The organism is Candidatus Binatota bacterium (assembly GCA_012960245.1).
Classification (GTDB): domain Bacteria; phylum Desulfobacterota; class Binatia; order UBA1149; family UBA1149; genus UBA1149.
Window position 1 is genome coordinate 116,269 of record DUBO01000051.1, and the last position, 57,671, is coordinate 173,939.

Here is a 57,671-nt window from a genome sequence, read left to right on the forward strand (position 1 = left end):
GCCGCTGACGCGGGAACTGCGGACCTTCTTAAGCACATGGTGCGCCTGGTCGAGGTGCGCCGAAAACGTCCGGGCGGAGGTTGTCACAAGCTGGTGACGGTGTTCTCGCCGAGGGGCGGTGTCGGCGTGACGACCCTGGCCATAAATCTCGCGGTTTCGCTCAAGCAGCAGACCGGGGCACGCGTCGCGCTCGTTGACCTCGACCTGCAGAACGGCGAAGTGCCAGCTTTTCTCAATTTCAGGCACCCCTATTCGATCCTCGACCTCGTAGAAAACGTGGACAACCTTGACCCCGTGTTCCTGCAGGCCACGCTCTACCAACACTCGAGCGGGGTAGCCGTGCTACCCGCGCCCCCGATGCTGGAGGATTCCGAATCTCTTTCGGGTTCCGACGTCGCCGCGGTCCTCAAGGCGCTCAAGGCCCAGTATGACTACGTGGTGGTTGATACTCCGCCGGTGCTCAACGATGTCGTGCTTCCCGCCCTCGAGGCAGCCGAGCCCTTGTATCTCTTGACGGGAAACACCATCCCCGCCATCCGGGCGCTGCAGAGGGTGTGCGGGACACTGAAGAGGGTGGGATTGACGCCCGATAACATTAAGCTCGTGGTCGCCGGCGCAGCCGCGGCGGGGGAGGTGACCGACGATGACATCGCCGACGTGAGCAGGCTGCCGGTGAGCGGCTGCCTGCCCGCCGACCCCGTCGTTGCCGCCAGCGCCCTGGGCCAGGGCAGATCGGTGTTCGCCGCCGATGAGGACAGCAAGCTGGCGGTCGCAATACGCGCTATAGCGGCGCGACTGGCGGGCCCGGCTGCTGTTGTGCAGCCGCCGCAGCGACGAGGATTATTCTCCAGGTTCACGCCTGCAGGGGGTGCCAGCTAGTGGGAATGCTCGATCGTATACAGGACCGCCGGCGGCCGGAAAGCCCCGCGTCCCCGGATAGTAATGGCGCCAGGGTCGGGCAGGTAGAAAAACCCGCCACCGGTGAAGTGACCGGCAAGGTTGCCAGGGCTCTTGCCCAGGCCGGGGGGCAGAAGGCTCCCGCCGCCGATCCCGCTGCTTCAAGTAAACCGGCGCCCGAGCGCCAGGCCCCCACCTCAAGGAAGCCCGCTTCGACAGGCCAATCGCCTGACCCTGCTGCGGCCGGTAGTGGGTTGGCCGCGAACGCAGATCTCAAGCTGAGATTACACACCGACCTCATCGAACGCCTCGATCTCGCGGCAGTGGGCAAGGTGGAGCAGTCGGTCGTCGGTGAAGAGATAAGAGGCCTAATCGCCGAGTTGCTCGATGGCTACGGTGTCCCCCTGTCGCGCACCGACCGCCAGCGCGTCATAGACGAAACCGCCAGCGAGGTGCTCGGCTTCGGCCCCCTCGACGAGCTGATCCGTGACCCGACGGTGTCCGACATACTGGTTAACTCGTCCAGCAACGTTTACGTGGAACGGGCCGGGAAGTTGTCGCTCACGGGGGTTCGTTTCAGGGACGACGAGCACCTGATTCAGATCATCGATCGTATCGTTTCCCAGGTAGGGCGCCGCATCGATAGCTCTTCTCCCATGGTCGACGCTCGCTTGCCCGATGGTTCACGTGTTAACGCGGTCATACCCCCGGTGGCGCTCGACGGGCCGTCACTTTCGATACGTCGTTTCGGCGACGACCCCTACAAGATCGACGACCTGGTCTCGTTCGGCTCGATGACAGCGGAGATGGCCGTGTTCCTCGAGGCGGTCGTGTGCTCACGCCTGAACGTCATCGTTTCGGGAGGCACGGGTTCGGGTAAGACCACGCTCCTCAACTGCCTTTCGTCGTTCATTCCCGAAGACGAGAGGGTGGTTACCATAGAAGACGCGGCCGAGCTGCAGTTGCAGCAACCCCACGTTGTCAGGCTCGAAACGCGGCCTGCCAATCTCGAGGGCAAGGGCCAGGTGACGGCGAGAGATCTCGTGCGAAACACTCTCAGGATGCGCCCCGATCGCATTGTTGTCGGCGAGGTCCGCGGTGGCGAAGCTCTCGACATGCTGCAGGCCATGAACACCGGTCACGATGGGTCGATAACAACGCTGCACGCCAACACGCCGAGGGACTGCCTGACGAGGCTCGAGATGATGATACTCATGGCCGGTGTCGAACTGCCGGTGAAGGCCATGCGCCAACAGATAAGTTCGGCCGTCGACCTGGTAGTGCAGCAAGCGCGCATGCGCGACGGTAGCCGCAAGGTCACGCGCATAACCGAGGTCGTGGGCATGGAAGGCGACGTGGTGACCACGCAGGATATCTTCGGGCATGTCGTCACAGGTCTAGACGACGACGGTAAGGTCGAAGGTCATTTCAACTGCGACGGCATACGCCCGCGTTGCATCGATAAGCTGGAAGCATTCGGCTATTCGTTTGAGCCCGAGTTTTTTGCGTCGAGGAAGATATCGTGCAACCCGTCCTCATAGCTTTCGGGCTTTCGTTGTCGGTGGCCTTGATGTCGGCCGGCATTATGGTGCGCTTGCGACGCGCGACCCAGCGGGAGGCAGTGCTCGACAGGTTGCGGGCCGACCCGGTGCTGTCGCTTAACGAAGATAGTCGTCGCAGTATCCTTCGCGACGCGCGATTGAGCGAAGTGAGTTTTATCAACGAGCTACTCGAACGAATATCGCTCGTGCGGGTGCTCGAGCGCTGGCTGGTACAGGCTCGATGGAAGGTGCGGGCCGACGACGTGCTCCTGCGCAGCGTGCTCATGGGGCTCACCGGCGTGGTCTCGATGCAGTTGACCGTTGGCTCCACGCTGCTTGGTGTCGGGGTGGGCGCGGCCTTGGCCGGTTCGCCGGTGATGATACTGCTCATGCAGCGAAAACGCCGTTTTGCCGCTTTCGACAGGCAGCTTCCCGACGCGCTGACGATGATGAAAAACTCGCTTCAGGCGGGCTACACTCTGAATAAAGCGATGCAGGTGATCGCCGAGGAAATGGAAGCCCCGGTGGGCGAGGAGTTCCGCGACACGGTCGAGGAAATGCGCCTCGGGGTACCCCTGTCCCAGGCCATGAACAACCTCCGTCGCAGGATCGAGAACAACAACCTCGATATTTTTATAACCGCGGTGCTCATTCAGTTCGAGGTGGGGGGCAGCCTCACCGAGTTGCTTGAAAACGTAAGCGAGACGATACGAGAGCGCTTCCGGATGGAGGGCGAGGTAAAGTCGCTCACCGCCGAGGGACGCATATCGGGTATCGTGGTTGGCGTGTTGCCCATCGCCCTGGTGGCCATCATAAGCGTGATGCAGCCCGACTACCTGGAGCCCTTGCTCGCTACCGAGACCGGGCACAAGCTGCTCGGGCTCGCCGCGGTGCTCGAGACCCTGGGTTTCTTAGCCATAAGGAAGGTCAGTCGTGTCAACTTCTGAGGGCAGCGCATGACCCCGTTGTTGATATCCCTGGGTGCGGCGCTTGGCGGTGGCTTATTTTTTTCCGGCGTGGTCCTGGCTCTACGTAGCAGGAGAGACATGCAACGCAGGCTCGCGGTGGCGCTGCCGGCCGAAGGCGTCTCCGTGCTAGATGATGAAGAGCAGCAGAGCTTCGTATCCCGCTTGCTCTCCGACGTGGGTGCGTGGGTGGCAGACACCTTCGGCGCTCCGGCAGACGCTGCTGCGACTACGAAAGACAACAGTGACAGCGAGAAGTTGCTTTCTGCGGCGGGTTGGCGCGGTCCTCGAGCGGTGGCCCTCTACGCCGGCGCGAGAATGGGACTGGCCCTGTCGCTGGCGTTCATCGCCGCTATCGGGGCGCTCGTAAGCGGTGGCGAGCTAAGCCAGGCCGCCCAGTACGGTGCCTGCGGCGGCTTGCTCGGTTACTTCATCCCGCGCTTCGTGGTCGGCTCTCGTGCAAACAAGCGCAGGCTGTTAATAACCCGGACCTTGCCCGACGTGGTCGATATGTTCGTGCTCTGTGTCGAGGCGGGGCTGGGCCTGAACGCGGCCATGAAGCGGGTGGGCGACGAGCGCTCCCGCGATCCCGATGATGTCCTGGGCCGTGAACTTTCGTTGATGAACTACCAGCTGGCCTCGGGACGCAGCCGCGAAGACGCCTTTCTCGAGCTGGGCAGGCGCAACGACGCCGAGGACCTGAAGGCCTTTTCTTCTTTCATGGTCCAGAGCGACAAGCTCGGCACCAACATAGCCGACGCGCTGCGGGTTTTTGCCGGCGAGTCGCGGTCGCGGCGCAAGCAGATGGCCCAGGAAGCCGCCAACAAGGCGGCGGTAAAACTCCTGTTTCCCCTGGTGCTGTTTATCTTCCCCACGATGTTTCTCGTAATTCTCGGTCCGGCCATCATGAAGCTCCAAGCCGCCATGCCCTAGGCTCGAACGTCCTGGGCGGGGGTTAACGAGACAGCGGCGATGGTGTAAGTATCGCTCTTGCGACACCAAGGCACTTTCAAGCTCGAGACCGACTTCCGCCTGCAGGGCGATCAGCCCGCCGCCGTCCGCGAGCTCGTGGCGGGAATAGAGCAGGGCTTGGAGCACCAGGTGCTGTTGGGGGTCACCGGTTCGGGCAAGACCTTTACCATGGCCAACGTCATCGAGCGCCTGAACAGGCCCGCGCTCGTGCTCGCACCCAACAAGACCCTGGCCGCCCAGCTCTACAGCGAGTTCAAGCAACTCTTTCCCTCCAACGCGGTTCGCTACTTCGTTTCGTACTACGACTATTATCAACCCGAGGCCTACGTACCGAGCACCGATACCTACATCGAGAAAGACTCGGCGATCAACGACGAGATAGACAAGATGCGCCACTCGGCCACCCGGGCGCTGCTGGAGCGCAGCGACGTGCTCATCGTGGCCTCGGTGTCGTGCATATACGGCCTCGGCACGCCCGAAGACTACTTCAAGATGCTGCTGTTTCTCGAGGAAGGGCAGCGTGCCAATCGTGACGAGGTCATGCGTAAGCTTGTCGCTATTAACTACCAGCGGGATGACGCCGACTTCCACCGTGGCACCTTCAGGGTCAGGGGCGATATCGTCGAAATATTTCCTGTCTACGAAGACGTCCGCGCCCTGCGCGTAGAGTTCTTTGACGACGAAGTAGAATCGATAAAGGAAATCGACCCGCTGCGAGGCACGGTCAACCGTAAGCTGGAAAGGCTGGTACTTTACCCGGCCAGTCATTACGTGACCACCGCGGAAAACATGAAAGTCGCCATCGAACGCATTCGCAACGAGCTGGGCCTGCGCGGCACCGAGCTGCGCGCCGAGGACAAGGCGCTGGAGGCCCAGCGGCTGGAGCAGCGGACCCTCTACGACATCGAAATGCTCGAAGAGATGGGCGTGTGCACCGGTATTGAGAACTACTCAAGGCACCTGGCCGGCCGGCATGCCGGGGAGACGCCGGCCACCCTGTTGCACTATTTTCCCGATGATTTCGTGGCCTTCCTCGACGAGAGCCACATCAGTGTTTCGCAGGTAGGCGGCATGTACCGTGCGGACAGGTCGCGTAAAAACACCCTGGTTGATTTTGGTTTCAGGTTACCGTCGGCGCTGGACAACCGGCCGCTTACCTTCGAAGAATTCGGTGACGTGATGGGCCCCCTTGTCTACGTGTCGGCCACGCCCGGTGACTACGAGCTCGAGAAGTCGGCTGGGGTAGTGGTCGAACAGCTCGTCCGTCCTACCGGCCTGGTGGACCCAGAGGTAGAGGTGAGGGGGGCCGGCAACCAGGTAGACGACCTGCTGGACGAAGTTCGCTTGCGCGTCGAACGCGACCAGAGGGTGCTGGTCACGACCCTGACCAAGAAGATGGCCGAGGACCTGAGCGAGTACTACGACGAGCTCGGCATCAAGGTGCGCTACCTGCACTCGGACGTGGTCACCCTGGAGAGAGTGGAGATCCTGCGTGATCTGAGGCGCGGTGTGTTCGACGTGCTGGTGGGCATCAACCTGCTCAGGGAGGGGCTGGATCTTCCCGAGGTATCGCTGGTGGCGATACTCGACGCCGATAAGGAAGGTTTTCTTCGCTCCGCAAGGTCTTTGATACAAACCATGGGCAGGGCCGCACGCCATATAGACGGCAAGGTCATCATGTACGCCGACAGGATAACCGGCGCCATGGAGCAGGCGATGGACGAGACCGCCCGTCGCCGCGAGATGCAGGAGGCATATAACAAGGAGCACGGCATCGAACCCCGGGGCATAGAGCGGGGCGTGGACGATCCGATGGTGCGCATGGCCGAGGCCGACTACGGCCCGATACCCGAGGTAGCCGAGTCGTCGGCTGATTATGGCGACGGCGGACTTCGCGCCGAGATCGAAAGCCTCAGGCGGCGCATGAAAGAAGCGGCCGCCGGAATGGATTTTGAAAAGGCGGCCGAGCTCAGGGACAAGGCCAACCGTCTCGAGCAGCAGGAGCTCGGGTACGGTGGCTGACGGCCCACCCGCCGAGGACAAAAAAACCCCTACCACGCGGGAGAAGCTGGGGGCAAAGGTTGGCACGCTTCCCACCGGCCCTGGCGTCTACCTGTTCAAGGACAGCAAGGGCAAGGTGCTGTACGTCGGCAAGGCGCGCAGCCTTCGCCAACGCTTGCGCAGCTACCTCGCCGAGGGTGGTGACGGGCGCTACCAGTTGCGTTTCCTGATGCAGAAGGTCGCCGACCTCGAGACCCTCGTGACCGACGGCGAAGCCGAGGCGCTGATGCTGGAGGCCAACCTGATCCAGCAGTACAAGCCGCGGTACAACATACGCCTGAAGGACGACAAGAGTTACCTGTCGGTCAAGGTCACGAGCAAGGACGAGTGGCCGCGGCTGTTTCCGACGCGGCGTATCCAGCGCGACGGCAGCACCTACCTCGGCCCTTACCCGTCGGCGTCGGGCGTGCACGAAACCTTGTCTACCATACGCAGGGTGTTTCCGCTGCGCACCTGCTCGGATACCGTGTTTCGTAACCGTTCGCGTCCCTGCCTCGAGTACCAGATCAAGCGTTGCCTGGCCCCCTGCGTGTACGAGGTGGACAAGAAAGCCTACGCGCTTCATCTCGACGGGGCGGTAAAGCTTCTAGAGGGCAAGACCGACGGACTGTTGCGCGATATCGAGCGGCGCATGGCCGAGGCCGCTGCCGCCGAGGAGTATGAAGACGCGGCGAGGCTGCGGGACCGGGCGGCCGCGATCAAGACCGTGGCCGATAAGCAGAAGGTAGTGGTGCACGGCGGCGGCGATCGTGACGTTTTTGGCCTGGCGCGGGAAGGTGGATTCGTCCAGGCCCAGGTGTTGCTGGTGAGGTCGGGACGACTGTCGGCCCACCTGTCTTACCAGTTTGACGATCACGATTTTCCCGACGAGGAGGTCCTCGATTCACTGCTGGGACGCTTCTACGAGGGCGATCGCTATGTTCCCGCGGAGGTGTTGCTGCCCGTGGACGTCGAGGGTCGCGGCACCTTGGCCAGCGTTCTTTCGTCACGCCTGGGCAGGAAGGTGTCGGTGCTGGTACCGTTGCGGGGTGAAAAGAAACGCCTTGTAGAGATGGCCGTGCGCAACGCGGTGCACGCGCTTTCTGAACGCAGCGACGAGTCCCTGCGCCGCGAGAAGATGCTCAAGGAACTGCGCGACAGGTTGGGGCTGTCGAGTATCCCCAAGCGAGTGGAGTGCTTCGATATCTCGCACGTCTCGGGCGAAGACGTTGTTGCTTCCATGGTGGCTTTTGACGAAGGCTTGCCCGACAGGTCGGGCTACCGCCACTACCGGCTCAAGGAAGTGCAGCGCAACGATGACTATGCGGCCATGAAAGAGGTGCTGCATCGCCGCCTGGTGCGAGGGGTCAGCGAGGGCGGCCTGCCCGACCTCTTGCTGGTGGACGGCGGCAGGGGGCAGCTGTCGATGGCCGTGGAGGTGCTGCGCGAGCTCGGGGTCGAGGGGGTAGAGCTGGCATCGTTGGCCAAGGACAAGGTCAAGAGCGACGCTCAATCCGAAGAAATCGAGCGCAGTGAGGAGCGCGTGTTCAGGCCCGGGCGCTCTAACCCGATAAAGCTCAGGCGCAACTCCAACGCCTTGTTCCTGCTGCAGCGCTTGCGCGACGAAGCGCACCGTTTTGCGATTACCTACCACCGCAAGCTTCGTTCGAAGCGCCGCTTACGATCCGAACTCGACGACATCACTGGCGTCGGCCCGTCCAGGCGAAAGGCGCTGCTGAGGCATTTTGGTAGCGTAAAGCGCGTGCGCGAAGCCGAGGTAGAAGAAATCGCCTCGCTGGCCGGTTTCGGTGACGAGTTGGCGGCCCTGATCAAGGCCGCCCTGCAGGCTGGTCCCTCGCGCGGCGACCGCTAGCCGACCTGGCAGGGCGTTATGACAGCCCCTACATTACCGGCCGGGTATACCTTTGCCTTCAGCCCTTGAATGCCAGCCGCCGCTTGCGCTAATGGATAACGGTGGCGGTGTACCTGGCGGCGTTGGCAGCATTTTCGGCGGCGTGGTGCTGCGCTGCGGGCCTGCCGGTACTGCCCGGGCAATGGTTCGAACGCCTCCTTCCCGCGCTGCTTTGCGCCGCGTGGGGGGGCTGCTCAGTGGCGCGGGGGCAGCTCAAGAAAAGAACACTGCTTGCGGTCGTGTTGCTGGCGCTGTTGGTGGGCTGGAGAGCGTTGCCACCGGTCGAACCCCCGCCGGATGGTCATGTCACTGGTTTGCTCAAGGGCAGATCCCGCAGCATCGGGGCGCAGGCATTCGAGGCCGACGTGGTTTCGGTCAAGGACAGCGCTTCTGGTGGAAGCCGGCTGCTGCTCGACGCCGTAGAGACCGCTGCCAGCGGACGGCTGGCCGGTCGCGTGGTGCTCTACCTGCGTCACGGCGGTGAGGATTCGCTCGCGGGAAGGCGCATTGCCTTGTCATCCACTCTCAGGAGGATAAGCGACTTCGGCAACCCGGGGGAAAGCAGCTGGCGCGACTGGAACGGCAGGCGGGGCGTTTTTGTAAGCGCCTGGTCCTGGAGCTCCGAGGGCCTGGCGGACCTGGGTCCAGCGTACGGTTTCGATGCTGCCCTCGCGCGCGCGCGGGCCGAGCTGGCCGCTGACATCAGGCGCGGGCGTGGCCCCGGAGCGGGACTGGTGGCGGCGCTGGTCACCGGTCATCGCGATGGAATAAGCCCGGACGACCTCGCGGCCATCCGCGACTCGGGACTCGGCCACCTGTTGGCCATCTCGGGATTGCACATAGGCCTGGTCGCCGGCGTGGTGTACGCACTGCTGCACGGGTTGTTGCTGGCGCTACCGCGCTTGCCGGTGCTGTACGACGTCAGGCGTCCGGCGTTGCTCGCGGCGCTTGCCGCGGCAGGTGCTTACGGGCTCATGGCCGGTGGCCGGGTGCCGGTGCTACGGGCGGTGATCATGCTCGCGCTGCCATCGCTGTTGTTGTGGGCAGGGCGGCGGACAGCGGCTGGTTACGGCCTGGCGCTGGCCTGCGTGTCGTTGCTATTGTGGCGTGGCGGAATGGCGGCCGAGGCTGGTTTTCAACTATCGTTCTCCGCCGTCTGCGGGCTGATGCTGCTGGGCTCGGCGCGCCGCCTGCCCGAAGGGCAACCGCGCACCTGGGCCCGCCGGGCCGTCGACTACCTGGCTGTCTGCCTGGTTGCCTGGTACTGCACCGCTCCACTGGCCGCGCAGCACTTCGGCAGACTCAGCCTGGTGGCGCCGCTGGTCAACCTTCCGGCCTTGCCGCTGGTGGCCGTCACGGTGACATCAGCTCTGGCGTTGGTGCTTTGTTGGCTCTTTCTGCCGCTGCTGTTTTCCCCGCTGCTGGGCTTGGCCGTATTTTTTGCCGAACTGTTACTCGGCCTTGCCCGCCTGGGCGCGGGCATTCCGGGAGCCGGGCTGAACGTTGTTGCGCCGGGCTGGCCACTGCTGATGCTGCTGCTCGCAGGTCCACCTCTCCTGCTGTTTTCAAAACGCCGTCGACTGACGGCCGGCATCCTGCTGGTTGCAACCACTGCCTGCCTGTCGCTGGCCTGGCAGCAGCGCTGGACGCAGGACAGCCTCGAAATCGTATTTGCCTCGGTGGGGCAGGGGGACTCCACGCTGGTCAGGCTTCCCGGTGGCAGGGTGCTGCTCGTGGATGGTGGCCCGCCCGGCCGCGGAAACCTGGTACTGAGTCCGCTGCTCAGGCGCATGCAGATAGGACGCGTAGACACGATGCTGGCCACGCACGTGCAGAGCGACCACTGGGGAGGTTTCGATGATCTGGTCGAGCGTGTCGAGGCAGGCCGGTTCGTGTGGCCCGGGGGCCGCTGTGAGAGTTCTTCCTTCGGCCGTTTTCTCGAGCGCCTGGATCGAGCGGGCGTACCCGTGGTTGCAATGCATGGTAAGGGGCGTTTCTCGGTCGAAGGGCGGGAGGGTGCAGGGAGGGAGGGTGCAGGTCGCTTGCGCCTGCGGATTCTCAATCCGCCCGACGGCAGCGGCGAGTGCGCGTCCAATGACCGTTCGCTGGTGTTGCTTCTGGCCTGGGGGGGGCGACGCGTGTTGCTCACCGGCGACATTGAATCCAAGGCCGAAAGCCGCGTGTTGCAAGGCCTGCAGCGAGGTCGCCGCCTGGACGTAGTCAAGGTGCCCCACCACGGCAGCTCGAGCTCTTCAACGGCCGGCCTGGTCAGCAGGGCCTGCCCGGCGCTGGCGGTGGCATCGGCAGGGCGCGACAATCACTGGGGCTTTCCGCGGCCCGAGGTCGTGGAGCGTTGGCAGCGCGGGGGCTGTAGCTTCCTGTCAACATCCCAACAGGGCGCAGTCCGCGTGCTGCTGGAACGCGTGCCGGGCAGGCGGCGCGCGGCGATGACTGTTTATAACGGCAATGGGCGCGTTGACTATTCGGGGGGTCGACCCGATAAAGGGCCGCGCCGGGCCGGACACGACGGGCCTCGAGGGCGTCGATGAAACTGGCAGCAGTCAAGGGATTTCGCGACATTCAGGCTGGCGAAGTGCTGGCGCGACGAGCTGTGCTCGAAGCAAGCTGTGAGGTCCTCGAAAACTACGGCTTCCAGGAACTCGAACTGCCACTGCTCGAAAAGGTCGAGCTCTTCAAGCGGACCGTGGGCGACACTTCCGACATAGTCGAAAAAGAAATGTATACCTTCGAGGATCGAGACGGCTCCACGCTGGCGTTGAGACCCGAGGGAACCGCTTCGCTGGTGCGCGCCTACCTGGCCGCCGGCATGGCTCGATCGCAGCCCGAGGGTCGGTTCTACTACCGGGGGCCCATGTTCAGGAGGGAACGCCCTCAGAAGGGGCGCTTTCGTCAGTTCAGCCAGATCGGAGCCGAAATGCTTGGTCGCAGCGACCCCGCGGCCGATGCCGAGGCCGTGACGCTGGTGGCCGACATCTGCGAAGCCGTCGGCTTGAGGGAGTACCGTGTCGAGCTCAACAGCCTGGGCGACGAGGCTTGCCGCCCCGCTTACAGGAAGGCACTTGCGGCCTGGGGCGAGGAACGAATAGATTCGCTGTGCGACGACTGTCGCTCGCGCTTGAAGCGTAACCCGCTGCGCCTGCTCGATTGCAAGGTCGAGGCTTGCAAGGAGGCGATGCAGGGAGCGCCGATGATGGTGGACTCTCTGTGCGATGACTGTGAGAGCCACCACGGCAGGGTCAAGGAGCTCCTGGCCGAGTCGGGGGTCGAGGTCACCGCCAATCCCCGCATGGTACGCGGCCTGGACTACTATTGTCGCACAGCATTCGAAGTGACGGCAGCCGGCCTGGGTTCGCAGGACGCCGTGGGCGGGGGCGGTCGCTATGATGGCCTGGCCGCTTCGCTGGGCGGGCCCGATATCGCCGGTGTCGGCTTCGCTTTCGGGCTGGAGCGCATGGTGCTGGCGGCGGCAGGCCAGGAGCCCGGCGCGCCGCCTGTCGATATAGTGGTTGCCCCACTCGAAGAGCGTGCCCTGGGCGCGGTGCTGGGCCTGGCCCGACGCCTGAGGCGGGCCGGCAAGCGCGTGGAAGTCGAAAGTCCTTCGCGCAGTCTCAAGGCACAGATGAAGCGGGCCGACCGTTCGGGGGCAGCCTGCGTGTTGCTGGTCGGCGAGGCTGAGCTGGAAGCCGGTAAGGCTACGCTGCGCGACATGGTTAACAAGGCCGATCACGCGCAGCTTATCGAGATTGATGGCGACGCGGAACAGATGATCAAGTGCATAGGGGAGGCGGTAAAAAGTGGAGCGTAGCTGTTATTGCAGTGAACCGCGCGCGGGGCAGGCAGGCGAAACCCTGCTGGTCGCGGGTTGGGTTCATTCGAGGCGGGATCACGGGGGAATAATCTTCGTAGACCTGCGCGATCATACGGGCTTGTTGCAGGTGGTGTTTGATCCCCAGGAAAACGCGACCGCGCACGAGCTGGCCGGTCAACTACGTGGGGAGTTCGTTATCGCCGTCGAAGGTCACCTGCGCGAGCGCAGCGAGGAGACAGTTAACCCCGAGCTGCCGACCGGTTCGGTTGAAATCATGGTCGACAGGCTCGAGATACTCAACAGCGCCAAGCCAAGCCCTTTTCCGATCGAGGACGACGCTCGCATTACCGAGAACGTGAGGTTGAGTTACCGTTACCTCGACCTGCGCCGCCCCGTTATGCAGCGTAACCTGCGCTTGAGGCACGAAGTCGTATCGATAACGCGGCGCTGGTTTGACGAATCGGGATTCATCGAGGTGGAGACCCCGATGCTCACACGCAGCACTCCCGAGGGCGCGCGCGATTACCTTGTGCCCAGTCGTGTGTATCCGGGCAGCTTTTTTGCCCTGCCGCAGTCACCGCAGTTGTTCAAGCAGCTTCTCATGGTCTCGGGCGTGGACCGCTACTACCAGGTGGCCCGCTGCTTTCGCGACGAAGACCTCAGGGCCGACCGGCAGCCCGAGTTCACGCAGATTGATATAGAGATGGCTTTTGCCGATTCCGACCAGGTGATGGCCGGTGTCGAGGGGCTTTTGAAGAAATTGTTCACCGAGCTGGCGGGGCAGTCCTTCGACGCACCGTTTCCGCGCTTGACCTGGCACGACTCGATGGATCGCTACGGCAGCGACCGCCCCGACACCCGTTTCGGGATGGAGCTGGTCGATCTCAGCGACGTCTTCGCGCAGAGCGAGTTCAAAGTGTTTCGCTCGGTGGTGGAAGGCGGCGGCGTGGTGAAGGCCATTGTCGTGCGCGGTGGCGCCGAAATGTCGCGCAAGGAACTCGACAACCTCGGCGAGGTTGCAAAAACCCACGGCGCGGGTGGCCTGGCGTGGATAAAGATCAACACTGACGGGTGGCAATCGCCGGTGGTCAAGTTTTTCTCGGACGCAGAGAAAGAGGCACTCTCGGAGCGTTGCCAACCGGCCGACGGAGACCTGGTTCTTTTTGGTGCAGACAGCTACCGGGTGGTCTGCGACGTGCTCGGCAACCTGCGTTGTCACGTGGCTGAGCTCAGGGGGCTCGCTGATCCCGAACGCTTTGATTTCCTCTGGGTGGTCGACTTCCCGCTGGTGGAATACAATGAAGGCGACAAGCGTTGGCAGGCGCTGCACCACCCGTTTACGGCCCCGCGGCCTGACCACGTGGACAAGCTGGACGAGTCCCCGGGCTCGGTGCTGGCAGACGCCTACGACGTGGTTCTCAACGGGGTCGAGCTGGGTGGTGGCTCGGTTCGTATTCACAGCCCCGAATTGCAGCAGCAGGTGCTGGGCGTGCTCGGCATCGACAAGGAAGAAGCGGGGGAGAAGTTCGGTTTTCTGCTCGAGGCGCTTTCTTTCGGCGCGCCACCGCACGCCGGACTCGCCCTGGGGCTGGACAGGCTGGTGGGCATGCTTACCGGTTGCGACTCTATCCGCGATGTCATCGCGTTTCCCAAAACCCAGCGAGCGGCCTGTCCGCTGACCGACGCGCCGTCGCCCGTCGATCTCGCCCAGCTGAGAGGGCTGGGCTTGAGGAAAGACGCGTGAAGCTGCGCGCAGTCACGGCGGTTATGGCCCTGGCCCTGGCATCGATCACGGCCCTGGGTGGCTGCTCGGGCAAGGAAGAACTCTCCATGGACCTGGTCGACGGCCGCGAGGGCGTGGTAGCCATAGCCGTGCTGCCGGCAGCCTGGAGCGATGGCAAAACCAGCAACTCCTGCGAGCTCTGCCCGGACGCCTTGGTGCTCAAGCCGGTTGCCGGCGGCGACGCGGAGCTGGTTACCGCTTTTTTCTACGAGGCCCTGGCCCGCCATCCCGCCTACCGCACCCTGTCCCGGAACTCCGTTTCGTCCCGCAAGGGTGAGAGCAAGCAACAGTTGGTCGAACGGCTCGTGGCCCAGGGCGAGATCGATGTCTTTCTCGTCCCGGCCCTGGCCGAGACCGTGCAGCGCGTGGGGACGGCAAGGACGGCCACCGTTTCGGGGGAGGCCACGGTTTACGCGGCCTTACTCGGCGCCGATGGGCTCGAACGCAGGTGGAGCGGTACAGAGTACGGCGGCCAGGAAATGCCGGGGATGTATGGCCGGATTTCGATGATGGCCACGGGAGAAGAACTCCGATTAAACAGCGCCATGGAGCAGGCCGACCTTCATGTCCGTGAGCTGGTGGCCCGCATGGTGAAGGCCGCGGGGCGCTGACGTGAGCGGTGGCGGTGCGACAGCGGGCGGCGCTTCCGACGGAGAAGCCGCGGGCGCGAAGCTTATAGACGGCAAGGCCGAGTCGGCGGCTGTAAGGGCCGAGGTGGCAGCCGACGTTGAGAGCCGGGTGGCCGCCGGTGCAAGAAAACCGGGGCTGGCCACTATACTGGTCGGCGACGACCCCGCGTCGGCGGTTTACGTGGCGCGTAAGATTCGCGAGGCCGGCGAGGTGGGCATGAACTCCGAGCACCGAGCGTTGCCCGCGGACGTGAGCATGCAGGAGCTGTTGGCCGTCATCGAAGACTGCAACCGCGACGAGGGCATCGATGGCATTATCGTGCAGCTTCCGCTGCCGGCCCAACTCGACGAAGACGCGGCCGTGGCAGCCGTGGATCCGGTCAAGGACGTGGACGGCCTGCACCCCGTAAACCAGGGCGCTTTGTTTACCGGCCGGCCCGGACTGCGGCCTTGCACGCCGGTGAGCTGCGTGCACCTCATGGATACCACGGGCGTTGATCTCACCGGCCTGCACGCGGTCGTCGTAGGTCGCTCGGCACTGGTGGGCAAGCCGGTGGCAATGCTGCTGCTCGAGCGCCACGCCACGGTGGTGCTGTGTCACTCGCGCACCGCCGACCTGCAACGGCAGGTAGAAAGCGCCGACGTACTGGTGGTGGCCATAGGCAGCCCCCGCGTCATTCCCGGCGAGTGGGTAAAGCCCGGCTCGGTCGTGATCGATGTGGGCATCAACCGTGTAGACGGCCGCCTCGTGGGCGATATCGGTTTTGACGCAGCCAGGCAGCGAGCTGCCCACATAACTCCTGTTCCGGGCGGCGTCGGCCCGATGACGGTGGCGGTACTGCTGCGCAATACGCGCGACGCGTGGCTTGCTTCTCTCGCGGCAGAGAGCGCAGCGTGAGTGACGGTGCTGCGCGTACACCGCTATACGCGACTCACCTGGACGCCAGTGCCCGCATGGTCGAATTCTCGGGCTGGAGCATGCCGCTCCAATACAGCTCGATTGTAAAAGAACACAATGCCGTCAGGACTGCGGGCGGCATGTTCGATGCCAGCCACATGGGCGAAGTCGAACTGCGGGGGCCGGCTGCGATCGACGCCTGTGAGCACCTGTTTACCAGCGAGCTGAGAAAACTTTCGGTAGGCAGGGCAAAGTACGGGCTCATGTGTGAACCCTCGGGTGGCGTCATGGACGATGTCATCGTCTATCGTGTCGAGGAACAACGCTACATGGTGTGTCTAAACGCCGGTAACGTAGAGGGGGACCTGGCCTGGATAAACGAGCACGCCGGCTCGCGCTGCGAGGTCGAGGACAGGAGCGCCGATACGGCCTTGATCGCGCTACAGGGACCCGCGGCGGCGACCGTGCTGGGCGAGCTTGTCGAGGGCGCCGCGGATCTGCCGCGCTTCGCCTGTCGCGAAATAATACTGGAGGGTGAAACGGCGCTGATGGCGAGAACCGGCTACACGGGCGAGGACGGTTTTGAATTGTTCCTCCCCTCGGCACGGGCCGAGGGCGTGTGGGACGCCCTTGCTGCCACTGGCGGGCCACTGGGGATAGTACCTGCCGGCCTTGGGGCCAGGGATACCCTGAGGCTCGAAGCCGGCTTGCCACTCTACGGCCACGAACTGGGTCTCGACATAAGTCCTCTCGAGGCGGGCCTTGGAAGGTTTGTGAGGGACGATATTGCAACGGCCATCGGGGGAGAGGCGCTGGCCGCCGAGCGTGAGCGCGGCCCCGCGCGCTGTCTGCTGGGCCTTCTGCCCAACGGTGCCATAGCCCGGCAGGGCCACGAGGTCCTGGCCGGGGACAAGGTGGTAGGCCGGGTCACGAGCGGAACGCATTCGCCCAGCCTGGGCCGGCCCGTGGCGATGGCCCTGGTCGACGCCGAGTCGTCAGCAGCCGGGCTCAGCGTCGACGTGAGGGGGCGTATCAAGCCCGCCGATGTGACGGCCCTGCCTTTTTATGTTAGGCAGCGCTGAGTCACAGGTGTTTTTCAACACCCGTGAATGGTTGAATCAAGGCTAAGGGTAGAGGAGAGGACATGGAGTTTCCTGATGACGTTCATTACACGGCGGAGCACGAGTGGCTGCGACTGGAAGACGACGGACTGGTCGTGGTAGGCATCACCGACTACGCGCAGGACCAGCTGGGCGACATCGTATTTGTACAGCTGCCCGACGTGGCCGACACTGTTATTTCCAAGGACGAGCAGCTGGCCGAAATCGAATCGGTAAAGACCGTATCTGAGGTCTACGCGCCTATCAGCGGCAAGGTGGTCAAGGTGAACACGGACTTGGCGGACGGCCCCGAGGTGCTCAACGAAGACCCCTACGGCTATGGCTGGCTGGTGCACATGGAGCCCAGCGGAGACGACCCGACCGCCGGTCTGATGTCGGCTGACGAGTACCGGGCCCTGGTCAGCGAGGGAGATTGACGGTTGCGCTACCTGCCGCATACAGCGACCGACATCAGCCAGATGCTGGCCACCGTGGGGGTGGAGTCCGTAGACGAGTTGCTCGAACAGGTGCCCGCGAATCTTCGCGCGCAACAGGCCCTCGGACTGCCCGATGGCTGCCCTGAAGCCGAGGTCCTGGAGCGGGCCAGCGAGTTGGCCGCGAGCAACAGTATCCTGCCTTCCTTCCAGGGGGCAGGCTGCTACCGGCGGCACGTGCCCTCGGTGGTTTCTGCTGTTTTGTCCCGTGCCGAGTTTGCGACCGCCTACACCCCTTACCAGCCCGAGGTCAGCCAGGGAACGCTGCAGGCCTGTTTCGAGTTCCAGACTTACGTGGCGCGCTTGTGCGGACTCGACGTGGCCAACGCTAGTCTCTACGACGGGGCTTCGGCCCTGGCGGAGGCCGTGCTGCTGGCGGTCAGGGTCGGCCGTGGCCGCCGCCGCGTGCTCATGTCTGCCGGTGTTCACCCCGCCTACCGCGCCGTGACCGAGACCTACCTGCGTGGCTCGGGTGACTCGGAAGTAGAGCTGATCGGGTTGGATGACAACGGGCGCACCGACGCCGAGCTGCTAGAGAAAGCGCTGGGCGATGACGTAGCGGCCATCTGCACGGGCTACCCCAATTTTTACGGCGTAATCGACGATCTCGCCACGGCTTCACGGCTGGCGCGGCGTTGCGGTGCCTTGTCGTTGAGCGTTACCAGCGAGCCCCTGGCCCTGGGCCTGCTGAGGTCTCCCGGCGAACTCGGGGCCGACGTGGCCGTGGCCGAGGGGCAGGGGCTGGGCTTGCCCCTCTCTTACGGCGGACCAGGGGTCGGCCTGTTCGCCGCGAGGCAGCAATACCTGCGCCAGGTTCCCGGTCGCCTCGTGGGCGAGACCCTCGACAGCAACGGGAGGAGGGGCTACGTTCTCACCCTGGCCACCCGCGAGCAACACATACGCAGGGAACGCGCGACGTCCAACATCTGCACTAACCAGGGATTGGCGGCGCTGGCGGTCACCACCTTCCTGGGTGTGGCCGGGCGCAAGGGACTGAGAAAACTTGCGGCTCTCAATACCGTGCGGGCCCACCAGTTGGCCGAGCGCCTGGCGTCCGAAGCCGGCCTCGCCCCGGTTTTCAGTGCGCCGTTTTTTAACGAGTTCGCCATCGAGGTGCCCGACAGCAAGCGCTGGTTCGATGACTGCGTGCAGCGTGGTGTTATTCCCGGGGTGCGCGTGGCTGATCTCGAAGACAGCTGCGCGGATGACGGCGATAACCGGGTGCTGGTGACTGTGACCGAGGTCAACAGCGACGCGGACTTTGACCTGCTGGTTTCGACAGCTCGGCAGAGCATGGCGGCTTGAGGCAGGCGTGGTGAGGTGGGGGACATGAGGTTATTGGCGTGAGTGCTGGAGTAGACAGGGGTCCGGAGAAGACCGTGTTCGAGAAGGGCAGTCCGGGCCGCTGTGGGTTGGACCTGCCCGAACCGGGGCCGTTGCCCCTGGATCCGAAACTGCTGAGAGCCGACCTTGAGGGCTTTCCAGAAATGAGCGAGCCGGAGGTCCTGCGCCACTATCTACGCCTTTCGCAGCTCAACTATTCGGCTGCTGCCGATTTTTATCCACTGGGTTCGTGCACGATGAAGTACAACCCGGTCGTGAACGACAAGGTAGCGGGGCTCGAAGGTTTCGTGGCGTCGCACCCCTATGCACCGGTTGAACTCGTGCAGGGCAACCTGCGCCTGATGCGCGAGCTGGAAGAATGGCTGGTCGAAATCAGCGGCCTTTCCTCGGTGTCGTTGCAGCCGGCCGCCGGAGCGCAGGGCGAACTGGCCGGTATCAAGATAATGCGCGCCTGGCATGAAGAGCAGGGCAAGCCGCGCAGCAAGGTGCTCATTCCCGCCAGTGCGCACGGCACCAACCCCGCCAGTGCTGCCCTCTGCGGTTACGACAGCGTCGTCGTGCCGGTAGGCGACGACGGGCTGGTGTCGGTCGACGCGGTAAGGGAACTGCTCGACGACGAGGTCGCCGGGCTGATGATCACCAATCCCAATACGCTGGGTCTGTTCGAGCCGGCGATGGGCGAGATCACGGCCGCGGTGCACGAGTTCGGCGGACTGGTTTACATGGACGGCGCCAACATGAACGCGCTCATGGGCGTGGCTCGACCGGGCGACATGGGCGCCGACATTCTCCACGTGAACCTGCACAAGACTTTTTCTACTCCGCACGGTGGCGGTGGCCCGGGGGCCGGGCCACTGGCGGTGACCGAGCAGCTGGAAAAATACCTTCCGTCGCCGCGCATGGTTGAAAAAGACGGCAAACTCGATTGGGACTACGACCGGCCCGATTCTATCGGTCCGGTGCGGTCGTTTTACGGCAACTTCGGGATACTCGTTCGTGCCTGGGCTTATATGAAAGCTTGCGGAGGCGACGGCCTGACCGAGGTGACACGCATGGCGGTGCTGGCTGCCAATTACCTCAAGGCGCGCCTCGAGCAGGAGTATCATCTCCCCTGCGATGGCCCGTGTATGCACGAGGTTGTCTTTACGGACAAGAAACTGGAAGGGGGAGTAAAGACCCTCGATCTGGCCAAGCGCTTGCTCGATTACGGCTTTCACGCGCCCACTATTTATTTCCCCTTGGTGGTGGAGGGCGCCATCATGATCGAGCCCACCGAGAGCGAGCCCCTGGAAACCCTTGACGAATTTGCCGACGCGATGCTCGCTATTGCCCGCGAGGCGCGGGAGGATCCGGGCAAGGTAAAAAACGCCCCGTTCAACACCCCGGTGGCCCGGCTCGACGAAACCAGGGCAGCCAGGCACCCGCGCCTGGTGTGGACGGCCGAGGAATCGGCCTGACAATGGTTTTCTCGGAGCGGTCCTTGGAGTATTATCAATTACATTGCGACGACTGCTTGGAGGTCTAAATGTTCGGACTGGGTGTTACCGAGCTCATAATCATACTCGTGATCATCCTGATCATGTTCGGTGCCGGCAAGTTGCCGGAAATCGGCGAAGGATTGGGTAGGGGGATCAAGAATTTCCGGCGGGCCACCCGGCAGTCCGACGAGATTGACGTCACCCCGGCATCGGAATCCGAACAGGGTGATGACGATAACGGCGATGTCAGCGGTGGTGGCCAGGCAGGGGGCGGGCCGACACAACCCGGTAGCTGACGTTCTCCACGCTGCGTCGCAGTGCGGGAAACGTCGCCTGGCACCTGGTCTTATCCTGCGGATGCAGGAGGAAGCCCGTGCCGGGATCGAGATCGCGAAGAACGAGCAGCTGGTCCGTGGTTAATCTTCTCAGTAATCGAGGCGACACGTTTCGTCCGCAGGGCGTCGTGGACACGGCCTGTGTTTTGTTGCCCAGCGACGCGCGCGCTTCGATGACCACGGATTCAAGTGCCACCGAACCGTGGTTGGTCACCGAGGTTTCGAGTACCAGGGCACGCCGGTGATCGCTGGAAACTATGAAATATGCTTTCGCGTCGTCGACGCGGAGCTGGCGCAGAAGGGCCGGGTCGGAAGCCAGGCTGCGTGCCGGACCCGGTGCGGGGATAGCGGCGAGTACCGAGTCGGCCAGTGCGTGATTGAAGGCCAGGGCCAGGGTTATCATACCGTATGCACTGCACAGGGCAGTGAGGAGCACGAAGGCCGTGGCGATCGGAGTGCGCTGCTTGCGCTTGAGAATAACTGTTCTGGAACGAGTAGCCACGGGGAGTTACGACGCCACCCATTCTACGGCGGCCAGTGGCTGGCGGCAATCACCTCGTGGCCGATAGTGGGGCAAAATTGTCAGGGGATGCGGCGATGGGAGGAGAGGGTAGTGGGGCAATACAGTGGAATGTGAATTAACGGTGGTTCTGCCCGCGTACAACGAGGCGGGCAATATTGGCGAGGTGGTCGCCGAGACCGAGCGGGTGCTCAGTGAGCAGCAGATAGACTACGAAATACGCGTGGTTGACGATGGCAGTACCGACGGTACCGCGCTGGTGCTCGATGCTTTGCAGCGCAACAACGCGAGGGTGAGCATCAGTACCCATCCGCTCAACCGGGGTTATGGCGCGGCGGTAAAGAGTGGTCTGCGCGGCGCGAGGGGCGCCCACGTTCTCGTGAGTGATGGGGACGGGCAGTTTTCGATGATGGGCTTTGATTCGCTGTGGAAGGCCCGCCGCGAGGCCGACCTCGTGCTGGGCTTTCGCCTGACCAGGCGTGATCCGGCCCACCGGCGTGCCGCTGGGTGGATCTACAGTCGCCTGGTAGTGCCGCTGTTGTTCGGTCTGCGGGTCCGCGACGTGAATTGCGGCTACAAGCTGTTTTCACGTGCTGCTATTGATGGCCTTGAGCCCCACGCGAATGGCGCGTTGGTTTACGCGGAGTTGTTGGCCCGCGCGCTCAAGCGAGGCGCGAGTTTGACCGAGGTTGGGGTCGAGCATCTTCCCCGCGGATCGGGCACCTCCACCGGCCTCAAGCCCTCGGTGGTGTTTCGGGCCCTACGGGAGTTGTCGCGCGTGAGGGCTGCCATCAACCGCGAAGGGCCTGTGCCGGGCGGCGTCTTTACGGCTGCGGTACGCGACGGTGAAGCGCTGCTCGGCAGCCAGGCAGGCTTGCGGCCGGGCGACGATGCGTTACAATCCCCGCCTTCCTAGCTGGCGAAAGTGGCGGAACTGGTAGACGCGCAGGATTCAGGTTCCTGTGGCCGCGAGGTCGTGGGGGTTCGAGTCCCCCCTTTCGCACCAGCAAGGAAACCCGGGGGAGTCGCGCGCATGGACAGCAATAGCTTCAGAGACATCATGGGCGGCTTTGCCACGGGAGTTACCGTGGTCACGACTTGCGTAGACGGGCTCTACCACGGGTTTACGGCCAACGCCGTGAGCTCTGTGTCCCTGGATCCTCCCCTGCTGCTCGTCTGTGCCGACAAGGGTGGTATAGCCCACGGCCAGCTTGCGCGCGCCGAGAGCTTTGGCGTCAGCATCCTGTCGGCCGAACAGGAAGCGGTGTCCAACCTTTTTGCGTCCAGGGGTGAGCCCGGAGCAGGGGGCATGCGGGATCTGCCGTTTCGCGTGGGCGAATCGGGGGCTCCACTGCTCGACGGCGCCTTGGCCTGGCTGGAATGCCGAAGCCACTCCCAGGCCGAGGGGGGCGACCACACGATATTTTTCGGTGAAGCGGTCGATGGCGGCAGCAATGCCGAACAGGGCCCGTTGCTGTTTTTCCGCGGCGGCTACCGCTTCGTCTCACCCGCCGGCTAAGCCTGGGCTGCCAGCTGAACGGGGCCTGGTGAGCCCGCCACTCGCTACAGCGAGGCGACTTTCTTGAAGGCCTCGATCACCGCTTCGGGAGCCTGAACGAGCTCGATGAGCACGCCTTCGCCGCTTATGGGTGATTCCTCGTTGCCCTTGGGGTGAATAAAGCAGACGTCAAAACCGGCAGCTCCCTTGCGTATGCCGCCGGGTGTAAAGCGCATTCCCTGTTCCCCGAGCCAGGTCACGGCGGCCGCGAGGTCATCGATCCACAAGCCGATGTGGTTGAGCGGGGGGTTATGAACGGCCGGGCGCTTTTCGGGGTCAATCGGCTGCATGAGGTCGACTTCCACCTTGAGCGGGCCGCTGCCGGCCACGGTAATGTCTTCGTCGACGTTTTCCTTTTCGCTTCGAAAATCGCCGGTAACGGTGAGGCCCAGGGTGTCTACCCACAGTCTTCGCAGGGCGCCCTTGTCCAGGCTTCCCACTGCTATCTGTTGTATACCCAGTACGCTGAACGGTCTGTCACTCATGTTCTTCCTCCCTCGTCGGTCGAGGCGTCGGGACTCTAGCCCCCGTGGCTCTCAAGCTCAACAACGACCGGGCCTCTTTGACCGTTGCCCCGGCCTGCTGTATTTCCGGGTTCCGTGGCCGGTTACGATCCAACAAGTTTTGAAGAAAAGTGGTACGAACGCTGGGCGGGCGAAGGCGCGTTCGAGCCGTCGGCCGACGGCGAACCCTATTCGATAGTCATACCGCCTCCCAACATCACGGGGTCGCTGCACATGGGGCACGCCCTGAACAACACCCTGCAGGACATACTCGTGCGCTACCAGCGCATGAAGGGGCGTTCGGTGCTGTGGGTGCCGGGTACCGATCACGCCGGCATTGCCACCCAGAACGTGGTCGAGCGGCAGTTGCTCGAAGAGAAAATCGACCGCAATGAATTGGGCCGCGAGGGTTTCGAGGAACGGACCTGGAAGTGGAAAGCCGAGTCGGGGGGAACCATCACGCGGCAGCTGCGGCGGCTGGGCGTGTCCTGCGACTGGAGCCGCGAGCGCTTTACCCTCGACGAGGGCCTTTCGCAGGCGGTTCGCGAAGTCTTCGTGACCCTGTACGAGCGCGGGCTCATCAAGCGCGATCGCTACCTGACCAACTGGTGTCCGCGTTGTGGCACGGCGCTTTCCGACATCGAAGTAGAGCACGAAGAACGCGATGGGCACCTGTGGCATATTCGTTATCCGCTTGAGAAGGGCGACGGCGCGCTCGAGGTGGCCACCACCAGGCCCGAGACCATGCTCGGCGACACGGCGGTGGCGGTGCACCCCGACGACGAGCGTTACTCCAAGCTTATCGGCAGCGGTGTGGTGTTGCCGATTACCGGCCGCGTTATACCGGTCATTGCCGACACCTATGTTGACCGGGAGTTCGGCACAGGCGCGCTCAAGGTCACGCCAGCGCATCACCACGATGACTACGAGATGGGACGGCGCCACGATCTCGAGATGATAACGGTGATGAACAACGAGGGCTGCATGTCCGAAGAGGCCGGCGATTTTGCCGGTATGGATATTGCCAGCTGCCGCGAGGCCGTGGTGGAGAGGCTCAAGGACGAGGGCGTGCTGGTCAAGATTGACGAACACCGCCTCTCGGTGGGAACCTGCTACCGCTGCCACGAGACGGTTGAGCCCCTGCTGTCGGAGCAGTGGTTCATGGAAGTCCGCGACCTGGCCGACCGGACCCTGCAGGCACTTGACCGTGGAGAAACCCGCTTCGTGCCCGCCCACTGGGAGAAAACTTACCGCTCCTGGATGGAAAACATTCGCCCCTGGTGCGTTTCGAGGCAGCTGTGGTGGGGGCATCGTATCCCCGCCTGGTATTGCGACGGCTGCGGCGAGATCACGGTTGCACGTGAAGATCCCACGCATTGCCCGGCCTGCAAGGGTGAGCTGCGCCGGGACGAGGACGTGCTCGACACCTGGTTCTCCTCGGCCCTGTGGCCGTTCAGCACCCTGGGCTGGCCTGAGTCGAGCGAAGACCTTGCTCGTTTTTACCCGACCAGCACCCTGGTTACCGGCTTCGACATCATATTTTTCTGGGTCGCGCGCATGATGATGATGGGCCTGGCCTTCATGGACGAGGTGCCGTTCGCCGACGTGTACATCCACGCGTTGGTGAGGGATGAGCAGGGACGCAAGATGTCGAAGTCGGTGGGCAACGTGATCGACCCACTCGCGATCATCGACGAGTACGGTGCCGACGCGCTTCGTTTTACCCTGACCGCGCTCGCGGCCATGGGGAGAGATGTACGCCTGGCCGACGACCGCATAACCGGCTACCGGAACTTCATCAACAAGGTATGGAACGCGGCCCGCTTCGTTGAGATCAACCGCGGCGAAGGCGAAGCGACTTCCTGCCTGCCCGAATCGCCACGGTTGGTGGCCAATCGCTGGATACGCTCGCGGCTGGCGGCGGCGGTGCGCGAGGTGGAGGAAGCGCTTGACAGCTACAGGTTCAACGACGTTGCGTCGGCCTTGTACCGCTTTACCTGGCACGAGTTCTGCGACTGGTACATCGAGATATCCAAGGTGCTGCTGGCGGGTGACGAGGCCGACCGGGCGGAGACCTCGGCAACCTTGAACGGTGTTTTTGAGCAGGTGCTACGCCTGCTGCACCCGGTGGTTCCCTTTGTCACCGAGGAGCTGTGGCAGGGGCTGCCCGCCGACGGCCGTGGGAGCGCGGATTTCGTGATGCAGGCGGCGTGGCCCGAACCGCAGCCGTCCTGGGATGATCCCGAGGCCGACCACGAGATCGGTACCATCATAGAGGTCCTGAGGGCGGTGCGTAATATCCGGGCTGAAATGAACATCTCCCCCGCGGTCGAACTCGGGCTGTACCTGCAGCCGGGCGAGGTCGCGGAGCTCGTAGAGAGCAACTCGGCCTTGGTGCAAAGGCTGGGCCGGGTGGCTTCGATTACCGTGGCAGCCGACCCGCCCCCCGGCGTTGCCACCGCGGTGGCGGCTGGCTGTGAGCTTTCGGTGCCGGTGCTTGACCACGTGGACATCGGAGCCGAAGTGGACAGGCTCACCCGCGAGATTTCACGCGTGGAGAAAGACCTGCAGGTTACCGAACGCAAGCTGGCCAACGAATCGTTCATGGCCAAGGCCCCTCCCGAAGTAATCGACAAGACCCGGGCACGGGCGGATTCCGATCGGCTCGAACGCGACACGCTGCAACGCGGGCTCGAGCGCATGCGCGGCCTGGGGGATTCACCCTGAACTTTGAGCCTCCGCTGGGTGACCCCGTGGTGCTGGCGCTGCTGCGCCTGGCCTTCGAAGAAGACCTCGGCAGCGGAGACATCAGCAGCGAGGCCACGGTGCCCGTTGCTTGCGCCGCGACGGCGCTGGTGGTTGCACGGCAGCCGCTGGTGGCCGCCGGGGTATCGCTGCTCGATAGTGTTTTCTCGGTCATGGCCGAGCGCGGGCGCGCAGAAGAAGAAGCCTCAACCTTGTCGCTGCTTGAACAGGTCGCCGACGGTGCGCGGCTACAGCCGGGCGACCTGCTGTGCCGCATTGATGGTTCGGCGCGGGCGCTGCTCGCCGTCGAACGCACGCTGCTCAACCTTCTCGGTCACCTCTGCGGCGTGGCCAGCGCGACCAGCGCCGTGCTAGCCCGTGTGGAGGCGGTGTCGTCGTCCTGCCGGGTGCTCGACACCCGAAAGACCACTACCGGGCAGAGGGCGCTGGAGAAGTACGCAGTGCGTTGCGGCGGTGGGCACAACCACCGCATGGGGCTGTACGACGCGGTGTTGATCAAGGACAATCACGTAGTCGCAGCGGGCGGCGTAGGAGCAGCCGTCAGGGCGGCCACCAAGCGGGCGCCGGCCGGGGTGGTCATAGAAGTTGAGTGCGATGACCTCGGGCAGGTCGAGGAAGCTCTGCTGGCGGGCGCGAGTCACCTTCTGCTGGATAATTTTTCGCCCGCCCAGGTGAAGCTGGCGGTAAAACTCGTAGCCGGGAGGGCGCGGCTGGAGGCTTCGGGTGGTCTCGGGCTGGACGACGTGGCCGACTACGCTGCCGCCGGGGCCGACGACCTGTCAGTGGGCGCGCTCACTCACTCGGTCAAGCAGGCTGACCTGTCAATGGAACTGGAAATCAAGACGGGCGACGAATGAAAGGCGACGATCTCGTGCTGGCCGCGCTCCGTGAAGCCGAGGGCTTTCTTTCAGGTCAACAACTCGGTGGCGATCTAGGCATGAGCAGGGCCGCCGTATGGAAACACGTGGCGGCGCTCAGGAAAGCCGGCTGCCGTATCGAGAGTCGCCCCGGGCTGGGCTACCGGCTGCTGCAATCACCCGAACGCTTGCAGGCCGTCGACGTTACTTCGCGCTTGACGTGCCGCGTGTTCGGGCGCGAGCTGCTGTGCCTGTCTTGCACGGGTTCGACCAACGACGAACTTCGTCGCCTGGCTCGCGAGGGGAGGGCCGAGGGCCTGGCCGTTGTTGCCGATGAGCAGACAGCCGGGCGTGGGCGCCTGGGCAGGCAGTGGGTGTCGACGGCCGGGGTCAACCTCTACCTGTCGTTGCTGTTGCGGCCGGGCGTTGCCCCGGCCGAGGCTCCGCAGCTGGCCCTGCTGGCCGCAGTGGCGGTGGCCCTGGGCCTCGAAAACCTCGGCCTCGAGCCCGAAATCAAGTGGCCTAACGACGTACTGCTCAAGGGGGCAAAAGTCTGTGGTATTCTCACCGAGATGGAGGCAGAGGCCGACCGCGTGGATTTTGTCGTGGTGGGGGTGGGCGTCAACCTCAACAGCCGGGCTTCTGATTTTCCACCCGAGCTGCAGGACAAGGCTACCTCGGTGCTCATGCACAGCGGTGCGAAGGTTGACCGGGCGGCCTTTCTCGCCGACCTGCTGTCGCGCTTTGAGCTGCTCTACGAGCAGTACACTGCAGGTGGTTTCGCTGCCATCCGCGGCCAGTGGGAGATGCGCTGCGTCATGATCGGCCGCAAAATAAACGTCAATGCAGGGGGCCGTATCATTGGCGGAATCTGCGAGGGTATTGACACGGATGGTGCACTTCTGGTCAAAGGTAGGAAGGACGAGCCTGTGCAGCGTGTGCTGGCAGGGGATGTCACGGTGCTGGATGGCTATATGAAGGCAGGGAATTGAGATGACTCCGGGTACGAGCGGCGACCAACTATTGATGGCCATCGACGTGGGCAACACCCACACGGTCATTGGTTTGTACCGCGGCGCAGCGCTGGAAAAACACTGGAGGATCGTCACCGAGGCCGAACGTACTGCCGACGAATACGGCATGCTCTTCTGGAACCTGTTCCAGGCATCGGGCATGGAGTCTCCAGGAATCGCCGAGGTAATTCTCTCGAGCGTGGTTCCCCCGATGACCGGCGTCGTCGTGTCCCTGTGTCGCGATTACTTTCACGCCGACCCATTGGTGGTCGGGCCCGGCGTAAAAACCGGGATGCCCATACTCTACGACAACCCCAGGGAAGTGGGCGCCGACCGTATCGCCAACGCCGTGGCCGGTTATGAGCGCAGCGGCGGAGCGACCATAGTCGTCGACTTCGGAACCGCCACGACCCTCGACTACGTGACCGCCGACGGCGAGTACGTGGGCGGCGTCATCACCCCCGGCATCGGTATAAGCCTCGACGCACTTTACCAGCGCACGGCCAAACTGCCCCGGGTTGAGCTCGTCAAACCGCGCCGTGTTGTCGGGCGCAGCACGGTCAACGCCATACAATCAGGCGTCGTCTACGGCTATGTCGAAATGGTGGACGGACTCGTCCGTCACGTCATAAGGGACGAAGAACTCGGAGACGTCTACGTCGTCGCGACGGGAGGGCTGGCTTCGCTCATCGCCGCCGAGTCGTCGACCATTCGCGAGGTAGACGAGTTTCTCACTCTCGACGGACTCAGAATCATCAACGAAAGAACCCGGGGTGACATGGGTTAAAACGCGGGCAAAGGGGCCGGCCCGGCAGTTGTGTCATTGCAGGGCCCCGGGAGGATCACGTGGCATCTTCATCTTCAGACGTACGTACCGTTGCTATCATGGGGCAGGGGGGCACGGGGAAGACCTCGGTGGCCGACGCCCTTGTTTTTGCCGCCGGTGGCAACAACCGCCTGGGCCGGGTCGACGAAGAGAACTCCCTCTTCGATACCGAGCCCGAAGAAATCAAGCACCGTTGTTCGATTTCGGCTTCGATGTTCAACGTTGACTGGAAGAACCACGCGGTCACCATCGTCGACACCCCGGGGCAGGGTAATTTTGTGCATGAACTCAAGCCGGCGTTGCGCGGCGTTTCGGCGGCGGTAATGGTGCTCGACGCCAGCTCGGGAGCCAGTGCCGAAGCGGGACGGGTTGGTTCCTGGGCCAGCGCGGAAGGCATTCCCGTACTGGCCTTCATCAACCGCCTCGACAAGGGCGGGAGCGATTATGAAGCGCAGGCTGCGATCATCAACAACGTATTGTGTGGCAAGGCGGTGATGGTGCAGCTGCCCATGCTGGGCGATGACGGCATAACCGGCGTGGTTGATCTCCTGCGGGCGCGGGCGCTGGCCTACGACGGTGACACCGGAAATTTCAGCGAGACTGGTGTGGGCGCCGACGAACTGGGCGCCGATATGGCAGAGAAGGTTCAACTGGCCCGGAATACGCTGGTAGAAGACGCGGCCGAGTGTGATGATGAACTGCTGGAAAAATACCTGGAGAACGGTCAGCTGAGCGACGACGACCTGCTGGCGGGACTGCGGGCCGGGGTCGCGTCGGCAGCGTTGGTGCCGATGCTGTGCGGGTCGGTAGCCCGCAACCTGGGTTTTGCGCCCCTGCTTGATGCTATAGCCGACCTGCTCCCACCGCCCTGCGACGCCCAGCCGGTGGACGGCATCGACGACAAGGGCGAGGCCTGCAGTATCAGCCCCGACCCGGACGCACCCTTTGTTGCACAGGTGTTCAAGACCCTCATTGACCCCCACGCGGGTAAGCTGTCGGTGATGCGAATTCTGTCGGGCACCGCGACCTCCGACCTGCACGTGGTTAACACCTCGAAGGACAGCAAGGAGAGGCTTGGCCACCTGCTGCATGTAAATGGACGCAAGACCGAGCAGGTCGAAACCGCGGGGCCGGGTGAAATCATAGCGGTGGCCAAGCTCAAGGATACGCATACGGGCAACACCCTTGCCGACTCGACGCATCGCGTGAAAGTGCGCACGCTGGAACCGGAGCACCCCGCGATATCCTTCGCCATCACGCCCGAGAAGACCGGCGAAGAGGACAAGGCCGTGCAGGGCCTGCTGCGGGTTGCCGAAGAAGACGTATACCTGCAGGTGGAGAGGGACGAAGACACCGGCGAGATTCTTCTCTCTGGTGCCGGCCAGCTTCACGTGGAGGTGGCCTGCGAAAAGCTTGCCCGCAAGTACGGCACCTCGGTCGTTCTGCATGCACCCAAGGTTCCCTACCGCGAGACGGTGCGTAAAAAGGTAAAGGCACACGGAAGATTAAAAAAACAGACCGGTGGTCATGGCCAGTTTGCCGACTGCAGGATCGAGATAGAGCCGCAGCTATCGGGGGCCGGGTTTACTTTCGTCAACAAGGTAGTCGGCGGCGCCATTCCGCGGGGCTTTATCCCCGCTGTTGAGAAAGGTGTCAAGGAGGCCATGAAGAAGGGCACCTTGGCTGGCTTTCCCGTGGTTGATGTCAAAGTGACCCTCTACGACGGCCAGTACCACGACGTGGATTCCTCGGAAATGGCTTTCAAGATGGCTGGCAGCATGGCCTTCAAGGAGGGCGTGGAGCAGGCCAAGCCGATACTTCTGGAGCCCTTCGTGTCTCTCGTGATCAGGGTGCCCGATGAGTGCATGGGCGACGTACTCGGCGATCTGAACTCGCGCAGGGCCAAGGTTGAGGGAATGGACCAGGAGGGCAGCACCGAGGAGATCAGGGCCAAGGTGCCGCTGGCCGAAGTGCTGCGCTACCAACCCGACCTCACCAGTATGACCAGCGGGCGCGGTTCTTTTGAAATGAGCCCTTCTCACTACGAGCAGCTGCCCGACCATCTGACCAAGTCGGTGGTGACAGCTACTGGATCGGGGACGTGATCAGCATAAGGACGGCTTAAGAGACTCGGTAACAAAATTAAGTCAGGCTTCTGTCTTTTTGACTCGTGAGCAGGGCTTGGATAGGTTCGGGCGGCTGTGCGGGGCTTCGCGCGGCGCAAAACATTGCCGGACTACGAGCACATACGCGTTCCAGACCAGGGCGAGCCACTGTCGGTGGCGGCCGACGGCTCGTTGCAGGTGCCCGACAAGCCGATCATTCCCTTTATCGAGGGTGACGGCACGGGACCTGATATCTGGAAGGCCGCTGTGGGGGTATTCGACGCAGCCGTAGAGCAAACTTACGGTGGCGAACGTCGCCTTCAGTGGATGGAAGTCTTTGCCGGCGAGAAAGCCAACGGTGTTTACGGACCCGACACCTGGCTGCCCGAGGAAACCAACCAGGCCATTCGCGATTTCCGCGTGGCAATAAAGGGGCCGCTCACAACCCCGGTCGGCGGCGGAATACGCTCGATCAACGTGGCGCTCAGGCAGATACACGATCTGTACTCCTGCGTGCGCCCGGTCAGGTGGTTCCAGGGGGTGCCGGCGCCCGTAAAGGAACCCGGCCTGCTCGACATAGTGCTGTTCAGGGAAAACACCGAGGACGTGTACTCCGGGCTGGAGTTCAGCGAGGGATCCGACGATGCCGGGAAAATAATCAGCCTGGTCGAAGAGCTCACGGGCCGTAAATTGAGGCCCGACTCGGGCGTCGGCATCAAGCCGGTTTCGCGTACGGCCACGCGGCGCCTGGTACGCGCGGCGCTACGCTACGCCCTCGAGAAGAACAGGAAATCCGTGACCCTGGTGCACAAGGGGAACATCCAGAAATTCACCGAGGGAGCGTTTCGCGACTGGGGCTACGAGCTGGCCGTCGAAGAGTTTCGCGACCATGTGATCACCGAACAGGAGATGTGGGACAACCACGACGGCAAATGCCCCGAGGGCAAGCTGCTGGTCCAGGACCGCATAGCCGACGCGATGTTCCAACAGCTCTTGCTCAGGCCCGACGAGTACGACGTCATAGCGACGACCAATTTGAACGGGGATTACCTGTCTGACGCGGCAGCCGCGCAGGTGGGCGGGCTGGGCCTCGCCCCTGGCGCGAACATAGGCGACGGCGTTGCCGTGTTCGAAGCGACCCACGGCACCGCCCCCAAGTACGCCGGCCAGGACAAGGTAAACCCCGGCTCAGTGATCCTGTCGGGCGTGCTGATGCTCGAGTACCTCGGCTGGGACGAGGCGGCGCGCAACATCACTGTGGCGATAGAAAAAACAATAGGCGACGGCGACGTAACCTACGACCTGCACCGGCAGATGAAGGGAGCAACCCTGAAGAGTTGTTCCGGATTTGCCGCTGCCATCATCGACAACCTCGCCAATTGAGACAGTCAATCCCGGTGGGTCGGAAATAGAGGAGAGCAACGTGGCACGTAAAAAAATTGCCCTAATAGGGGCTGGCAACATAGGGGCGACCGCGGCCCACCTGGCACTCATCAGGGGGCTGGGCGACGTGGTCCTGTTCGACGTTGTCGAAGGCATGCCGCAGGGCAAGGCGCTCGACCTCATGGAGGCCGGGCCCATAGAGCCTTTTGACGCGGCGGTGAGCGGCACCAACGACTACGGCGACATAGCGGGTGCCGATGTCTGCATCGTGACCGCCGGCCTGGCCCGGAAGCCGGGCATGAGCCGCGACGATCTGCTTACCACCAACGCGGGCATCATGACGCAGGTGAGCGAGGGCATACGCGAGAACGCCCCCGACGCACTGGTAATCATCGTTTCCAACCCGCTCGACGCCATGGTTACCCTGGCCCACCGGGTCACTGGTTTTTCCAAGGGCAAGGTCGTCGGCATGGCCGGGGTTCTGGACTCGGCGCGCTACAGGAGTTTTATAGCCGAGGAACTCCAGGTGTCGGTAGAAAGCGTGTCGGCTGTGGTCCTGGGCGGCCACGGCGACGACATGGTCCCGGTCAGGTCGAGCTGCACGGCGGGCGGTGCTCCGGTGACCGATTTTATTGCCGAGGCGAGGCTTTCCGAGATCGAGCAGCGGGTAAGGGGCGCGGGTGGCGAAGTCGTCGCGTTGCTCAAGACGGGGTCGGCCTACTACTCGCCGGCCACCGCGGCCATACGTATGGCCGAGGCCTATCTCTCCGACAAGAAAGAGATCCTTCCCTGCGCTGCCTACCTGGAGGGCGAGTACGGGTACTCGGGCTTCTACCTCGGGGTGCCGGCGCAGATCGGCGCCGGAGGTGTCGAAAAGATTATCGAGTACAAGTTGACCGCCGACGAGATTTCGCAGCTGGAGGTGTCGGCCGGGCACGTCCGCGAGCTGGTCGAAGCGCTCGACAAGATCCTGGATTCCTGAGGAAGGGGAGGTCGGGCAATGGCCATGACAGCTGACCGAAAGCATTTTCTCCTGCGGCGCCTGCACTCATTGTCGGGGCTCGCGCCGATAGGTGGATTCCTGCTGTTCCATTTCTACGAGAACGGCAAGGTGCTGCAAGGCCCCGAGGTCTGGACTGAAAGCGCGGAGGCGATCGCAGCGATCCCGCTACCCCTGTTGTTGTCTGTAGAGGTCCTGGTGCTCTACATCCCGATTCTTTTTCATGCTCTTTACGGCCTGTACATCGTCAGGACGGGTAAGCCGAATTTTTCGTCTTATCCCTACATGCATAACTACTTCTATACCCTGCAGCGCTTGAGTGGGGTGCTCGCTTTTCTGTTCATCGGCTTTCACGTTGGCTCTACCCGCCTGCGCTATTACTTCACCGGCGCACACGCGGATTTTGAGTATATGCAACAGACCATGGCCAACCCTTTGTTGCTCGGGGTCTACTTGCTCGGCGTGGTGGCATCAGTGTTTCATTTTACCAACGGTGTGTGGGGCTTTTCTGTCACCTGGGGGATTACCGTGGGCCCGCGGGCCCAGCGCGTACTGCACGCTGCGTGCATGGCTGTTTTTGCCGGGATGTCGCTGCTGGGCGTAAACATTCTCCTGGCCTTCAAGGGATGAGGAGAGACGACGGTGGCTGAACAGAGACTTATCGTCGTCGGCGGCGGGCTCGCGGGTTTGATGGCTACCATCAAGATCGCAGAAGCCGGTGTCGGCGTGGACCTTTTCTCGGTAGTGCCGGTCAAGCGCAGCCACTCGGTCTGTGCCCAGGGCGGCATCAACGCGGCGGTCAACCTCAAGGGTGAAGGCGACTCGCCGGCTATTCACTTTGACGACACCGTTTATGGCGGCGATTTTCTCGCCAACCAGACCCCGGTGCGCAACATGTGCGACAAGGCGCCCGAGATCATTTACCTGCTCGACCGCATGGGCGTGCCGTTCAGTCGCACGCCGGAGGGCAACCTCGATTTCAGGCGCTTCGGTGGCACCAAGCATCACCGCACCGCGTTTGCCGGAGCGACCACCGGTCAGCAACTGCTATACGCGCTCGACGAGCAGGTTCGCCGTTACGAGGCTGAAGGCCTGGTGCGCAAGTTTGAGAACTGGGAGTTCCTTTCGGCCGTAGTCAACGAGGCTGGCACCTGTACGGGCATAACAGCCCTGGACCTGCTCAGTATGCAGATCGAAGTGTTCGAAGCGCCGTCCGTGCTGTTGGCTACCGGTGGCCCGGGCATTGTCTACGGTCGTTCGACAAACTCCATGGTAAACACTGGTACGGCGGCTGCCGCCGTTTACCGACAAGGCGCGAGTTACGCCAACGGCGAGTTCATACAGGTACACCCGACCGCGATTCCCGGACAGGACAAGCTGCGGCTTATCTCCGAGTCGGTGCGCGGGGAGGGCGGCCGGGTGTGGACCGTTCGCGACGGCAAGCCCTGGTACTTCCTCGAAGAATGGTACCCGGCTTACGGCAACCTCGTGCCGCGTGACATAGCCAGCCGGGCGATCCACAAGGTGGTCTTCGAGCACGGTATAAAGATTGACGACCAGAACTGCGTGTACCTCGATGTTACGCACCTCGACCCCGATATGCTCACTCGAAAACTGGGTGGTGTGCTCGAGATCTACGAAAAGTTCATGGGCATCGACCCGCGTTATACACCCATGAAGGTGTTTCCCGCTATGCACTATTCGATGGGTGGCCTGTGGGTCGACGCGGAGCAGAAAACCGATATCCCTGGTCTCTTTGCCGCCGGCGAGTGCGAGTACCAGTACCACGGTGCGAACAGGCTGGGCGCCAACTCGCTGCTCTCGTGCATCTACGGGGGCATGCTCGTCGGTCCCAACATGCTCGCCCGCTCGGCCGATACCGAGGGGGAGGGAGGCAGCGCGGCTGCCGACGAGAAAGCCCGCATGGAAAACCATTTTGCCAAACTGAGGTCCATGGACGGCACCGAGAACGCCTACGCGTTGTGGAACGAGCTGGGTGATTGGATGACCCGGAACGTGACAGTGGAGCGCCACAACGATCGCCTCAAGGAAACCGACGACAAGCTGCAGGAACTCATGGAACGATGGCAGAACATCGGCATGAACGATCACGGCCAGCGCGCTAACCAGGAGTTGAGCTTTACCAACCAGCTGTGGAACATGCTCGAACTTGCCCGGGTCATCACGCTGGGCGCGCTTGCCCGCGATGAGAGTCGGGGCGCGCATTTTAAGCCGGACTTTCCGGAACGCGACGACGAGAACTTTCTCAAGACCACCAAGGCGACGTGGACCGCCGACGGACCGCAATTGGATTACGAGGACGTGGAGACCGAGCACATCGTGCCGCGACCCCGCGTTTACAACGTGGATATCCGCTGAGGGGATGGGCATGGCTGACGAACAGAACCACGAACTTAACAAGGCCGAACCTAAGAAGATCGAGATCCGGGTGCGTCGACAGGACGGCCCCGGCGGCGACGCTTCCTGGGAGGAGTTTTCGCTTCCGTGGAAGGCCCAGCACAACGTTATATCGTTGTTGATGGCCATACAGGCCGAACCCGTCAACGCGGCTGGACAGGCCACGCGGCCGGTGGTCTGGGACTGCAACTGCCTCGAAGAGGTCTGCGGTGCCTGCACAATGATCGTTAACGGGCGCGTGCGGCAGGCCTGCACGGCGTTGGCAGATGATCTCGAGCAACCGATACAGCTCGAACCCATGTCCAAGTTTCCGGTTCTGCGTGACCTCTCGGTAGACCGTTCGAGGATGTTCGAAAAACTCAAGGACGTTCACGCCTGGGTACAACTCGACGGTAGCCACGACCTCGGCCCGGGCCCGCGCCAGTCTGCGGCCACCCAGGAGCAGACCTACGCCTTCTCGCGCTGCATGACCTGCGGCTGCTGCCTGGAGGCCTGCCCCCAGTACAACGACGATTCGGAGTTCATGGGTGCCAACGCGCTCGGGCAGGTATTCCTGTTTAACTTGAACCCCATCGGCGCCGTCCAGTCGGAGGAAAGGCTGGATACCATCATGGGCCGCGGCGGTTTGTCTGATTGCGGCAACGCGCAGAACTGTGTCGAAGCCTGTCCCAAGGATATACCGCTGACTAAAGCTATAGCCTCGCTGGGACGCGACGTGACCGTGAAGTCACTGCGCGATCTGCTCGGGCGCTAGGCCGGTAAGAAAGCAGCGGAGAGGAAGCAGAAAGGATGAACGTACACGAATACCAGGGCAAGGAACTGCTCGCACGCTACGGCGTGGCCGTGCCCACGGGCAAGGTCGCCGGCAGCGCACAAGAGGCTCGCGAAGCGGCGGCTGCACTGGGAAGCGAAGTGCTGGTCGTAAAGGCGCAGATCCACGCCGGTGGACGCGGTGCTGGAGCGGTCGTGGACAACGCCGAAGAAGCTGGCCGGTTGTTTGCCGATCACCTGGAGAAGGAAGGGCTCCCGGCCCACGATCTCTCCGGCGGAGTGCGCCTGGTCCGCTCCGCAGATGAGGCCGCTGACGCGGCCGAGGGTATGCTTGGTAAGCTGCTCGTCACGAGGCAGACGGGGGCAGCGGGTCGCCGGGTGAGCCGGGTCCTGGTCGAGGAAGGCTGCGATATCGCGCGCGAACTCTATATGAGCCTGTTGCTCGATCGCGCGACCGGTAGACCCGTGATGATGGCCAGCACAGAGGGCGGTATGGAGATCGAAAAGGTCGCCGAGGAGACCCCCGGGCGAATACTGCGGCAGGAGATCGACCCCGCCGTTGGCCTGCTCGACGGGCAGGCTCGCAAGGTTGCTTTCTGGCTGGGTATACCGGCCGAGGGCGTTGCCGAGGCGGTGGTGTTCATGCAGTCGCTGTACGCTGCCTGGCTCGAAATGGACGCGACCATGATCGAAATAAACCCGCTGGTACAAACCGGCGCGGGCAAGTTGCTGGCGCTGGACGCCAAGGTGTCTTTTGATGACAACGCGCTTTTTCGCCACCCGGATATCGCGGCCCTGCGCGATGATGCCGAGGAAGACCCGAAGGAAACCTGGGCCGGTAAGTACGACCTGAGCTACATCGCGCTGGACGGAAACATTGGCTGCATGGTCAACGGCGCGGGCCTGGCCATGGCGACCATGGACATAATCCAGGCCGCCGGTGGTCGTCCGGCAAACTTTTGCGACGTCGGTGGCGGGGCCACCGCGGAGAGGGTAGCCGAGGCGTTCAAGATCATACTGTCAGACGAGAACGTGGAGGCGGTGTTTATAAATATCTTCGGCGGCATCATGAAGTGCGATGTGCTGGCCCAGGGCGTGGTGGACGCTGCCCGCGATGTCGAGATTACCGTTCCCCTGGTCGTGCGCCTCGAGGGCACCAATGTTGTCCAGGGCAAGGCCATCATCGGGGAATCGGGACTCAATATAATCGGGGCCGATGACATGGCCGATGGTGCCGCGAAAGCGGTACAGGCAGCCCAGCAGCGAGCGTGACGGAGAATCGAGGATGAGCATACTACTGGACTCAAACAGCAGGGTTGTTACCCAGGGGCTGGGTGCTACCGGCAGGTTTCACCTCAACGGCTGCCGGGAATACGGCACCTCCATGGTCGCCGGGGTCCGCCCCGGCAAGGGCGGTCAAACAGCCGAGGACACCCCGGTTTTTGATACCGTGGCCGAGGCCGTCGACAAGGAAGGAGCCAACGTATCGGTCATTTACGTGCCGCCGCCGGGAGCCGCCGACGCCATAATGGAAGCCGCAGACGCGGGCATACCACTGGTGGTATGCATCACCGAGGGCATACCGGTGGCCGACATGATACGAGTGCAGCGCTTCCTCGATGGCCGCGATACGCGCCTGATCGGCCCCAACTGTCCCGGCATCATAACTCCCGGACAGGCCAAGGTCGGTATCATGCCCGGCTACATCCACGAGCCCGGGCGCGTGGGCGTGATCTCGCGCAGCGGAACCCTGACCTACGAAGCGGTGCACCAGCTTACCCAGCTTGGCGTGGGCCAGTCGACCTGCATCGGCATTGGCGGCGACCCGATCATCGGCACCGGCTTCATAGACGCGCTCGACCTGTTCAACCGCGACCCGGACACCGACGCCGTGATGATGATCGGCGAGATCGGCGGCAACGCCGAAGAACTGGCAGCAGCCTGGGTGCAGGAGAACATGACCAAGCCGGTAGCGGCGTTTATCGCCGGTAAGACGGCACCACCCGGCAAACGCATGGGGCACGCCGGGGCTATTATCTCGGGAGGACAGGGTACTGCGGCCGACAAGGAAGCAGCGCTCGAAGCCGCCGGCATGCCGGTTGCGCCGAGTCCGGCCGAACTCGGCGTCACCCTGGTGGCGGCAATGCAACGGGCAGCCTGAAGGGCTGCGAGGAGACAGGCGTAATAAAATGAAGGAACGAACTCTTTCGATAGTAAAGCCCGACGCGGTCGCGGCGAACTCCATAGGCGGTATGCTCGGCATATTCGAAAACGGTGGCCTGCAGGTCATCGCCAGTCGAATGATCCACATGGATCGCGACAAAGCCGAGGGCTTCTACGCGGTGCACAAGGAGCGTCCGTTTTTTGGCTCGCTGGTGGACTTCATGACCGAGGGGCCCGTTCTGGTCTCGGTACTTGAGGGTGACAACGCCATAGCGAAACATCGCGAACTATTGGGCGCCACCAATCCCGAAGAGGCCGAAGAGGGGACCGTGCGAAAGCTCTACGGCACTAACATCGAGCGAAACGCCGGGCACGGTTCAGATGCCCCGGAAACAGCAGCTTTTGAAATCGGATATTTCTTCAGTAACGACGAGCTCCACTCGCGCGGCAGCTGAGCGGCGTCGCGGCCTGCGGTCGCTGACGTTGCCCGAGCTGGTCGACTGGACTGACAGGCGGGGTTTCGACTCCTACCGGGCGTCGCAGCTCGCGGGTTGGTTTTACAACCGGCCCCTCACTGCCGTCGACGACATGCACAACCTGCCGTCGGACTTGCGGCAGGCCCTCGCCGAGGACTTCGACGTGACGCTGCCCGAGCGTGCCGACTGCCATGAGTCCAGCGACGGCACCCGCAAATTGCTCGTTGGCCTGGCCGACGGAGCGCGGGTGGAGAGCGTACTTATACCTCGTGGCGAGCGCCTGACCCTGTGCTTGTCGACGCAGGTTGGCTGCGGCATGGGTTGCACCTTCTGTGCTACCGCCCGCATGGGTTTGATGCGCAACCTCGAGCCCGACGAGATCATCGGCCAGGTGCTGCTGGCACGCGAGCTGGCCGGTTCGCAGCCGGTGACCAACTACGTTTTTATGGGTATGGGCGAACCCCTGGCCAACTACGAGCGCCTGGTGGCCGCGATAGGGCTTATGACGGCACGCTGGGGGCTGGGCGTGTCACCGCGGCGGATAACCGTGTCGACCGTGGGACTGGTGCCGGCGCTGAAACGGTTGGTGACCGACACCAACGTAAACGTGGCGGTATCGCTGAACGCGACCCGCGACGAGCTGCGCGATGACATCATGCCGGTCAACCGTCGTTACCCGATTGCCGAGTTGCTGGAGGCCTGCAGGCAACTCGACCTGCCCAGGCGCAAGCGCGTGACTTTTGAGTACGTTATGCTGGCCGGCGTGAATGACTCGGACGAGGACGCCGACCGCCTCGTGTCGCTGTTCGCGCCGATGGCGGTAAAGCTTAACCTCATACCGTTCAATCCCTTCGAAGGATCCTTGTTCGAACCGCCGTCTCCCGAAAGGGTGGATGCTTTTCAGCGACGCATGTTGGACCGCGGACTGCATACAACGGTGAGGATCAGTCGCGGGCGCGATATCGCGGCTGCTTGCGGGCAGTTGGCCGCAGCGGGGAGCTGAACGCGGCTGGCGGAATTTTTCGACCGTAGAAGAGCAAACGATGAAGAGGCTGGGAGTACTGGTAAACGCGAACGCTGGGCGTGGTCGCGACGTGCAGAGCAGCATCGATGGATTGCGGCGAGTGCTTGGCGATCGCGGTCGCGTGGTGGCCACGCACAGTCCTGGCGAACTCGACGCGGCCCTCGACGGGTTTAAGGCTGAGGGACTCGACCTGCTGGCCGTGCTTGGGGGAGACGGTACTTATTCTCACCTGCTCGGCCGCCTGCTCAGTGACAGCGGACGTTGGCCCGTGCCCACGCTGCTGCCCCTGGGAGGTGGCACCATCAACAACCTCTGCCGCTCCCTTGGGGTAAGCCGCAGGGCTCCGCGCACACTACTCAAGCGGGCGTTGAAGACCCTGGGCGAGTCGGGACTCGGCCGCGTGGAAGAACTTGTCAGCATGCGTATCAACGGCGACACCCATGGTTTTACCGTGGGCGCGGGGATGGCTGCCCGTTTTCTCGACCTCTACTACCAGGCGCGCAGCCCCGGTCCGGCCAGTGCCTTGCTGCTGCTCGCCCGGCTGTTTTTTTCCAATCTCGCTTCGGGTCCACTCATCGGCGAGGTCAACCGTGGGTTCGAGGCCTCGATAGAAGCGGATGGGTTGGACCTGGGACGGCATGATTACAACCTGCTGCTGGCCTCCACGATAAGCCACGTGGGAATGGGAGTGCGGCCTTTCTGGCGGGTAAAGGGTGGGAAAAATGCCGTCCACCTGTTGGCCGGCAACGAGACACCCGGCGCGCTGCTGCTGCGCCTGCATCGTTTTCTGCTCGGAATGCCGTCAGGCATGGAGTTGATGTACGACGCTGCGTTTGACAGGCTGCGCGTGGAATTTTCGACGCCGCAGCCCTTGATGATCAACGGCGAACTGCTCCCTCCGGCCAGTGAGCTGCTGGTCGAAACAGGACCGACGGTCGCCTGCATGGTCGTCTGACAAAAATGGCGATAACAAGGCGCAGCAGCAGAACGGTTTAATAATGCTTGGTATTATTGGAGGGACGGGGCTCTACGACATGGAGGCGCTCGAGGATCGCGAAAGCGTTTCCGTCGATACGCCTTTCGGCGCGCCCTCAGACGATGTACTCACCGGAGTTCTGGCCGGTAGCAGGTTGGCATTCCTTCCCCGCCACGGACGTGGGCACAGGCTGCTGCCCTCGGAGCTTAACTCGCGGGCCAATATATGGGCGCTCAAGAAACTCGGCGTTGATTCGTTGGTTTCTGTCTCGGCGGTGGGCAGCCTGCGGGAAGACATTGCTCCGGGTGACCTGGTGCTGCCCGACCAGTTCATCGATCGTACCTGGGGCAGGGAGTCTACATTTTTCGGCGACGGACTGGTGGCCCACGTGGCCTTCGGAGACCCGGTGTGCGGGCAACTGTCGGCGAGGGTTTTCGCTGCGGCCGAGGCCGGCGGCGCCAGGGCACACCGCGGTGGCACTTACGTCTGCATACAGGGTCCCGCGTTTTCCACGCGGGCTGAGTCCCGACTGTTCAGGTCCTGGGGGGGCGACGTGGTAGGCATGACCAACCTGCCCGAGGCCCGCCTGGCACGGGAGGCAGAGCTCTGCTTCGCGACTCTTGCCTTGGCTACCGACTACGACTGTTGGCGCGAGGAAGAAGCGGCCGTCGACGCCGGCTCCATAATGGAGGTGCTCGCTGCCAACGTCACCTTGGCCCGCGACGTGGTCACCCGGGTTGCCGCTTCTTACGATCCCCGGCCTGCCTGTGATTGCCAACGCGTACTCGACACCGCACTGGTCAGTGACCGTTTGATGGTGCCCGCAGAAACGAATGAGAAACTCGCGTTGTTATTGGAGCGCGTGGACAGGGAGGCTTCATAGTGAGCAACGAAGTGTGTGTGGTGGGCTCTGTGGCCCTTGATTCGGTGGAGACGCCGGGAGGCCGGGCCGACGATCAGCTGGGCGGGTCGTGTTCGTATTTTTCGCTGGCGGCGGCCTTCTTTGCCCCGGTGAACATGGTGGGCGTGGTGGGCCGTGATTTTCCCGACGAGAAAAGGGAGTTCCTGGCCTCGCGGGGTATCAACATGGATGGTCTCGACACAGTTGACGGCGATACCTTTCGCTGGTCGGGGCGCTACCACGAAAACATGAACGTGCGTGACACGCTCGACCTGCAACTCAACGTTTTTGAGAGCTTTAATCCACGCCTTCCCGAGGCTTGCAGGAAGAGTGATTTCGTTTTCCTGGCCAACATCATTCCGTCGGTACAGGCGGGTGTTCTCGAGCAATTTGATTCGCCTCTCATCGTGGGTGCCGACACGATGGACATCTGGATAGACGACGCTCGCGAGGACCTTGAGGCGTTGTTGAAAAACGTCGACCTGCTCAGCATAAATGATTCCGAGGCCGTGCAGCTGGCGGGCGAAGCCAACGTGGTGCGCGCAGCCCGCCGCATACTCGACATGGGGCCTGATACGCTGTTGGTCAAGCGGGGCGAGTACGGTGCCCTCCAGTTTTCAGCCGACGATATATTCGCCGTGCCGGCGTTTCCGCTCGAGACCGTGGTGGATCCTACCGGAGCTGGAGATTGTTTTGCCGGCGGCCTGTTCGGCTCCCTGGCAGAGGCGGGCGAGGTCAACAGGCGGTCATTGAGGAGAGCGGTCGTGTACGGGAGCGTCGTAGCGTCTTTCGCTGTGGAAGGCTTCGGGGTCGAGGGGTTGCGGCAGGTGGAGAGAGAAGACGTCGAACGTCGTTTTCGAGAATTCATGGCCCTGACGGATTTTCACACGGAGGACTAGATATGGATTACTCGGTAGTACTCCCGGTATTCGACGAGAAGGACAATCTCGAACCCCTGCACGCGGAGTTGACGGTGGTGATGGAAGCACTGAAGTGCTCCTACGAGATCATCTACGTCGACGATGGTTCAGCGGATGGTTCGCTGGACGTACTGCGACGCTTACACGACGACGACGACCGTGTGAGAGTGATTTCCTTCAGGCGTAATTTCGGCCAGACTCCAGCCATCGCGGCAGGCTTTGACGCTTCTAAGGGCGACGTGGTCATCACCCTGGACGCAGACCTGCAGAACGACCCGGCCGATATCCCGCGCTTGCTCGAGAAGATGAAAGAGGGCCACCAGGTGGTCAGTGGCTGGCGACGAGAGCGCAAGGACACCCTGCTTCTGCGGCGCCTGCCCTCGGTGATTGCCAACGCGCTCATAAGATCTGCCACCAACGTGCGCGTTCACGACTACGGTTGCATGCTCAAGGTCTACGATGGCGACATAGCGCGGGGGCTGCGCCTCTACGGGGAGATGCACCGTTTCATTCCGGCCATGGCCTGGGATCTTGGCGCGTCGGTTGGCGAGGTGGTGGTCAACCACCGGCCCAGGGTGGCAGGAGTTTCCAAGTACGGCCTGTCGCGTGCCACCCGGGTGGTGCTCGACCTGCTTACGGTTAAATTTCTATCGGTGTTCTCGACTCGTCCGCTGCACGCGTTCGGCCTGTTCGGCTTTGCCCTGGGAGTGCCCGGCACGCTGATGCTGGGCTGGCTGGGTTTTGATCGCCTGGTTTTTGGCGTCGAACTTGCTGGTCGTCCCATCGTGATGCTGGCCATTCTGCTGGTGGTCATGGGCGTCCAGTTTGTTACCATGGGCCTGTTGGCCGAAATGCTGGCCCGCACTTACCACGAGAGCCAGTCAAAACCCGTGTACGTGGTGGCCGTGGACCTGCCGGCGGAGCAGGACGCTGGCGAAGCGGGGGGCTCGCTGACCGCGGTCAGTGGGACAGCAAAGGCCTGACGATTGGGCGCGGTATAGCCTGTTGTTGAGCGGCCCCCGGCTTGATACACTCTAGGACTCGGAGACATCGTGAAAGTAACAGTTGTAGGAACCGGATACGTCGGCCTGGTCGCGGGTACGTGCTTTGCTGAAAGTGGCAACGACGTGATCTGCGTAGACATAGACGAGGCCAAGATAGACCGCCTCCAAAGAGGCGAGGTTCCAATCTACGAACCCGGCCTCGAGGAACTCATTCGGCGCAACGTGACCGAGGGGCGTCTCTCGTTCTCCACCGACCTGGCGGGAGCGGTTCGCCACGCGCTGGTGTGTTTCATCGCTGTGGGAACCCCCCAGGGGGAGGACGGATCTTCGGACCTTCGATACGTCATCAAGGTAGCCGAAGACATAGGCGCACTGATTGACGGCTACCGCGTGGTGGTATGCAAGAGCACGGTGCCCGTGGGTACGCACTTGAAGGTACGCGAGGCAATAGAGTCGAGAACCAACCATGAGTTTGACGTAGTCTCCAACCCCGAGTTCATGAAAGAGGGCGCCGCGATCGATGACTTCCTCAAGCCCGACCGCGTGGTGGTGGGATGTGACAGCCCGCGAGCGGGCGAAATCATGACGGACCTCTATGATCCCTTCGTGCGCGGCGGTGCACCGATACTGGTTATGGACAACGCCAGCGCCGAGATGGTCAAGTACGCAGCTAACTCGTTGCTGGCGACCAAGATTTCGTTCATGAACGAAATTGCGAACCTCTGCGAAGGGGTCGGCGCCGACGTGTCGCTGGTGCGCCGTGGAGTAGGACTGGACGCGCGCCTGGGTATGAGTTTTTTATACCCCGGACTCGGCTACGGCGGTTCGTGTTTTCCCAAGGACGTACGGTCGATAATCCACACGGCAGCCGAGGCGGGCCTTGAGTTTACGCTGCTCAAGGCCGTCGATGACGTTAACAACCGTCAGAAACGAAGGTTGTTCGAGAAAATCTTTGCCTACTACGACGGCGAACTCGGCGGCAGGCACTTCGCGGTCTGGGGCCTGGCTTTCAAGCCGCGTACCGACGACATGCGTGAAGCCCCTTCGGTGGGCCTGGTAGAGGATCTTCTTGGAGCCGGCTGCACTATCAGCGTGCACGATCCCGAGGCGATGGACGTAGCGCGTGAAATATTCGGCGACCGGGTCAGCTACCACCGGCAGAATTACGAGGCGCTCGATGGTGCCGACGCGCTGCTGGTGGTCACCGAGTGGAACGAGTTCCGTCGTCCAGACTTCGAGAGAATGAGGCGTCGATTGAAAGAGCCCGTGGTATTCGATGGACGCAATCTCTGGGAACCGTCCGACATGGCTGAACTGGGATTTACTTATTTTCCCATCGGCCGTCCGGCCGTGAGCGCAGACGCCTGAACGAAGAGGGGGGACGAGCATGTCGAGAATAGTCGTAACCGGGGGGGCCGGCTTCATCGGCTCCCATTTGTGTGAGCGTAACCTCGCGGATGGTCACGAGGTGGTCGCGATCGACAACCTTCTGACCGGCGACATCGACAACATAGCCCACCTCATGGGCGACCCCGGCTTTACTTTTCAGCAGCAGGACTGCACCCACTACATCCACGTGAGCGGCCCCGTCGACGCGATCATGCACTTCGCGTCGCCGGCGAGCCCGGTGGACTACCTGGAGCTACCGATCCAGACCCTCAAGGTTGGCTCGCTGGGCACGCACAACGTGCTCGGCCTGGCCAAGGCCAAGGAGGCCCGCATCGTGGTGGCCTCCACCTCGGAGGTCTACGGCGACCCCCTGGTACACCCGCAGACGGAGGACTACTGGGGCAACGTCAATCCCATCGGCCCGCGCGGAGTGTACGACGAGGCCAAGCGTTTTCTCGAGGCCATCACGCTTGCCTATCACCGCACGCACGGGTTAGAGACCAGGATAGGGCGTATCTTCAACACCTACGGGCCTCGCATGCGCATGCGCGACGGGCGGGTGGTGCCCAACTTTATGTGCCAGGCGCTGAGGAACGAATCGATCACGGTTTACGGCGACGGCGACCAGACGCGCAGTTTCTGCTACGTCAGTGACCTCGTTGAAGGCATGGTGCGTTTATTGTGGTCGGAGGAAACAGGCCCGGTGAACCTGGGCAATCCAGCCGAGATGACCATAATGCAGTTCGCCGAGAAGATCCGAGACACGGTTGGTTCAACGGCACCCATCGTGCACGAGGAGCTGCCCGTGGATGACCCCAAGGTAAGGCAGCCCGATATAAGCAAGGCCCGCCGCGTGTTGGACTGGGAACCCGTTGTCCCGTTGGAAACAGGGCTTGAATCCACGGTTGCTTACTTTCGCGAAAAGCTAGCCGCCGGTGGAGAGCTGCCGGGCTGAAGAGCTGTCGGTCGGAAAAGCAACAGAATGATTAAATGAAAATTATCGTCACTGGCGGAGCCGGGTTCATTGGCTCTCACTTGAGCGAGGCCTGCCTGGCGGCCGGCCACGAAGTCACCATCGTCGACGACCTTTCGAGCGGGCACAGTGAAAACGTGCCTTCGGCTGCCCGCTTTGAGCAGCTCGACATCCGCTCGCCCGAAGCTGCCGCGCTGGTGATCGAAACGGCGCCCGACGTTCTCATTCACCACGCCGCGCAGATGAACGTGCGGGTGTCGGTGGACAAGCCTGCCTACGATGCCGACATAAACGTCCTTGGATTCATCAACTTGCTCGAGGCCGCACGGCAGGTGGGTACCCGGCGGGTGATTTTCGCTTCGTCGGGCGGCACCGTCTACGGCGAGCCCGAGCAGCTGCCCTGCGGTGAGGATCAGCCCCTGCTGCCGGTCTGCCCCTACGGCGTGAGCAAGCTGGCGGGCGAGCAGTATCTCTACTACTACAGCCGCTGCCACGGTATTGGCTACACCGCGCTGCGCTACGCTAATGTATACGGCCCGAGGCAGGACCCGCACGGAGAGGCGGGTGTAGTAGCGATTTTCTGTCGCAAGCTGATCGCGGGTGATGATCCGGTGATATACGGCGACGGCGAGCAGACCAGGGACTACGTTTACGTGGGTGACGTGGTGCGTGCCAACATGGCGGCCATCGAAAAGAACCATGACGGCGGCATCAACATAGGCACCGGCAAGGAAACCAGCGTCAACTACCTCGCCGAGAGGATGATAGCCTCGCTGGGCTCTGACAACACGCCCAGGCGCGAGGACGCCCGCCCGGGGGAGGTCCAGCGTTCGGCGCTCGACGTGACCCTCGCCGGTAAGGTGCTGGACTGGGAGCCCCTGACCTCGCTCGATGAGGGACTCGCGGCGACGATAGAGTTCTTTCGCTCGCGTTCTTAGGCGACACCCCGTATTTATTCTCTGGCCCCGCCGTACTCTCGCGCTCGATGAAAGAATCTCACATACGAAACTTCTGCATCGTGGCCCACATAGACCACGGTAAGTCGACGCTGGCGGACCGCTTGCTCGAGGCTACGGGCACCGTCGCCGAGCGCGATATGTCGGAACAGCTGCTCGACGACATGGAGCTGGAGCGCGAACGGGGCATAACCATAAAGGCCCGCGCGGTGCGCATGAACTGGGTTGCGGCCAATGGCGAGGAGTACGAGTTCAACCTGATTGATACTCCGGGGCATGTAGATTTCAGCTACGAGGTGTCGCGGTCGCTGGCCGCCTGCGAGGGCGCGCTGCTGGTGGTCGATGCGACCCAGGGAGTCGAGGCCCAGACACTCGCCAATGCCTACCTTGCCATAGACCACGACCTTGAAGTGATGCCCGTGCTCAACAAGATAGACCTCGTGAGCGCGGAACCGGCGCGGGTCAAAGAAGAAATTGAAGAAGTTGTCGGGCTTGATACCTCGGACGCGCTCGAGATAAGCGCCAAGACCGGCGTGGGAGTACCGGCACTGCTGCAGGCTATCGTCGACCGTGTGCCGCCACCGAAAAAGGGCAGGGCCAAGCTCCGCGGGCTTCTCTTTGACAGTTGGTTCGACCCCTACCACGGCGCGATGATCATCTTGCGTATCTTCGATGGGCGCCTCCGCAAGGGCGACCGCGTGAGGCTGATGCGGCAAGGTGGGGTCCACGAAATCACCAAGGTTGGCGTATTCGCACCCGAGGCCGTTGACGTTGATTCGTTGGGGCCGGGCGAAGTCGGATTCGTGGCCGCGGGGATAAAGGATATCCACGAAGCCCGGGTTGGTGACACCATAACCCATCGGGACGATCCCTGTGAGGCCGCGCTCGAGGGCTTCGTCGCGGTCAAGCCGATGGTATTTGTCGGGCTCTACCCCGTAGACAGTAACCAGTACGAAGCGTTGCGTGACGCGATCGAGAAACTCAAGCTCAATGACTCTTCGTTCTCGAGTGAACCCGAGACATCAGCCGCGCTGGGTTTTGGTTTTCGATGCGGTTTTCTCGGGCTGCTGCATATCGAGATTACCCAGGAGCGGCTGGAGAGGGAATTCGGCCTCGAGCTGGTTACCACCGCACCCACGGTTGCCTACCTCGTTACCCGCAAGGATGGCAGTACGCTGACCATAGATAGTCCTGCGCAGCTGCCCGATCCCGTGGACGTGGAGAACATCGCCGAGCCGTGGATTGCTGCGACCATACATGTACCGGCCGACCACCTCGGCGGGGTGCTGGGGTTGTGCGAGGATCGCCGCGGCGTTCAGTCGGGTATGGACATACACGGCGGTAACCGGGCCGTGGTTCGCTACGACCTGCCCATGGCCGAGGTGGTGTACGATTTTTACGACCGACTGAAATCAGTGTCCCGCGGCTATGCGTCGCTGGACTACGAGCCGCTGGATTTCAGGGTTTCCAAGCTCGGCAGGCTCGATCTGCTACTCAATGGCGAGAGGGTGGACGCCCTGTCAGTCATATGTCACTCCGACCGTGCGTATCGTCTGGGCAAGGAGCTGGCCCTCAAGCTCAAGAAGATTATCCCCAGGCAGATGTACGAAGTTGTTATACAGGCGGCGACCGGCAGTCGCGTAATAGCGAGGGAAACCGTGAAGGCCCTGCGTAAAAATGTGACCGCTAAGTGTTACGGCGGCGACATAACCCGCAAGCGCAAGTTGCTTGAGAAGCAGAAAGAAGGGAAAAAGAGAATGAAGCAGGTTGGCAGGGTAGAGATTCCGCAGGAGGCTTTTCTCGCGGTGCTCAAGATCGACGGATAGGACTGGGCGTGTCTTCCAGAAAAGATAAAACCGAAACGGAAGCCGCGAAACCTGCCGCGTGGCGCGAGTATGCCGAGGCGCTGCTGGTCGCGGTACTGCTGGCGTTCTTCATCCGCAGCTTCGTCGTTCAGGCCTTCAAGATTCCCAGCGGCTCGATGCTGCCGACCCTGGAGATTGGCGACCACCTACTGGTGAACAAGTTTCTCTATGGGATACGGGTTCCTTTTATCGGCGGCCGTATCCTCGACTTCAAGGATCCCGAGCGCAACGACGTCGTGGTGTTTATATACCCGCGTGATCGCTCCAAGGATTTTATAAAGCGAGTTGTCGCCCTTGGCGGGGACACCATCGAAGTGCGCAACAAGCGCTTGTTCATCAACGGCGAGAGAGCAGAGGACCCTTTTGGTGTCTACGGTCCTGACATCATATCGCGACGCCGCGGCCCGCGAGACAATTTCGGGCCGTTCACGGTTCCCGAGGGCGAAGTGTTCGTGATGGGCGACAACCGTGACGCCAGCCACGACAGCCGTTTCTGGGGTACCGTGCCCGTCACAGAGATCCTGGGAAAAGCCTTCGTGCTCTACTGGTCCTGGGACGCACATGCTTTCAGCCCCCGTTGGTCGCGCATAGGCGACCGTATCCCCTGAGTTGGTCCGTCACCCGCTGCGCCGGGTGGTCTTTTTGACATGCCGCGGCGCTGGCGGTAACCATGCGGACGCCTTTTAATCCGGTCCCGCGAGGCCGGCAAGGGTGGCCATGAAAGCAGCAACTACGTTTTATCTGACCGCGGGTGCGTTCGCGCATCCGATCAAGGGCTCGCCCCGGGGTATTTTTACCTGCGGGGCTTTTGTTTGTGGGCCGCGATGGGGCCTCGCACTGTGAGCGCCAGGCCGGTGCTCGATTCGGGTAGCGTGGGACGCGTGCTGTTGCGCATCGCCCACGAAATTCTCGAACGCAACGGAGGCGCTGACCTGGCCCTGGTAGGTATCCGGACCACCGGCGTGCCACTGGCCGGCAGGCTGGCCGCTACCATGAAATCGATTGAGGGGCGCGCGCCCGACCTTGGAAGCGTGGACGTGACCATGTACCGCGATGACCAGGGCCGCCTGGGGACGGCCGCGGTTGTCGGGCAGACAGACATTCCCTTCGATATAACTGACCGCACTGTTGTGCTGGTGGACGACGTCCTGTTCACGGGGCGGACAATTCGCTCGGCGCTGGACGCGCTGATGGACTTCGGCCGCCCCGCGGCCGTGCAGTTGGCCGTGCTGGTAGACCGCGGACACCGAGAGCTGCCGATACGTGCCGACTACGTCGGCAAAAACATCCCTACGTCGATAGACCAGACGGTGCAGGTACGCCTCGCCGAGCTCGATGGTGAAGACGCGGTCTACCTGGAGGGAGACTGATATGGCACAGGAAGTCAGGCATCTGCTGGGTATGGAAGGCTTATCGTCCGAGGACATTACGCTCTTGCTCGACACGGCGGAGTCGCTCGCCGAAGTCTGCGAACGCGACGTCAAAAAAGTGCCCACGCTCAGGGGCAAGACGGTGGTCAACCTGTTCCTCGAGAACAGCACGCGCACGCGAATTTCGTTTGAGATCGCGGCCAAGAGATTGTCCGCCGATTCGATAAACATATCTGGCTCGGGTTCGAGCATGTCCAAGGGGGAAACCCTGGCCGACACGGCGCGAAACCTGGCTGCCATGGCGCCCGACGCGATAGTGGTACGCCATCCGTCCGCCGGAGCCGCGCGCCTTCTCGCCGACATAGTGGGTTGCCACATCATCAACGCCGGCGACGGCAGTCATGAGCACCCCACACAGGCGCTGCTGGATATACTCACCATAAGGCAGCACAAGCCCCGACTGGCCGGCCTCAAGGTGGCCATAGTCGGCGATATCCTGCACTCGCGTGTCGCGCGGTCCAACCTCTTTGCGCTGCGTACGCTGGGTGCAGAGTTGCGACTCGCGGGTCCACCTACACTGCTGCCTCGGGCCTTCGAGCAGTTCGGGGCGAGTATTCATTACGACCTCACCGAGGCGGTAGAAGGGGCCGACGTCATCATGATGCTCAGGGTTCAACGCGAGCGGCAGGAAGGGAATTACTTTCCTGATCTCGATGAGTATGCGCGGTACTTCTGCCTCACCGAGGAGGTAGTGAGCCGCGCCGCCGACGACGTAATCATCTTGCATCCCGGGCCGATGAATCGCGGCATAGAGATCTCCAGCGGTGTGGCCGACGGTCCCTGGTCGGTGATGATGAACCAGGTTACGAACGGGGTGGCCCTGCGTATGGCGGTGCTTTACCAGCTTATCGTTCCGGGTGCCGACGGTATAAGGGGCAGCGAGACGGACGAGGCGACTGGCGTGCGGGGAAGCGGCGACTCGGTGTTGCCGCCAAGACAGGCGGGCGGTGCATCCGGGGGAGGGGCCTGATGGGCACTGACGAGAAATTGCTGGTACGCGGGGGACGGCTTCTTGACCCGGCCTCGGGTCGCGACGAGCCGGCCGACCTGCTGATCGAGGACGGAAAAATAGCCGGCAGTGCCGCCCCGGGCTCGATTGAGGCCAACGGCCACCGGGTGATAGACGCCGAGGGCAAGATCGTTTGTCCCGGTTTTATCGATATCCACGTGCATTTGAGGGAGCCCGGCTACGAGTACCGCGAGACGGTGGCTTCGGGCTGCAGGTCGGCTGTGACCGGCGGCGTGACCTCGGTGGCGTGCATGGCCAACACCAAGCCAGTGAACGACAACGCGGCCGTCACCCGGCTGATACTTGATCGGGCCCGCGAGACGGGCCTCGCAAACGTGTTCCCCATAGGCGCGGTTTCGGTGGGCCTGCAGGGCAAGGAGCTGGCCCGGGCGGGCGAAATGCACGAAGCCGGCTGCGTGGCTCTTTCTGACGACGGTATGCCGGTAATGAACTCGGGCTTGATGAGGCGCGCCCTGGAGTACTCGAGCATGTTCGGCATTCCGGTCATCGCCCACGAAGAAGACTGCGCGCTCACCGAGGGCGGCGTGATGAACGAGGGCTTGACCTCGGTACGCCTGGGGCTGGGAGGTATGCCGGCCGCGGCCGAGTCGGGCATGGTGGCGCGCGATATCGAGCTCTTACGCATGACGGGAGGGCACCTTCACATAGCCCACGTATCAACTGCCGAATCAGTGGCTATGATACGCGAAGCGCGGCGGCAGGGGCTGAATATAAGTTCGGAAGTAACTCCGCACCACTTCATGCTTGACGAGACAGCGGTCGAGGGCTACGAGACGCGCGCCAAGATGAACCCACCCCTGCGCACCAGTCGCGACATCGAGGCCCTGCGCGAAGGCCTCGCCGACGGCACCTTCGATTGCATAGCCACCGATCATGCCCCTCATCATCGGGACGAGAAAGCCCTGGAAATGGACAGCGCACCCTTTGGCATAGTGGGCCTCGAGACACTGTTGCCGCTTTCGCTGTCGCTTGTGCGCGATGGGGTGATAGACCTCAACCGCATGATCGAACTGATGACCGCGGGGCCCGACCGCGTGATAGGCGTGGACAGGGGAACCCTGGCCGTGGGTGCGCCCGCCGACGTGACCGTGTTTGATCCCGAGAGGGAGTGGACCTTCAGCGCGATTGAAGCCAGTTCGGCTGCGAGCAACAGCCCGTTTGACGGGTGGAAAATGACCGGACGAGCCGAGTACACGGTGGTAGCGGGAAAAGTGGTCTGGGATAGCGAACAAGAAGGAGCAGGAAAGTGAGCGAGCGGGCGACGCTGGCCTTGGCCGACGGCCGGGTGTTTTACGGAAAATCGTTCGGCGCGCCCGGAAAGCGCGACGGCGAGGTGGTTTTCAATACCTCGATGGCTGGCTACCAGGAGATCATCACCGATCCGAGTTACGCGGGCCAGATAGTGGTCATGACCTGCACCGAGATCGGCAACGTGGGCGTGAACCCCGAAGACGACGAGAGTTTCGGTGTCCGCCTGTCCGGGTTTGCCGTGAGGGAATACTGGAGTACTCCGAGCAACTGGCGGTCGGTGCAGTCGCTTGGCGACTGGATGCTGGAGCGGGAGATCGTCGGTATCCACGACATCGATACCCGCGCACTGGTGAGACACATCCGCGATCACGGCGCCCAGCAGGGAGTCATTGCCAGTGGCGAAGTAGACGAGCGCGCCCTGGTGGAAGAGGCCGCGGCCTTGCCACCCATGGAAGGCCAGGATCTCGCCAGCGTGGTGACCTGCGCGCAACCCTATTCCTGGCGACGGGGAACGTGGTCTCTGGCCGACGGACACGCCAATCCCAGTCTAGAAGGTCCACTGGTCGCTGTCCTCGACTTCGGCGTTAAGCTCAACATCCTGCGCAACCTCTGCGACCTGGGTTGTCGGGTGGCGGTGCTTCCCTCGGGCAGTGATGCCGAGAGCGTGCGAGCGTTGAACCCCGACGGCCTGTTCCTGAGCAACGGGCCGGGTGACCCCGACGCCGTCGAAGGAGCGGTGGAGTTGGTGAGGCAGCTGCTGCCCGACTATCCGACCTTCGGCATCTGCCTGGGCCACCAGGTGCTCGCACTTGCCCTGGGCGCAAAGACTTACAAGATGAAGTTCGGCCATCACGGTGGCAACCAACCGGTGCAGGAAATAGACACGGGCGTCATCGACATTACTTCGCAGAACCACGGCTTCGCGGTGGACGCTGATTCGCTTCCGGACACAGCAAGGGTGACCCACATCAATCTAAACGACGGGACGGTGGAGGGGCTCGCGCATCGCGGGCTCCCGGTATTCAGCGTGCAATATCACCCCGAGTCATCGCCCGGCCCGCACGAGGCGCGCCACTTGTTCGATCGTTTTATTGACAGCATGGCGATCGGCACGTCGGCGGCTGCGACCGAGGGCCTGTTGCAACGCGATCTCGTGGCAGGGAGGGGCTGAAGGTGCCGCGACGCGATGACATCTCGACGGTGATGATAATAGGGGCCGGCCCCATAGTGATTGGCCAGGCCTGCGAATTTGATTACTCGGGCACCCAGGCCTGCAAGGCGCTCAAGGAGGAGGGCTACCGGGTCGTCCTCATCAACTCCAACCCCGCCACCGTCATGACCGACCCCGGCTTTGCGGATCGCACCTACATAGAACCGGTTTCACTCGAGGCTGCGACTGCGATCATTGAAATCGAACGTCCGGACGCGATCCTGCCCACCATGGGAGGGCAGACCGCGCTCAACCTCGCCATTGAACTAGACGCTGCCGGCGTGTTTGAACGCTACGGGGTCGAAATGATAGGCGCGGGCATAGCGGCGGTGCGTAAGGCCGAGGACCGCGATCAATTCAAGGCGGCAATGGAAAAGCTGGGGCTCGACCTGCCCGGCAGTGGCTACGCTCGTTCGGTAGAAGAGGGCCTCGCTGTTCGCCGCGAGCTGGGCCTGCCCCTCATTCTCAGGCCGTCACGTACGCTGGGCGGCAGTGGTGCCGACATTGCCTACGGCGATGACGATTTTGAAACCAAGCTGCGCGCGGCCCTCGACGCGTCGCCGGTTGGGGAGTGCCTGGTGGAAGAGTCGGTGGAGGGTTGGAAGGAGTTCGAGCTCGAAGTCATGCGCGACTCTCGCGACAATGTCGTCATTATCTGCTCCATCGAAAACTTTGACGCCATGGGTGTGCACACGGGTGACAGCATCACGGTGGCCCCGGCGCAGACGCTGACCGACAAGGAGTACCAGCTCATGCGCGACGCGTCGATCGCTATTATCCGCGAGATCGGCGTCGACACAGGCGGTTCGAACATCCAGTTCGGGGTAAACCCCCGCGACGGTCGGCTCATTATCATCGAAATGAACCCCAGGGTTTCGCGTAGTTCGGCTCTGGCCAGTAAGGCCACCGGTTTTCCGATCGCGAAGATGGCAGCCAAGCTGGCGGTGGGTTTTACCCTCGACGAGATACGCAACGACATTACCAGGGAAACCCCGGCGAGCTTTGAACCATCGATCGACTACGTCGTCACCAAGGTCCCGCGTTTTACCTTCGAGAAGTTCAAGGACGCAGACGACAGGCTCACCAGCCAGATGAAATCCGTGGGTGAGGCCATGGCCATAGGCCGAACCTTCAGGGAGAGCCTTCACAAGGCCCTGCGTTCGCTGGAGACGGGTAGCTTTGGTTTCGAGGGCAGGGACGAAGAGGACATCGAAAGCCGTATCGCCGTGGCCAACAGCCAGAGGCCCTGGTATCTAGCCGAGGCCTTGCGGCGTGGCTGGAGCGTAGAAAAAATTCACGACCTGAGCGGTATAGACCCCTGGTTTTTGCGCAACATCGAAATGATCGTTGCGGTTGAGGGCGAGTTGACGGCGGCGGGCGACAAGCTCGACCGTGACCTGCTGGCGAGGGCGAGGCGCGATGGTTTTGCCGATGCGAGGGTCGCCGCGCTGACTGGCCTGTCCGAAAAAGAAGTCGCGGCGATGCGTTCCCGCTGGGGCCTCAAGCCCGTGTACAAGACAGTGGATACCTGCGCCGCCGAGTTCGAGGCCTTTACGCCCTATCTTTACTCGACCAGCGAAGAAGAAGACGAATCTTCACCGAGTGACAGGCGCAAGATCGTCATCCTCGGCGGTGGCCCCAACCGTATAGGCCAGGGCATCGAGTTTGATTACTGCTGTGTGCACGCATCCTTCGCCCTGAAAGAGGCGGGCTACGAAACAATAATGATCAACTGCAACCCCGAGACGGTGTCCACGGACTACGACACTTCGGACAGGTTGTACTTTGAACCACTGACACACGAGGACGTGCTCGCCATCGTGCAGCGCGAGAAGCCCGATGGCGTGATAGTGCAGTTCGGTGGACAGACCCCGCTCGGCCTGGCGCGGGGCTTGGAAGCCGCCGGGGTGCCGGTGATCGGTACTTCTCCCGACTCGATAGATCTCGCCGAGGACCGCGAGCGCTTCCAGGCGCTGCTCGAAAAACTCGAACTAAAGCAGCCGCCGGGTGGCATCGCGCGCAGCGTGGACGAAGCCGAGAAGGTTGCGCTGTCACTGGGCCTGCCGGTGTTGGTCAGGCCGTCCTACGTTCTCGGCGGTCGCGGAATGCAGATCGTTTACGAGGAGAGCCAATTACGGGAATTCGCGGCTCGGGCAATGGAGAGTTCGCCGGGACATCCGCTGTTGATAGACAAGTTTCTCAACCAGGCCATCGAGGTCGATGTCGACTCGGTGTGCGACGGCGAGCGCGTAGTCATCGGCGGCATAATGGAGCACATCGAGCAAGCCGGGGTGCATTCGGGAGACAGCGCCTGCTCGCTGCCTCCGTGGTCGTTGGCCGCCGATGTCATCGAAGAGATTTCACGGCAGACCCGCCTGCTCGCCCTCGAGATAGGCGTGCTTGGCCTCATGAACGTACAGTTCGCCGTGGTGGGCAGCGAGGTGTTCATACTCGAGGTAAACCCCCGCGCGTCGCGGACCGTGCCTTTCGTGTCGAAAGCAACTGGCGTGCAGCTGGCCAAGATCGCCGCGAGGGTTATGGCTGGAGAGTCCCTGGTCGAGCTGGGTTTTACCGAGCAGGTATTACCGCCCTACGTATCGGTCAAAGAAGCAGTGTTTCCCTTTCTCAAGTTTGCTGGCGTTGATACCTTGCTGGGACCGGAGATGAAGTCGACCGGCGAAGTAATGGGCATCGCGCCTACTTTTGGCGAGGCCTTTGCCAAGGCCCAGCTCGCGGGTGGCACTCGCTTGCCCACCGCCGGCACGGCGCTGGTGAGCGTGCGTAGTGAAGACAAGGTCTTCCTCGAGCCGGTGGCAAGGAGCCTGGTCGAATCGGGCTTGGACCTCGTGGCTACTTCTGGCACGGCCGACTACCTGCGCGGTCTCGGCATAGACTGCGCAGGCATCAACAAGGTCTACGAGGGCTCCCCCCACACGGTCGATATCATTGAGGAGGGCCGTGTTCAGCTGGTGGTAAATACCTCGAGCACCCCGCAAAGCGTCAAGGATTCCTACTCGCTGAGGCGGTCGGCCCTGGAGCTCGGCGTGCCGTACTTCACTACCCCGGCCGGGGCCGCCGCGGCCGCCGATGCGATCGCCGTTCTCAAGACCAAGAGTACGCCGACGGTTTATGCGTTGCAGGACCTCCACGCGGAGCTCCCTGGACGGGGAGAAGCCGGCTGACGGTGAAACTCGAAGACTCGTTGCAGTACTTCAAGGGGGTAGGCCCCAAGCGGGCCGAGCACCTCGCCGCGTCGGGATTCCAGACTCTCGAAGATCTTCTCTATCACCTGCCGTTTCGTTACGAGGACCGCCGCGTCGTAAGCCGGGTGACCGAACTGGTGGCGGGCAGGGACGTGACCCTGGTGGGTGCGATAAGCTCGATCAAGCTCAACAGCTGGGGAGGGAGGTCGCGGCGGCAGGTACTGAGGGCCACCTTTGTTGACGAGACCGGGCGCCTGCCCCTGGTCTGGTTTCACCAAGGTGACTGGTTTCGTAAGAAGCTCGAGGGTGCATCGAGCTGGTTGGTGCACGGCAGGGTGGAGGCCTCGAAGAAAGGCCCCTTGCAGATTGTCCACCCCGAGCTCGAAGCGCTTTCCAGCGACGATGATGCCGCGGAGGCTGCCAGGGTGGTGCCCGTGTACCAGAAGCCCGGCGAGATACCCGTGGCCACCATGCGGTCGATGGTTGAGCGCGCGGTGGTAGAGTGCTCGGATCTCGCGAAGAGCGTGCTGCCGGCTCCCGTAGAAGCCGACCTGTCGCTGTTGCCCCTTGCCGATGCGCTGCGGCAGGTCCATATGCCGGGTAGCTCTATAGACCCGGTGCAGTTGGCTGCGTTTGCCACCGATGGGCACCGCCGGCTGATACTCGAGGAACTTTTTGCCCTGCAGGTTGGTGTAAACCTGCGCCGCGTGGCCCGGGAGGCCGAGACCGGCCGAGCGCTGCCCCGCGCTGACCAGCTCGTGTCAGGCTTTCTTGAGGCGCTGCCCTTCAACGCTACTTCTGCCCAGTTGAGGGTGATCGATGAGATCGCCGAGGACATGGCCAGGCCGCGCCCGATGAATCGCCTTGTGCAGGGCGACGTGGGCAGCGGTAAGACGGTGGTGGCCTTCGCAGCTGCCTTGCAGGCTGTCGATGCCGGTACTCAGGTGGCGGTGATGGCACCGA

49 protein-coding genes and 1 tRNA gene (2 of these 50 only partly in view) are annotated in these 57,671 nt (G+C 62.7%); 48 read left to right on the plus strand and 2 right to left on the minus strand.

Going from position 1 to position 57,671, the window contains the following annotated elements:
- The 16 genes from EYQ35_10050 to EYQ35_10125 form a co-directional block, all read left to right on the plus strand.
- A protein-coding gene (locus EYQ35_10050; protein ID HIF64476.1) for a hypothetical protein crosses the window boundary here: on the plus strand, positions 1–879 show its 3' portion. Its footprint begins 315 nt before the window's first position; 879 of the gene's 1,194 nt are visible here — the last part of the coding sequence; its start codon lies off the left edge, out of view; it ends in the stop codon at positions 877–879.
- Positions 880–884: 5 nt separating this feature from the next.
- Positions 885–2,438, plus strand: a complete 1,554-nt coding sequence (locus EYQ35_10055) for a CpaF family protein (protein HIF64477.1) — start codon at positions 885–887, stop codon at positions 2,436–2,438.
- Positions 2,420–3,385, plus strand: a complete 966-nt coding sequence (locus tag EYQ35_10060; protein ID HIF64478.1) for a secretion system protein — start codon at positions 2,420–2,422, stop codon at positions 3,383–3,385. The genes EYQ35_10055 and EYQ35_10060 overlap by 19 nt, the downstream gene beginning before the upstream one ends.
- 9 nt (positions 3,386–3,394) lie before the next feature.
- Entirely contained in the window at positions 3,395–4,336 is a 942-nt protein-coding gene (locus EYQ35_10065) for a type II secretion system F family protein (GenBank protein ID HIF64479.1), read from the plus strand.
- Positions 4,337–4,393: 57 nt separating this feature from the next.
- The gene (gene uvrB, locus EYQ35_10070; GenBank protein ID HIF64480.1) at positions 4,394–6,397 is read left to right on the plus strand and encodes an excinuclease ABC subunit UvrB; all 2,004 of its coding nucleotides are present in this window, start codon (positions 4,394–4,396) and stop codon (positions 6,395–6,397) included.
- Positions 6,324–8,288, plus strand: coding sequence for an excinuclease ABC subunit UvrC (gene uvrC / locus EYQ35_10075; GenBank protein ID HIF64481.1), 1,965 nt, complete (start codon positions 6,324–6,326; stop codon positions 8,286–8,288). The genes uvrB and uvrC overlap by 74 nt, the downstream gene beginning before the upstream one ends.
- Before the next feature lie 122 nt (positions 8,289–8,410).
- Positions 8,411–10,876 (plus strand): DNA internalization-related competence protein ComEC/Rec2, encoded by a 2,466-nt coding sequence (locus EYQ35_10080; GenBank protein ID HIF64482.1) that lies wholly within the window; start codon positions 8,411–8,413, stop codon positions 10,874–10,876.
- Entirely contained in the window at positions 10,873–12,153 is a 1,281-nt protein-coding gene (locus tag EYQ35_10085; GenBank protein ID HIF64483.1) for a histidine--tRNA ligase, read from the plus strand. Before EYQ35_10080 ends, EYQ35_10085 begins: the two co-directional genes overlap by 4 nt.
- Positions 12,143–13,900, plus strand: a complete 1,758-nt coding sequence (aspS, locus tag EYQ35_10090; GenBank protein HIF64484.1) for an aspartate--tRNA ligase — start codon at positions 12,143–12,145, stop codon at positions 13,898–13,900. Before EYQ35_10085 ends, aspS begins: the two co-directional genes overlap by 11 nt.
- Positions 13,897–14,550: a hypothetical protein gene (locus EYQ35_10095; GenBank protein ID HIF64485.1), complete on the plus strand. Its 654-nt coding sequence runs from the start codon at positions 13,897–13,899 to the stop codon at positions 14,548–14,550. Before aspS ends, EYQ35_10095 begins: the two co-directional genes overlap by 4 nt.
- 1 nt (position 14,551) lies before the next feature.
- Complete coding sequence (folD, locus tag EYQ35_10100; protein HIF64486.1) at positions 14,552–15,466, plus strand: bifunctional methylenetetrahydrofolate dehydrogenase/methenyltetrahydrofolate cyclohydrolase FolD; 915 nt, start codon at positions 14,552–14,554, stop codon at positions 15,464–15,466.
- Entirely contained in the window at positions 15,463–16,548 is a 1,086-nt protein-coding gene (gene gcvT, locus EYQ35_10105; protein ID HIF64487.1) for a glycine cleavage system aminomethyltransferase GcvT, read from the plus strand. The genes folD and gcvT overlap by 4 nt, the downstream gene beginning before the upstream one ends.
- 62 nt (positions 16,549–16,610) lie before the next feature.
- Positions 16,611–17,003: a glycine cleavage system protein GcvH gene (gcvH, locus tag EYQ35_10110; protein ID HIF64488.1), complete on the plus strand. Its 393-nt coding sequence runs from the start codon at positions 16,611–16,613 to the stop codon at positions 17,001–17,003.
- Positions 17,004–17,006: 3 nt separating this feature from the next.
- Positions 17,007–18,365 carry an aminomethyl-transferring glycine dehydrogenase subunit GcvPA gene (locus EYQ35_10115; GenBank protein ID HIF64489.1) on the plus strand — a complete coding sequence of 453 codons (1,359 nt, stop codon included), beginning with the start codon at positions 17,007–17,009 and terminating at the stop codon, positions 18,363–18,365.
- A 74-nt stretch (positions 18,366–18,439) separates the two neighbouring features.
- Positions 18,440–19,861 (plus strand): glycine dehydrogenase subunit 2, encoded by a 1,422-nt coding sequence (locus EYQ35_10120; protein ID HIF64490.1) that lies wholly within the window; start codon positions 18,440–18,442, stop codon positions 19,859–19,861.
- Positions 19,862–19,929: 68 nt separating this feature from the next.
- Positions 19,930–20,178, plus strand: coding sequence for a twin-arginine translocase TatA/TatE family subunit (locus tag EYQ35_10125; protein ID HIF64491.1), 249 nt, complete (start codon positions 19,930–19,932; stop codon positions 20,176–20,178).
- On the opposite strand, the gene EYQ35_10130 is transcribed toward EYQ35_10125, so the two are convergent.
- Positions 20,129–20,719: a hypothetical protein gene (locus EYQ35_10130; GenBank protein ID HIF64492.1), complete on the minus strand. Its 591-nt coding sequence runs from the start codon at positions 20,717–20,719 to the stop codon at positions 20,129–20,131. The genes EYQ35_10125 and EYQ35_10130 overlap by 50 nt on opposite strands.
- A gap of 124 nt (positions 20,720–20,843) precedes the next feature.
- On the opposite strand from EYQ35_10130, the gene EYQ35_10135 reads away from it, so the two are divergent.
- The 3 genes from EYQ35_10135 to EYQ35_10145 all read left to right on the plus strand — a co-directional run bounded on the left by EYQ35_10135 (position 20,844) and on the right by EYQ35_10145 (position 22,256).
- Positions 20,844–21,653: a glycosyltransferase family 2 protein gene (locus EYQ35_10135; GenBank protein ID HIF64493.1), complete on the plus strand. Its 810-nt coding sequence runs from the start codon at positions 20,844–20,846 to the stop codon at positions 21,651–21,653.
- A 3-nt stretch (positions 21,654–21,656) separates the two neighbouring features.
- Positions 21,657–21,743: transfer RNA gene (locus EYQ35_10140), tRNA-Leu, on the plus strand.
- A gap of 27 nt (positions 21,744–21,770) precedes the next feature.
- Positions 21,771–22,256, plus strand: coding sequence for a flavin reductase (locus EYQ35_10145; GenBank protein ID HIF64494.1), 486 nt, complete (start codon positions 21,771–21,773; stop codon positions 22,254–22,256).
- A gap of 44 nt (positions 22,257–22,300) precedes the next feature.
- Here EYQ35_10145 and EYQ35_10150 read toward each other — a convergent pair whose 3' ends face one another.
- On the minus strand, positions 22,301–22,780 hold the full coding sequence (locus EYQ35_10150) for a VOC family protein (protein HIF64495.1): 480 nt from the start codon (positions 22,778–22,780) through the stop codon (positions 22,301–22,303).
- 114 nt (positions 22,781–22,894) lie between these two features.
- Here EYQ35_10150 and EYQ35_10155 point away from each other — a divergent pair, with 114 nt between their 5' ends.
- The 29 genes from EYQ35_10155 to recG all read left to right on the plus strand — a co-directional run.
- On the plus strand, positions 22,895–25,525 hold the full coding sequence (locus tag EYQ35_10155; GenBank protein HIF64496.1) for a valine--tRNA ligase: 2,631 nt from the start codon (positions 22,895–22,897) through the stop codon (positions 25,523–25,525).
- Complete coding sequence (nadC, locus tag EYQ35_10160; GenBank protein ID HIF64497.1) at positions 25,522–26,421, plus strand: carboxylating nicotinate-nucleotide diphosphorylase; 900 nt, start codon at positions 25,522–25,524, stop codon at positions 26,419–26,421. Before EYQ35_10155 ends, nadC begins: the two co-directional genes overlap by 4 nt.
- Positions 26,418–27,413: a biotin--[acetyl-CoA-carboxylase] ligase gene (locus EYQ35_10165; GenBank protein ID HIF64498.1), complete on the plus strand. Its 996-nt coding sequence runs from the start codon at positions 26,418–26,420 to the stop codon at positions 27,411–27,413. Before nadC ends, EYQ35_10165 begins: the two co-directional genes overlap by 4 nt.
- Before the next feature lies 1 nt (position 27,414).
- A complete protein-coding gene (locus EYQ35_10170; protein ID HIF64499.1) occupies positions 27,415–28,221 on the plus strand; it encodes a type III pantothenate kinase in 807 nt (268 codons plus the stop codon).
- A gap of 59 nt (positions 28,222–28,280) precedes the next feature.
- Entirely contained in the window at positions 28,281–30,365 is a 2,085-nt protein-coding gene (locus tag EYQ35_10175) for an elongation factor G (protein HIF64500.1), read from the plus strand.
- A gap of 123 nt (positions 30,366–30,488) precedes the next feature.
- Positions 30,489–31,748 carry an isocitrate dehydrogenase (NADP(+)) gene (gene icd / locus EYQ35_10180; protein ID HIF64501.1) on the plus strand — a complete coding sequence of 420 codons (1,260 nt, stop codon included), beginning with the start codon at positions 30,489–30,491 and terminating at the stop codon, positions 31,746–31,748.
- Positions 31,749–31,788: 40 nt separating this feature from the next.
- The gene (gene mdh, locus EYQ35_10185; protein ID HIF64502.1) at positions 31,789–32,730 is read left to right on the plus strand and encodes a malate dehydrogenase; all 942 of its coding nucleotides are present in this window, start codon (positions 31,789–31,791) and stop codon (positions 32,728–32,730) included.
- Between the two features lie 18 nt (positions 32,731–32,748).
- A complete protein-coding gene (locus EYQ35_10190; GenBank protein ID HIF64503.1) occupies positions 32,749–33,378 on the plus strand; it encodes a succinate dehydrogenase in 630 nt (209 codons plus the stop codon).
- A 12-nt stretch (positions 33,379–33,390) separates the two neighbouring features.
- Complete coding sequence (sdhA, locus tag EYQ35_10195) at positions 33,391–35,127, plus strand: succinate dehydrogenase flavoprotein subunit (GenBank protein ID HIF64504.1); 1,737 nt, start codon at positions 33,391–33,393, stop codon at positions 35,125–35,127.
- Positions 35,128–35,131: 4 nt separating this feature from the next.
- A complete protein-coding gene (sdhB, locus tag EYQ35_10200; GenBank protein HIF64505.1) occupies positions 35,132–35,920 on the plus strand; it encodes a succinate dehydrogenase iron-sulfur subunit in 789 nt (262 codons plus the stop codon).
- Between the two features lie 35 nt (positions 35,921–35,955).
- The gene (gene sucC / locus EYQ35_10205; protein HIF64506.1) at positions 35,956–37,209 is read left to right on the plus strand and encodes an ADP-forming succinate--CoA ligase subunit beta; all 1,254 of its coding nucleotides are present in this window, start codon (positions 35,956–35,958) and stop codon (positions 37,207–37,209) included.
- Between the two features lie 13 nt (positions 37,210–37,222).
- Positions 37,223–38,098, plus strand: a complete 876-nt coding sequence (sucD, locus tag EYQ35_10210; protein HIF64507.1) for a succinate--CoA ligase subunit alpha — start codon at positions 37,223–37,225, stop codon at positions 38,096–38,098.
- A gap of 28 nt (positions 38,099–38,126) precedes the next feature.
- Entirely contained in the window at positions 38,127–38,555 is a 429-nt protein-coding gene (locus EYQ35_10215; GenBank protein HIF64508.1) for a nucleoside-diphosphate kinase, read from the plus strand.
- The gene (gene rlmN, locus EYQ35_10220) at positions 38,482–39,579 is read left to right on the plus strand and encodes a 23S rRNA (adenine(2503)-C(2))-methyltransferase RlmN (GenBank protein HIF64509.1); all 1,098 of its coding nucleotides are present in this window, start codon (positions 38,482–38,484) and stop codon (positions 39,577–39,579) included. Before EYQ35_10215 ends, rlmN begins: the two co-directional genes overlap by 74 nt.
- Positions 39,580–39,619: 40 nt before the next feature.
- Positions 39,620–40,555: a hypothetical protein gene (locus EYQ35_10225; protein ID HIF64510.1), complete on the plus strand. Its 936-nt coding sequence runs from the start codon at positions 39,620–39,622 to the stop codon at positions 40,553–40,555.
- 43 nt (positions 40,556–40,598) lie between these two features.
- Positions 40,599–41,459, plus strand: coding sequence for an S-methyl-5'-thioadenosine phosphorylase (mtnP, locus tag EYQ35_10230; protein HIF64511.1), 861 nt, complete (start codon positions 40,599–40,601; stop codon positions 41,457–41,459).
- Between the two features lie 11 nt (positions 41,460–41,470).
- Positions 41,471–42,376, plus strand: coding sequence for a sugar kinase (locus EYQ35_10235; protein HIF64512.1), 906 nt, complete (start codon positions 41,471–41,473; stop codon positions 42,374–42,376).
- A 2-nt stretch (positions 42,377–42,378) separates the two neighbouring features.
- Positions 42,379–43,380 (plus strand): glycosyltransferase, encoded by a 1,002-nt coding sequence (locus EYQ35_10240; GenBank protein HIF64513.1) that lies wholly within the window; start codon positions 42,379–42,381, stop codon positions 43,378–43,380.
- 69 nt (positions 43,381–43,449) lie between these two features.
- Complete coding sequence (locus EYQ35_10245) at positions 43,450–44,769, plus strand: UDP-glucose/GDP-mannose dehydrogenase family protein (GenBank protein HIF64514.1); 1,320 nt, start codon at positions 43,450–43,452, stop codon at positions 44,767–44,769.
- 19 nt (positions 44,770–44,788) lie between these two features.
- Positions 44,789–45,745, plus strand: coding sequence for an SDR family oxidoreductase (locus EYQ35_10250; protein HIF64515.1), 957 nt, complete (start codon positions 44,789–44,791; stop codon positions 45,743–45,745).
- Positions 45,746–45,780: 35 nt separating this feature from the next.
- Positions 45,781–46,701 (plus strand): NAD-dependent epimerase/dehydratase family protein, encoded by a 921-nt coding sequence (locus EYQ35_10255; GenBank protein ID HIF64516.1) that lies wholly within the window; start codon positions 45,781–45,783, stop codon positions 46,699–46,701.
- A gap of 47 nt (positions 46,702–46,748) precedes the next feature.
- The gene (gene lepA, locus EYQ35_10260; GenBank protein ID HIF64517.1) at positions 46,749–48,545 is read left to right on the plus strand and encodes an elongation factor 4; all 1,797 of its coding nucleotides are present in this window, start codon (positions 46,749–46,751) and stop codon (positions 48,543–48,545) included.
- A gap of 8 nt (positions 48,546–48,553) precedes the next feature.
- Positions 48,554–49,192 carry a signal peptidase I gene (gene lepB, locus EYQ35_10265; protein HIF64518.1) on the plus strand — a complete coding sequence of 213 codons (639 nt, stop codon included), beginning with the start codon at positions 48,554–48,556 and terminating at the stop codon, positions 49,190–49,192.
- Between the two features lie 216 nt (positions 49,193–49,408).
- Positions 49,409–49,954: a bifunctional pyr operon transcriptional regulator/uracil phosphoribosyltransferase PyrR gene (gene pyrR, locus EYQ35_10270; protein HIF64519.1), complete on the plus strand. Its 546-nt coding sequence runs from the start codon at positions 49,409–49,411 to the stop codon at positions 49,952–49,954.
- A gap of 1 nt (position 49,955) precedes the next feature.
- Positions 49,956–50,984 (plus strand): aspartate carbamoyltransferase catalytic subunit, encoded by a 1,029-nt coding sequence (locus tag EYQ35_10275; protein HIF64520.1) that lies wholly within the window; start codon positions 49,956–49,958, stop codon positions 50,982–50,984.
- Positions 50,984–52,294, plus strand: a complete 1,311-nt coding sequence (locus EYQ35_10280; GenBank protein HIF64521.1) for a dihydroorotase — start codon at positions 50,984–50,986, stop codon at positions 52,292–52,294. The genes EYQ35_10275 and EYQ35_10280 overlap by 1 nt, the downstream gene beginning before the upstream one ends.
- Entirely contained in the window at positions 52,291–53,466 is a 1,176-nt protein-coding gene (gene carA, locus EYQ35_10285; GenBank protein HIF64522.1) for a glutamine-hydrolyzing carbamoyl-phosphate synthase small subunit, read from the plus strand. The genes EYQ35_10280 and carA overlap by 4 nt, the downstream gene beginning before the upstream one ends.
- Before the next feature lie 2 nt (positions 53,467–53,468).
- Positions 53,469–56,687 (plus strand): carbamoyl-phosphate synthase large subunit, encoded by a 3,219-nt coding sequence (carB, locus tag EYQ35_10290; protein HIF64523.1) that lies wholly within the window; start codon positions 53,469–53,471, stop codon positions 56,685–56,687.
- Positions 56,684–57,671 carry the beginning of an ATP-dependent DNA helicase RecG gene (gene recG, locus EYQ35_10295; protein HIF64524.1) on the plus strand. It continues 1,112 nt past the right edge of the window, so only the first 988 of its 2,100 coding nucleotides appear in the window; the start codon lies at positions 56,684–56,686; its stop codon lies off the right edge, out of view. The genes carB and recG overlap by 4 nt, the downstream gene beginning before the upstream one ends.

Coding starts and splice junctions, on each gene's coding strand:
- EYQ35_10055 (HIF64477.1), top strand. CDS start 885: ATGCTCGATCGTATACAGGACCGCCGGCGGCCGGAAAGCCCCGCGTCC.
- EYQ35_10065 (HIF64479.1), top strand. CDS start 3,395: ATGACCCCGTTGTTGATATCCCTGGGTGCGGCGCTTGGCGGTGGCTTA.
- EYQ35_10085 (HIF64483.1), top strand. CDS start 10,873: ATGAAACTGGCAGCAGTCAAGGGATTTCGCGACATTCAGGCTGGCGAA.
- gcvH (HIF64488.1), top strand. CDS start 16,611: ATGGAGTTTCCTGATGACGTTCATTACACGGCGGAGCACGAGTGGCTG.
- EYQ35_10125 (HIF64491.1), top strand. CDS start 19,930: ATGTTCGGACTGGGTGTTACCGAGCTCATAATCATACTCGTGATCATC.
- EYQ35_10145 (HIF64494.1), top strand. CDS start 21,771: ATGGACAGCAATAGCTTCAGAGACATCATGGGCGGCTTTGCCACGGGA.
- EYQ35_10150 (HIF64495.1), bottom strand. CDS start 22,780: ATGAGTGACAGACCGTTCAGCGTACTGGGTATACAACAGATAGCAGTG.
- EYQ35_10165 (HIF64498.1), top strand. CDS start 26,418: ATGAAAGGCGACGATCTCGTGCTGGCCGCGCTCCGTGAAGCCGAGGGC.
- EYQ35_10170 (HIF64499.1), top strand. CDS start 27,415: ATGACTCCGGGTACGAGCGGCGACCAACTATTGATGGCCATCGACGTG.
- EYQ35_10190 (HIF64503.1), top strand. CDS start 32,749: ATGGCCATGACAGCTGACCGAAAGCATTTTCTCCTGCGGCGCCTGCAC.
- sdhB (HIF64505.1), top strand. CDS start 35,132: ATGGGCATGGCTGACGAACAGAACCACGAACTTAACAAGGCCGAACCT.
- sucC (HIF64506.1), top strand. CDS start 35,956: ATGAACGTACACGAATACCAGGGCAAGGAACTGCTCGCACGCTACGGC.
- sucD (HIF64507.1), top strand. CDS start 37,223: ATGAGCATACTACTGGACTCAAACAGCAGGGTTGTTACCCAGGGGCTG.
- EYQ35_10215 (HIF64508.1), top strand. CDS start 38,127: ATGAAGGAACGAACTCTTTCGATAGTAAAGCCCGACGCGGTCGCGGCG.
- rlmN (HIF64509.1), top strand. CDS start 38,482: ATGCCCCGGAAACAGCAGCTTTTGAAATCGGATATTTCTTCAGTAACG.
- EYQ35_10225 (HIF64510.1), top strand. CDS start 39,620: ATGAAGAGGCTGGGAGTACTGGTAAACGCGAACGCTGGGCGTGGTCGC.
- mtnP (HIF64511.1), top strand. CDS start 40,599: ATGCTTGGTATTATTGGAGGGACGGGGCTCTACGACATGGAGGCGCTC.
- EYQ35_10240 (HIF64513.1), top strand. CDS start 42,379: ATGGATTACTCGGTAGTACTCCCGGTATTCGACGAGAAGGACAATCTC.
- EYQ35_10250 (HIF64515.1), top strand. CDS start 44,789: ATGTCGAGAATAGTCGTAACCGGGGGGGCCGGCTTCATCGGCTCCCAT.
- EYQ35_10255 (HIF64516.1), top strand. CDS start 45,781: ATGAAAATTATCGTCACTGGCGGAGCCGGGTTCATTGGCTCTCACTTG.
- lepA (HIF64517.1), top strand. CDS start 46,749: ATGAAAGAATCTCACATACGAAACTTCTGCATCGTGGCCCACATAGAC.
- pyrR (HIF64519.1), top strand. CDS start 49,409: ATGGGGCCTCGCACTGTGAGCGCCAGGCCGGTGCTCGATTCGGGTAGC.
- EYQ35_10275 (HIF64520.1), top strand. CDS start 49,956: ATGGCACAGGAAGTCAGGCATCTGCTGGGTATGGAAGGCTTATCGTCC.
- EYQ35_10280 (HIF64521.1), top strand. CDS start 50,984: ATGGGCACTGACGAGAAATTGCTGGTACGCGGGGGACGGCTTCTTGAC.